Genomic DNA, 57,451 nt, shown 5'->3' with positions numbered 1-57,451 from the left:
CGGGGTGGCTTCACCCTCGATGTCCTTGTCGATGCCGGCCATGATCTTCAGCAGCGTGGACTTGCCCGAGCCGTTCAGGCCGAGCACGCCGATCTTCGCGCCGGGGAAGAAGGACAGCGAGACGCCCTTGAGGATCTGCCGCTTCGGCGGAACGATCTTGCCGACGCGGTTCATCGTGAAAACGTACTGGGCCATGGGTGTCTTGTAGGGTTGCTGTTGCCAATCTTGTATTGTCGCCCACCGCGGCCAGCCGACGAACGGCCCGCTGCAGGCGATCAACGGCAGGCTGCCCGCGTGACGCCGAGGCGACGGGCCCCTAGGATCCGCACACCCTTTCATATTTGCGCGATTCCCCGGTCGCCCGCCGACATGGCCCAGCCCGCCTCCGCTTCAGAACTTGGTTTTCCCCTCGCCGCGCGCCTCCAGCCCGTGCCCGCAGCCGCACGCGGCTTCACGCTCATCGAGGTCATGGTCGTCGTGGCCATCATCGGCATCCTGGCCGCCATCGCCCTGCCGGCCTACAGCGACTACATCCGCCGCAGCGAACTGCCCGAAGCCTTCAGCACCCTGGCCAGCCAGCGGGTCGCCATGGAGCAGTACTACCAGGACAACCGCCACTACGGCACCAGCAGCTGCGGCGAAGGCAAGATCCGCTTTGCGGCCACCCCGACGGCAGGCGGCAAGTTCGGTTACAGCTGCGCGCTCAGCGGCAACAACGGCAACCAAGCCTACACCCTGACCGCCACCGGCACCAGCGGACAGGCCAAGGGCCACACCTACACGCTCAACGAGGCCGGCGAGCAGAGCACCACCGAGTTCAAGGGCGTCGCGGTCAGTGGCAAGGCCTGCTGGCTCAAGCGCGGGACGGAGTGCTGAACATGGCGATGTCCGGGTCCGCGCGTGCCGGCGACGGCTTCTCGCTGATCGAGCTGATGGTGACGCTGGCGGTGCTGGGCACGCTGCTGCTGGCCGTCACGCCGCTGGTGCGGGACTGGATGTTCGACACCGAGATCCGCAATGCAGCCGAGTCGATCAGCACCGGACTGTCCAAGGCGCGCGCAGAGGCCGTGCGCCGCAACGAGCCGGTGCTGTTCTCCCTGGTGACGAACGACAACCCCGGCATGCTGGACAACAACTGCGCCGTGTCGTCCACCTCGGCCTCTTGGGTCGTCAGCCTGGACGATCCGGCTGGCCATTGTGCAGAGGCGCTCGGCACCACCACCGGCACGCGCCTGGTGGCCCGGCATGCCCGCGGCGACGGTGCGCCCGGGGTGACCGTGGAAGTGCGAGACGCGCGCTGCCAGAACGCCACCGGACAGGCCCAGGTGCTGTTCAATGGCTTCGGACGCGCGCAGCCGGCGCCCGCGCCCATCCGCTGCATCGTGGTCCGCCACCCGGGCAGCGCCACCACCCGGACGCTGCACGTGGTGCTGAACAGCGGTGGCACCGTGCGCACCTGCGACCCGGCCGCCACCGACCCGCGTGACACCCGCCGCTGCCTGGTGAACTGAGGAGGCCCAGTGACCCGACACCCCATCTCCAACGCCGCCACCGCCGCCAACGCCACCGCCAGCCGAGGCTTCGTGCTGCTCGAAGCCCTCATCGCGCTGCTGATCTTCGCGCTGGCGGTGCTCGGTCTGGTCGGGCTGCAGGCGTCGATGACCCGCGCCACCAGCGGCGCCAAGTACCGCGCCGATGCCGCCTACCTCGCCAGCGACCTGGTCGGCACGATGTGGACCGACAGCCGCAACCTGGCGCTCTACGACGCTGGCCGCTGCGCCGGGCACCCACCCTGCCAGCGCTGGATGGCCCGCGTCAGCGAGCGCCTGCCCACCGGTATCGGCTCGGCCGAGATCTCCCAGACGGCCCCCGGCCAGGTCACGGTGAAGGTCACCTGGAAAGCGCCCAGCGACGAGTTGCGCCAGTTCCGGACCACGACCGCCATCACCCCCAACACTGACTAACCCTGATCCGAACCCGAGCGCCATGTCCGTGCCTTACGCCACTCCAGCCGCCCAGCGCGGCGTCACGCTGATCGAGCTGATGGTCGGCATGGTGATCGGCCTGCTCGCGGTCCTGGTCATCGCGCAGGTCACCACCGTCTACGAGGGCCGCAAGCGCACCATCACCGCCGGCTCCGACGCCCAGGTCAATGGCGCACTGGCCTTGCAAGTCCTGCAGCGCGATGTGCAGACCAGCGGCTACGGCATCTCCGAAGGAGGCGCCATCGGCTGCCGCATGGTCGGCCAGCGGGCCGGCATGGCCACCCGCTTCGAACGCACGCTGGCACCGGTGGTCATCACCGACGGCGCAAACGGCGCCGCAGACAGCCTCGACGTGCTGATGAGCAACCACGCCGACTTCGCCCTGCCGACCCGCGTCGCCGCCAACCACCTGCGGGCAGGCAGCGTCTTCGTCATCAGCCGCAACACGGGGCTGGGGCATCAGAAAGGCGACCTGATGCTGGCCGTGCCCGTCCCGACACCCGATCCGACCGACGCCAACCGCCACTGCAGCCTGTTCAACCTGAGCGCCGACCCCGTCGCGGGGAGCCACCAGCTCGTCCACGACGCCGGCGCCGATGGCCCCTGGAACCAGGATCCCACCGCCACCGTCTTTCCCGGCCAGCAAACCACCGACCTGTCCTACCCCGCCGGCAGCCTTCTGCTCAACCTGGGCAGCCTCATCAGCCGACGCTTCTGCCTGACAGGACTCGCCGACGGCCAGTGCGACACGCCGGCCGCCCAGACGCCCTACCAGTTGCGCCAGTTGTCCTTCGACAGCCGCACCGGGCAGACCACGGCCGACGACCTCTATCCGCAGATCGTCCAGCTCCAGGCCGTCTACGGCCTCGACACCAGCGCCCCGGCCGACCAGGTGGCCGATGTCTGGAGTGCGGCTTCGCCGACCACGGCCCAAGGCTGGCAGCGCGTGGTGGCCGTGCGGGTGGCCGTGGTTGCCCGCAGCACGCAGAACGAGCAGCGCCCCCCGCCGCGCGGTGCAGCCCGGACGGCCAACGAATGGGTGACGCCCAGCCTGCCCGTCTGGTATCCCGATGGCGTCACCAGCGCGCCGCTGCGTGTCGATCTGGCCCCACCTGGCGCGGGCGATGACTGGCGCAATTACCGCTACAAGGTGTTCGAGACCGTGATTCCCCTGCGCAACCTGCTCTGGCAACCCGCGTGAGCCGCCCATGGACCGCCATTCGATGAAGCCGTCTCTCTTGCGTGCCGGACAGCGTGGTGTTTCGCTGCTGTTCGCGATGGTCACCGTGGTCGCGCTGTCGCTGGCCGCCGTCGCCATGATCCGGTCGGTCGACACCGGCACCACCATCCTGGGCAACCTCAGCTTCAAGCAGGACACGCTGCTGGCCACCGACGACGCCACCCGGCTCGCGATCCAGTGGCTGGACGAACGCCAGCAGACCGATCCCGACGGACTGAATGTCACGCAGCGTGACCTGGGCTACTGGGCGCACCTCGTGCCTGGGCTCGACCCGGCCTCCACCAGCCTGTCGCCCCAGCGCGTGGCGATCGACTGGAACAACGACAGCTGCCGCTCGCAGCGTGGCCCGACCCCGATCGACTGCCTGAAGGCGCGCGAGCTGACACTCGCCAACCAGATCACGGCGCGTTACCTCATCGTGCGGCTGTGTTCCGAGGCGGGCAGCTCCACCACGGGCAACAACCAGTGCCCGCGCCCGCTCAACAGCACACGCCAGCGCACCAAGGAGCAGGGCGAGATCAACAGCCAGAACGCGGTGCGCATCGGCTCCAGCAGCACGGCCGAGTATTACCGCATCGTCGTGCGTGCCCAGGGCGCGCGCAACACGGTCAGCACCACCGAGACGCTGGTGCATTTCTGAGTATCCGAGTCGACGAGATGAATCCCATGCCCCACCGTCGCCCGCCCCTTGGCCCGCTGACCCTCGCCGCTGCGCTGGCCTGCGGCGCGGTCAGCAGCCCCTTCGCCCAGACCGTCGAGATCGCCGACGGGCCGCTGAGCGCGACGCTGTCCCAGGTCAAGCCGAACATCATGTTCATCCTGGACGATTCGGGGTCGATGGGCGACGCTCACATGCCCGACGAAGCCGGCGTACGGGATGCTGATGGCAACCCCGGAGAGAATTATGGCTACCGTTCGACCCACTGCAACGGGCTGGCGTTCAATCCGGCACTGCCTTATCGCCCCCCCGTGCGCGCCGACGGCACCCTCTACCCCGACGCCAGCTTCACCGCCGCCCCGAACGACGGCTTCAACCCCGCCGCCGGCAGCACCTCGCTCGATGGCAGCGTCTACTACCACTACAAGAACGACAAGAAGCTCACGCCGATGTCCTGGGCCTACAAGGCCGACGGAACCATCGACCGCACGACGCCGTTCTACAAGGACTGCACGCAGGTCATCACGGAACCGTCCGACCAGTTCATCCCGGTCACGCTCACCACGGCCTCCGATGCGGCGCTGCGCCAGAAATACGCCAACTGGTACGCCTACTACCGCACCCGACGCCTGCTGATGCGCACCGCCACCGGCGAAGCCTTCCGCAGCATCGGCAGCGAGTTCCGCGTCGGCTTCACCGTCATCAGCGACAGCAGCGTCACCAGCACCAGCTTCCTCGGCATCGAGGACTTCACCGGCACCCAGCGCAGCAGCTTCTACAACCTGCTCTACACCGCCCAGACCAATGGCGGCTTCACCCCGCTGCGGGGCGCACTGTCCAAGACCGGACGCTACTTCGCCAACAAGTTCCCTGGTCAGAAAGACCCGATACAGTATTCCTGCCAGCGCAACTACGCACTGCTGTCGACCGATGGTTACTGGAACAGCGGCATGTCCGGCTATCCAGGCCTGGAAACCAGCAACTACGGCCCGATCAACCTCAATGGGACCCCAGTTGGCCAACAGGACGGTGCCGAAGAACGCCCCATGAAAGACAGCACCGGAACTGCCGGCGGTGGAGACAGCAATTCTCTGGCCGACGTGGCCCAGTATTTCTGGGCCACTGACCTGCGCACCGACATGCCCAACAACGTGCCAGCCACCAAGCGCGATCCGGCGACTCACCAGCATCTGAACACTTTCACGGTTGGCCTTGGTGTTCAGGGCATCCTGTCTTATGACCGAAACTACTTGACACAACTGACCGGGGATTTTGTCGATCTCAAAAATGGCACCAAGAACTGGCCCGTGCCGACACCCACGGATGTCAATCCACAAGGTGATGCAACCCACATCGACGACCTCTGGCACGCCGCCGTCAACGGCCGCGGCCAGTATTTCTCGGCCACTGACCCCAAGACCCTGTCGGACGCCATCAGCACCACGCTCAACGAGATCAGCAAGGACGCCGGCTCCAGCGCCGCCGCCTCGGCCAGCTCGCTGACGCCCGTCACCGGCGACAACTGGGTCTTCCTGCCCAGCTACAGCAACTCGCCCACCTGGCACGGCGACCTGCGCGCCTTCCAGTTCACCACCAACGCCGACACCTCCGGCCTGATCGCCCCGAACACCAGCAGCGGCACCGCCGTCTGGAGTGCCCGGGACAAGCTGCAAGCCCGCATGAACGCAGCTCAGTTTTCCACCCGGACCGTGAAGTTCGGCAGCAACACCAACCAGCTGATCGACTTCACCTACACCAACCTGCTGGCGCAGGGCAAGAACGTCGACTTCGACAACCTGTGCACCGCCAGTCCCGTGACCACCACCCTGTCGCATTGCGATCGGCTCATCGACACGGCCCGCGCCAAGGCCACCGGCGAGAATCTGGTCAATTTCCTGCGAGGTGACATGCGGCTGCAGATGAGCGCAACAGCACCCGAGAACCAGGTGTTCCGCGACCGCAAGTACGTCCTGGGCGACTTTGTCAACGCAGCACCGGTCTACGTCGCCAAGCCCCCGTTCAAGTACGCCGACGCTGGCTACACCGAGTTCGTCAAGGCCAACGAGACCCGCCGCAAGATGGTCTACGCCGCCGCCAACGACGGCATGCTGCATGCGTTTCAGGTCGGATCGAACGAGAACGACGCCACGGGCGGCGAGGAGCTGTGGGCCTTCGTGCCGAAGGGCGTGATGTCGCAACTGCGCCGACTAGCAGACGTCGGCTACGACGCCAGCCACCGGAATCTGCTCGACGCCACCCCCACCATCGGCGACATCTTCGCTGGTGGCCAGTGGCGCACGATCCTGGTCGGTGGCATGGGCGCCGGTGGCCGCAACTACTACGCACTGGACATCACCACGCCGGAGTCACCCAAGCTGCTGTGGGAATTCGACGACGTCAACCTGGGCTATACCTTCGGCAATCCCGTCATCACCAAGGACGCCACCGGCACCTGGATCGTGGCGTTCACGTCCGGCCTCAACAACGTCACGGGCAACGACGGCCGCGGACGCCTCTATCTGCTGGATGCGTTTACCGGAGAAAAGCGCAGTGCCGGCAGAGGCGAGATCGTCACCGCAGCCGGCAATGCGACGACCCCGAACAACCTCGGACGCCTCAACGCCTGGGTGCCCAGCGATACCGACAACACCGCCCTGCGCTTCTACGCAGGCGACATGCAAGGCAACCTCTGGCGCTTTGACCATGACGACCTCGTGGCACCGGCCGGCGTCGAAGCCACGCTGCTGGGACAGGCACTCGGCCCGGATCTGCGGCCTCAGCCCATCACCGCCAAACCGGTGCTGACCGAGCTGTTCGCGGACAACCAGCCCGTGACGGTCGTGTCCTTCGCCACCGGACGCCTGCTCAACAATGGCGACCTGTCCACCAAGGAGCAGCAGAGCGTCTACTCCATCCGCGACACCCTCGACAGCACGGGGCTCGGCCCCTTGCGCGATCCGGCGGCCAGGCTGGTCCGCCAGGAACTCAACGCCAATCGTCGTGTGGACGAAGCCAAGTTCGTGAACTGGAATACCCAGAACGGCTGGTATGTCGACCTCAAGGAAACCAGCGAGCGGGTGGCCCTGGACGGCATTCCGCTGGGCGCGGACCTGATCGCCTTCGCCTCGACCGTGCCGAACGGCGATCCGTGCGGCAATGGCGGCAACTCCTACCTCTACCAGTTCCAGCTCTCCTCGGGCGATGTGCGGGATCTCGGGATCTCGGACTCGCTCATCGTCGGTGTCAGCCGGGTGATGGACAGTGCCGGCCGCGTCAGCGCCTTCTTCACCAAGCGGGACCAGAGCACGGAACTCAAGGCGGCGGGGGTGAGTGAGGGGGGGCCCCCGAAGCGGGTGCGCCGTGCCGCTTGGCGCGAGCTGAACTGAAGCACGGATGGCACTGCCCTGACCATGGCAGCCCGCAGCCTAGCGCTGGCGCTGTGCACGACCGGCTCGATCGCCCTGCACCTCGGCGTGCTGACCGTCAGTCTGGTCGGCCCGGTCGGCTCGCCAGGGTCAGCCGGCATGGGGGCGGGGGCGGGGGCGGGTGTGGACCGCGCCTCCAGCGTCCAGGTGCGCACGGCGCCACCGTCTGCGACCAGCGCGCTGGTCGCACCGACCCCACCCAGCGCCACCACGCCGTTCCCGGCGTCTGACGCATCCCCCGCACCGACGTCAGCGTCAGCATCGGCGCCCGTCAGAACCTCGCCCCCCGCTGCACCCACGTCGACTGCCGTGGCCGATGGTCTTGATCCGGACCGGTTGCCTCCCACGGGCGCAGGCCCGGTGGAGCCAGCAGACCACGCCTACTGGCCCCGCAACCTGCTCACCCGGCCGCCGACGCCGCAGCAGTCCATCGACCTGCTCTACCCGGCACTGGCGCCCAGCGGCCGATTCCGGGCGGTGCTGACACTGTTCATCGACGAGCACGGTGTGGTGCAGCGCGTGCGCATCGACGAGGCCGACGACAGCGGACTGCCACCCGTGCTGGAAGATGCCGCGCGGCAAACCTTCCTGCGCAGCAGCTTCACGCCCGGCGAGATCGACGGGCGCCCGATCCGCTCGCGGCTGCGCATCGAGGTCGAGTACGCCACCGAGTCGCTGCCGGAGCGCTCCCAGGACACGCCGCGCTGAGGCGGCGTGCGGCCTCAGCGCATCAGACGTCCGCCAGCACCCGCAGATGGGCTGCGACGCTGCGCGCCAGCGAACTCAGCACATAGCCGCCTTCCAGGCACGACACGATGCGGCCCTTGCTGTAGCGGTCCGCGATGTCGACCAGCCGCTGCGTGATCCAGGCGTAGTCGGCCTCGACCAGCCCGAGCTGTCCGAGATCGTCCTCGCGGTGGGCGTCGAAGCCGGCCGAGATGAAGACCATCTCCGGCTTGAACTCCTGCAGCCGCGGCATCCAGTACATCTCGATCAGCTCGCGCACGTCCATGCCGCGCGTGTAGGCCGGCACCGGCACATTGACCATGTTGTCGCCCATCGGCACGCCGCCGCTGTAGGGGTAGAGCTGGTCCTGGAAGAAGCTGCACATCAGCACCCGCTCGTCGCCGGCGATGATGTCCTCGGTGCCGTTGCCGTGGTGGACATCGAAGTCGATGATCGCCACGCGCTGCAGGCCGCGCACGTTCAGCGCATGGCGCGCTGCGATGCAGACGTTGTTGTAGAAGCAGAACCCCATCGCCTCCGAGCGCGTGGCGTGGTGACCCGGCGGGCGAATGGCGCAGAAGGCGTTGCGGTAGGTGCCGTCGATCACCGCGTCCGTGGCCGCCACCGCGGCGCCAGCGGCCCGCAGCATCGCCTGGCGGGTGCCGGGACAGACGGTGGTGTCGGGGTCGAGCGCACGGTGTTCGCCGGTGAGCACCGCCTGCTGCATGAACTCGTCGAGTTCGAGCAGGTAACCCTCGTGGTGGGCCTGCATCAGGTCCGAGTGCTTCGCCAGCGGCACCTCGTCGGGCCGCAGCAACGCGATGTCCAGGCCGGTGGACAGCAGGTGGTCCTCGATCGCGTCGAGTCGCTGGGGACACTCGGGATGACCGGGGCCCATGTCGTGGCCGCGGCAATCGGGATGGGAATAAAAGGCAGTGCTCATGTTGTCTGGCACACCGGACGTCCGCCGTCCGCTGTGTTGTCCCTCAAGCTTCGTTTCGGTTCGGGTAAGGTATCACCGATGATGAACCGCCCACATCACATGCTCCTGACGCCGCCTGCTCCTGCGACCCCGTCGACGCCACTGACCGATGCCCTGGAACGCCTGGTCGACCAGGTCGGGTCGGTGGTGATCGGCAAGCATGCACAGATCCTGGACAGCGTGGCCTGCCTGCTCGCCGGAGGCCACCTGCTGATCGAGGATGTCCCCGGTGTCGGCAAGACCACCCTCGCCCAGGCACTGGCGGCTTCGGTCGGCCTGCAATTTTCCAGGGTGCAGTTCACCGCCGACCTGACACCCAGCGATCTGATCGGGATCAGTGTCTATGAGCGGGCACGCGAAGGTTTTGTCTTTCATCAAGGGCCGGTCTTCACGCAGGTGCTGCTGGCCGACGAGATCAACCGCGCCGGTCCGCGCACCCACAGCGCCTTGCTGGAGGCGATGGAGGAGCGCCAGGTGAGTCTGGACGGCCAGACCCACACCCTGCCCGCCCCGTTCTTCGTCATCGCCACCCAGAACCCGGCCGAGCAGCTCGGCACCTTCGCCTTGCCCGAGAGCCAGCTCGACCGCTTCCTGATGTGCCTGACGCTGGGTTATCCGTCCCCGTCGGCCGAACGTGCGCTGCTGGAAGGCCATGACCGGCGCGAAGCGGTGCGGCACCTGCGGCCGGTGATGTCGGCACAGGAACTGCTGGCCGCACAGGCCGCCGTGCAGAAGGTCCACGCGGCGCCAGCGCTGCTCGACTACCTGCAGGCGCTGATCGCCGTGACACGCAATGGCCAGTGGTTCGCCCAGGGCCTGTCGCCGCGGGCAGCGCTGGCCTGGCTGCGGGTGGCGCGGGCGCGGGCCTTCCTGGCACGGCGATCGCATGTCACGCCCGAAGACCTGCAGGCCCTCGCCGTGCCGGTATTGGCCCACCGCCTGCCGCCGTGCAGCGGCGCCGGACGCAGCCGGGTGGCCCAGGTGCGGGCCATGCTCGACGCCGTGCGGCTGGTCTGAGGCGGTCGCCCATGCCCTTTGCGTCCGCGCTGCGCCAGCGCTGGCAGGCCTGGTGGCTGCGGCGCCATCCGCCCAGCGACACCGTGCGGCTCGACCACCGCCAGCTCTACATCCTGCCGACCCCATCGGGCCTGCTCTACGGCGTGCTGCTGGCCTGCCTGCTGGTGGCGTCGATCAACTACCAGCTCAACCTCGGCCACCTGCTCACCTTCACGCTGGCCAGCGCGGCCCTGGTCACCCTGCATGCGACCCACGCCACGCTCAGCGGGCTGACGCTGCAGGTGCAGGCCAGTGCGCCGGACTTTGTCGGGCAGACGGTCGAGATCCTGGTGACCCTGCACGAGGACCGCCCGACCAGCGGCTGGCGCCACCCCGCCCGGCTCGGCCGGCACGGGCTGGTGGCACGCTGGCGCGACGAGGTCGCAGGCACGCCGGTCCCCTGGTCCGCCGGATCGGACAGCAGCACCCTGCGGCTCCAGCGCATGCTGACCGCACGCGGCCGGCAGACCCTCCCGACGCTGGAGCTGTCCAGCCGCTTTCCGCTCGGGCTGTTCCGGGTCTGGACGGTGTGGCAGATCGCGCACCAGCCCCTGGCCTGGCCTGCGCCCGAGGTCGATGCGCCACCACTGCCGCTCGACGACAGCGACGACCCGGCCGATGCGCCGATCCGCCGTCTGCACGGTCTGCCGCCCGAACCGGGAGAAGACGCTGGCGTGCGGCCCTGGCGGCGCGAGGACCGCCCGGCGCAGGTGCTCTGGCGCCGCTCGGCGCGCAGTCTGGCCGCCGGTGGCGGACTGATCGTGCGCGAACGGCCGCCGCCCCGGCAGTCCCTTGAGCTGCACCTCGACGGAGACCGGCTGGCAGGCCTGGACACCGAAGCCCGCCTGCGCCGCCTGAGCGCCTGGGTGCAGATGGCGCAGGCACAGGGCCTGCGCTACCGCGTGAGCCTGGGCCCGTTGCACACCGAGGCACACGCCGGCCCAGGGCACCAGCGCCATTGCCTCGACGCCCTGGCCCTGTGGGGTTCCGCATGAGCTGGGCGACCCTGCCGCGCGAAGCCAGGGACACGCTGTTCCTGCTGGCCGCACTGGCCTGGACGCTGCTGCCGCAGCTGGCGCAGGTACCGCCCTGGTGTGCAGCGCTGGCCTATGCCGCGCTGGGCTGGCGGGCCTGGCTGGCCTGGAGCGGCGGCACGCTGCCCTCGCGCTGGCTGCTGGTGCTGGCCTTGCTGGGTGCAGCCGCCGGCACGCTGGTGAGCCACCAGTCACTGCTCGGCCCGTCCGCCGGGGTGACCCTGCTGGTGGTGATGACGGCGCTCAAGACACTGGAGCTGCGCGCGCGGCGCGACGCCACGGTGGTCTTCTACCTGGGCTTTTTCCTGGTGCTGGTCAATTTTCTGCATTCGCAGTCGCTCGTCACCGCGCTGGCCATGGGGATCTCGGTGTGGCTGCTGGTGGCCGCCCTCGTGCTGGCCCACCTCGACCCGGGAGCCGGCCGCGCGCCCCTGCCCCACGCCCTGGTGCTCGCCGCACGCCTGCTGCTGACCGGACTGCCACTGGTGGTCGCGCTGTTCCTGCTGTTTCCGCGGGTCACGCCCTTGTGGGCCATGCCCGGAGCCGGCACCGGCAAGACCGGGCTGTCGGACCGTCTCTCGCTCGGCGACGTGGCCGAGCTGGCCCAGGACGACAGCCTGGCGCTGCGCCTGCAGTTCGACGGGCCGGTGCCGGCACCGGCGCAGCGGTATTTCCGCGGCCCGGTGCTGAGCGAGCCGGAGGGCAATGGCTGGCAGCGCCGCAGCCGCGTCGACTCCGTTGCAGACCCAGCGTCCGGCACACCTCAGGCCCGTACCGCGCCCAGCCTGCGCTACGAGATGACCGTGGAGCCGCTGGGCATCACGACCCTGCCGCTGCTGGAAAGCGCCCGCACCAGCCCCACCGTGCCGGACGCGGCGACCTCGTGGCAGTGGACTCGTCATGCGGAAGGCTACTGGTTCACCCAGAGACCGCTGTCCGAGCGGATGCGGGTGCTCACCACCGCCGTGCTGGACACCCCGGAACACACCCCGGCGCAGGCCCCCGGCACCGACGCAGCCGCCCCGGTACCGGCCGACGATCCGCGCTGGGCGCCCTACCTCGTGCTGCCCGACGGACACCACCCGCGCACGCAGGCCTGGGCGGACCGGCAGCGGCTCGCGTTCGACCCAGCCGCTGACAGCGCCCAGCTGGCCCAGTGGCTGCTCGACTACATCCGCCAGCAGCCCTATGTCTACACCCTGGCACCCGGGCTGGGCGGGCAAGACCCGGTCGACGATTTCTGGCTCGACCGCCGCGCCGGCTTCTGCGAGCACTACGCCAGTGCCGTCACCGTCGTGCTGCGGCGCTGGGGCATTCCAGCCCGCATCGTCACCGGCTACCTCGGTGGCGAGGTGAACCCGCTGAACAATGTGCTGGAAGTCCGCCAGCGCGACGCCCACGCCTGGGTCGAGTACTGGCATGCCCACCGCGGATGGGTGCGGCTCGATCCGACCGGCGCCGTCGCACCCGAGCGCATCCGGCGTGGCGAGCGCGCCATCGTGTCCAGCGGACCCGTCGGACAGCTGCTGGTGGAGCTGGATCCGGCCCTGCTGGAACAGGCTCGCGCGGTCTGGGGTGCCGCGGAGCACCAGTGGAACCAGTGGGTTCTGGGCTACTCGGCCCACCGCCAGCAAGACCTGCTGTCACGGCTCGGCTGGGAGGGGCTCGACGGCCGTGACCTCGGACGCGTGCTGGCAGGAGGCTTCGCCGCGGCGGTGGGACTGGGTGTGCTGGGGGTGTGGTGGCGGTCGCGTGCACGTCGGCCCGATCCCTGGCTGCGGGGTCAGGAGCGCCTGCGCCGGATCCTGCGCCAACGCGGCTATGACGCACCAGACCACCTCGCCCCGGCCGGCCTGTTCGACCACCTGCGGCAGCAGACGGACACGGACCTGCGCGACCTCGGCGTGGTGCTGGACCAGCTCAGCCAGTGGCGCTACGCCCCTGCAGGCCGACCGGACGCGCTGCGTCCGCTCTGGCGGGCTGCGCACCGGATGGCGGCGCAGTTGCCCCCGCGCCGACCGGGCTAGGCGCCCAGCGGGCCCATCCGCGACGGACGGGAATCGGCAGGCGGCGTCTTGGTCTTGGTCGGCGCCTGCGCCTGCGCCTGCGTCTGCGTCTGCCCCCGCTGGTCCAGCCAGTCCTTGCATGTCGCCAGACGGCGCCGGACCACCCGCACGGCACGCGCCGACAGGCTGTTGAAGCTGCGGAACTGCCGCAGCACCGCCGGGTCCGTGCGCACCTCGGTCGGCAGCCGGAACTGTGCGGGCGGATCGGTGTCCAGCCGCGTGCTCCAGCCGCGGACGTCCTGCTGGCAATGCTGTCCACCTTCGCCGTGGCCGATGTTCTCGACCAGCGAGCGCACCGGGAACACATCCACCAGGCCGTGCTGGAACTGGTGGAAGCAGAAGCGGATCGCCCAGGAGTCGATCTTGCCGGCCATCTGGCGGTCGAGCATGTGCGACAGATCGCTGCCGCCGCGGTTGAAGCGCAGGCGCTGCAGCGGACTGCGGCGGAATTGCGGATAGGCGCGAACCTCCCAGTCGATCTGCTGCCAGCGGTCACGCCAAGTGGCCCAGCCCCAGGAACTGGCACGCAGACCGAAGGTGGCGTCGTGCGCCTGCTGCGGGCCATGCTGGATCGGGAAGGCATAACCCGAGACACTCAGCACCTTCGGCTGCTCGGCATACGCCTGCAAGGACTGGTTCATGAACGCCAGGAAGCCGCTGGACAGGTGCAGGTCATCCTCCAGCACGATCACCCGGTCGTGATGGCGCAGCACTTGCGTGACCCCGGTGATGATGGACTGCGCAAGCCCCAGGTTGTGCTCGCGCTCATGCACCACCACCTCGGCAAACCCGCGGATGCTCCGGACATAGTCCCGAACGGCCCGGACCTTGGCCCGGGCGCCGGGACGCGGGCCGTCGCAGAAGACATGCAACGTGCTGGCACTGGCCAGCGGGTTGCTCAGCAGGGACTCCACGGTCTGCTGCGTCAGGTCGGCACGCGCATAGACGAACAGGCAGATCGGGGCGAGGATGGCGGACATGTTTCTGAATTTTCCTTACTGTTGCAAAGGATGAATCAGCGCTGGAATATCAGGGCTTCTTCACTGGCACCGCCAAATCCATTTTCGATGGACCGGGCGGCAGGACTGGAGAAACTCGTCTCGACAGATTGAACATCGACATTCTGACGGCGACAAAAGAAAATGGCACCCCAATGCATCACAGATCGGGGCATTGAATTGCAACCCGCTGTGCAAACCCTTCAACCAGGGGGACTCGATTCAGTGCCCAGGGAATCACCGCTTTTGTCGAGTCGATCACGAACGCCGTGGCGGCGTGAGATCTGTCAGAGGGAACGGTCGGCGGACCTCGTCTCCAGGTCCGTCGCCATCGGACCGGACGGAGACTGCACCCGACGCCACAGGGCCTGGCACCACGCACCCAGCGCCTGCAACGGCAAGCGCTGCTCGATGCGGGCCATGCGCTCGCGGCGCAGGCGGGCCAGTTCACGGTCGGTTTCCCATTGACGGCGGTGGATCTCGTCGAACACCGCCAGCGCGTCGATCTCGCGCTGGCGCCGTTGTTCGGCGGTGGCCGGCTCTGGCCTGTGCACGGCGCCCGACAGCGCAAGCAGATTGACCGCACATTTCGCGGCCATCCGCGCCTGCAATCGGTAGTCCAGTGCGCCGCTCTCGTCCCGGAGCGCGGGCAGGAGCAGCTCTGCGCACTCGGTGCGCAGCAGGGTCACGGCCAGCCGGGTGTATTCGCCCCAGCGCAGGTGGCGTGCCAGTTCCCCGCGGTACCAGGTCGCGTTCCGGGAAAGGCCCGCCTCGCCGTCCAGCACCGACGACAGCTGGCCGTGCTCCCGGTAGACCGCCGGCCGAGGCGGCACGGTCGGCCGTCCCTCAGGGGTGCGCGCTTCCATGCAGACCATGTCCTCCAGCGTGTTGCTGGTGAGGAAGGCGGTGGTCAGCGCCAGGAAGTCGCTCGCCCAGACATGCTCTGCGTCGAGGAACACCGTGAACATGCCCTGGCAGCGCACCAGACCGGCACGCAGTGCAGCGGCACGCCCGGCCACGTCCTCGGGCAGCACCTGGATGCGCCGGTCCCGCCGTGCCCAGGCCTCGGCCCAGGCGCGGGTGCCTGCCGATCCGGACAGCAGGAGCTGCCAGCGCGCCTCGGACTGCGCCAGCACGCCGCGCACGCACCGGTCCAACGCGGCCTCGCTGCCCAGCACCGGCAGCACAATCGACACCAGAATCTCTTGTTCCATATCATCCCCATGCGCGTTCAGCGCAGCCAATTGGTCTGGCCCGCTTGCAAGCAATTGTTAGCGCGAATCTGATAAAGCGAACCGGAATCCGTCACGCTCTGGCGATGGGGTTAATCGGTACCACGCAAAATCCCCGCGAACAGGTGCTCCGGCGAGATTTCAGCGGGAGAAAAAGCAGACAAAAGAATATGCCGGAGCCGCACCCCCATATTCAGGTGGTCGGTTATCTCCAATTCCTGCACAGGAGACCTGACAGGGTGCGCCCAGCGCAGCACGCCACCATCCGCTGGACCGCGGCAACCCCCGCAAACCGGGTGGAACATCGCCCCGGCCGCGGCAGAATGCAGCCCCATGAACGCCACCGCCCCCATCCCAGCCACAACCGGCACCCCCGAACATGAGGGACACGACGTCCTGCAGGCCTTGGCCCTTGGCGGCTCCTGGCGCCCCAGAACCTGGGTGCTCACGCTGGTCAGCGAACTCGGGTGGCGCAACCGGGACGGCAAGCGCTACACCGGGGAGCAGATGCGCGAAGCCATGGCATCCCTCGCCGCCGCTGGCTGGATCACGGAGCACCCCCACCGCAAGGGCCACTGGCGCGTGAACCCGGCGCACCACAGCGCAACCTACCTGGCCCTGCTACAGCGCAACGACCCGGACACCCTGCGCACGGCGCTGCTCGACGCCGAGAGCAGCCGCGGCGCGCAGCGGTTCGGCTCGGCGCACTGGTATTTCGACAACATGGAACTCGCCTGCGCCGTGACCCGGCTGGCGCTCTTCAGCGGCCAGGGCCCGGAGCAGCTGGAGCGGCTGCAGCTGGCCTGCCGCTGGGGCATGGAATGGGCGGACGTGGTGGACCGCGCCTTGCACGACGTGCTGGACGAAGCCCTCTTCGCCCGCCTGCACCCGCAGCTCCAGGTCGAATCGCTGCACGCCAATCTGACGCTGCTCAACCACCAGTGGCTCAACCCTGGTCACCTGCCCGTGCTGGCCATGACCGAGGCCCTGCGCCAGCGGGCCGAGACCGATCCCGTGCTGCAGACATTGGTACGGCGGACGGCGCTGCCCATCGTGCACGCCGAGCACCTGATGCTGACCGGGCGGCTAGACGACATGGCGCCCGCCCTGCAGGCGATGGTCGAGCCCTCGGGCCTGCCGGATGTCGACGACCACCTCCCGCTCTGGGAGACGATGCGCGACGCCTTCGAGGCGGTGCGGCTGTTCCGGCGCGGCGACTGGGCGGCCTGCCTCGCACACTTCGACAGCGTGCACGAGCGCCTGCGTCTGCTGTCCGGCAAGCGCAAGGGACTGCTGCCCTTGCCCATCGCCTGGGCCTATCCGCTGTCGCTGATGGCCCAAGGCACACCGGCGGCGCTGCAGAAGGCACTCAAGTTCTGCCTCGCCGAAGGGGGCAAGCGCCAGCCAGTGATGGATGCGTCCTGGGGCGTGTTCGCCCTGGCAATCCAGATGAAGCTGGGTGAGGCCCGGCGCGACCTGCAAGCCTTCACGCCGCACAGCAGCAGCAGCCACATCGACCAGCTCGACCTGAGCCGCTGGCTGGTGCGCGCCTGGCTGAAGGACCGCCCCGAAGCCGAGCCGCTGAATGCCCGTCACCTGGACGCCGCGCAAGCCCTGGGCGAGCACCTCAGCGGCATCGGCCTGCACGACCTGCGCGCCCTGCTGGACGGCGCGCTGGCCGTGCTCCAGGCCCGGCCGGCGCCCGCCAGCTTCTTTGTCCGGCCACCGGCGGCAGGCGAAGGCTGGCGCAGCGCCTTGTCCGCGCTGGCAGCCATCGCCGGCGGGGGCACGGGTGATGGCGCGGGCACCACCGTGGTCGCGGCCGAGACACGGCTGGTCTGGGTGCTGGCCATCAACGACTTCGGCGCACTCAACGACATCACGCCGATGGAGCAGAAGCGCGGCCTGCGCGGCTGGGGCAAGGCCAAGGAAGCCTCCCTGCTCAAGCTCAGCAAGAACGAGACGCTGCCGGTGCACGACGCTGTCGTCGCCCGCACCCTGCGGGTCAATGCACGCGACCGCAGCCTGCGCTTCGACCTGGCCGCCGCCGCGGTGGCACTGGTCGGCCATCCCCTGGTGGCCTTCGATGACACGCCGGATGTGGCCGTGGCGCTGACGGAGGCCTCCCCGGTGCTGGACGTGACCGACCTCGGCGACCGGCTGCGCGTAGCCCTGCAGCCGCCGCCGCGCTGGACCGACCCCAAAGCCGAGCGCCAGGAGCCGCAGCTCTGGATCACCAGCGCCGCCGACCAGAAGGAGGCCGACGCCCTGCGCGTGCTCACCATCCTGCGCGACGGGCCGCAGCACGCCCGGCTCATCCGGCTGAACGCCGCGCAGATGCGGGCAGCACAGCTCATCGGTGCCGGACTGGAGGTGCCGAAGGCGGCATCGGCGCAGCTGGAGGAGGTGCTGCGCAGCCTGGGCGCGCAGTTCCAGGTCCACAGCGACACCAGCGCCGCCGCCCGCGACGTGCCAGCCGAATCCCGCCTGCGCGCCGAACTCACGCCCGAGGGCGACGGCGTGGCGCTGCGGCTGGTGGTGATGCCCTTCGGAACGGACGGGCCGCGGCTCAATCCGGGCAGCGGCCGGGCGCGGATGATCGCCAAGGTGGGTGACGAGACGCTTGGCGTGCAGCGCGACCTCGCCGCCGAGCGCTCGCATCTGGAGATCACGGTGGACGCCTGCCCGATGCTGTCACCGCCGCTGACGGATGCGCCGGCCGCGTGGCTCATCGAGCAGCCAGACCAGGCGCTGGCGCTGCTGGAGCGGCTGCACACGCTCAACGCGGTGATCGCGCTCGACTGGCCCAAGGGCAAGGCGATCCGGGTCGACACCGCCGGCCTCGGGGCGCTGAAGGTCAACGTCAAGTCCGGCTCGGAATGGCTGGCCCTGCAAGGTGGCGTCCAGCTGAACGAGCAGCTCGTCGTCAGCCTGGGCCGGCTGCTGGACTGGAGCGCGAGCGAGAAGAGCCGCTTCATCCCGATGGGCGAAGGGCGTTATCTGGCGCTGACGGAGGAGCTGCGCAGCCGGCTCGACGAACTCGCCAGCGTCGCCGAAATCCACCGCACCGACGCCGCCCGCGTGACGCCGGTGGCTGCGGCCTGGCTGGACACGACGCTCAAGGGCGCCGATCTGGACAGCGACAAGGCCTTCCGCGAGCGGATCGACCGGCTGGTGGAGGCGCAGCAGTTCGAGCCGGTGCTGCCGCGCACGCTGCAGGCCACGCTGCGGCCGTACCAGGAGGAAGGCTACCAATGGGCGATGCGGCTGGCCGAGACGGGGCTGGGCGCCGTGCTCGCCGACGACATGGGGCTGGGCAAGACGCTGCAGGCGCTGGCGGTGCTGCTGGCGCGGGCGGCGGGCGGGCCGGCGCTGGTGGTCGCGCCGACCTCGCTGATCGGCAACTGGCAGGCCGAGGCGCGGCGGTTCGCGCCGTCGCTGCGGCTGCTGCCGTATGCGCAAGGCGATGCGCAGGGGGACCGGGATGCGCTGCTGGCCGAGCTGGGGGCGGGTGATGTGGTGCTCGTGTCCTACCAGTTGCAGCAGCTCAACGGCGCGGCCTTCGCGGCGCAGCAGTGGCACACGCTGGTGCTCGACGAGGCGCAGGCGATCAAGAACGCCACCGCCAAGCGCAGCCAGGCGGTGCATGAGCTGGGCGCGGATTTCCGGCTCGCGCTGTCGGGCACGCCGATCGAGAACCGGCTGTCGGAGCTGTGGTCGATCATGCGGGTGTGCAACCCGGGGCTGCTCGGCACGATGGGCACGTTCAACCTGCGCTTCGCGGTGCCGATCGAGCGCGACCGGCATCGGGGGGCGCAGCGCACGCTGCGCAAGCTGATCGCGCCGTTCATCCTGCGCCGCACCAAGGCGCAGGTGCTCGACGACCTGCCGCCGCGCACCGAGCTGACGATGCTGGTGGACACCGACGCGACCGAACACGCGCATTACGAGGCGCTGCGCCGGCAGGCCCTGCGCGACGCCGAGAAGGCGATGGAAGACGACAAGCCAGGGCAGTCGCACCTGAACATCCTTGCGCAGCTCACCAAGCTGCGGCGGGCGGCGTGTGACCCGCGGCTGGTGACGCCGGAGATCAAGCTGGTCGGCGCCAAGGTGAAGGCGTTCGGCGAGCTGGCAGCCGAACTCGCCGCCAACGGCCACAAGGCGCTGGTGTTCAGCCAGTTCGTCGATTTCCTGGGGCTGCTGAAGGAGCCGCTGGACGCCGCCGGGCTGCGCTACCAGTACCTCGATGGTTCCACGCCGTCACTGGAGCGCACGAAGCGGGTCGCTGCGTTCCAGGGTGGCGAGGGCGACTTCTTCCTGATCAGTCTGAAGGCCGGCGGCTTCGGGCTGAACCTGACGGTGGCGGACTATGTGGTGATCGCCGACCCGTGGTGGAACCCGGCGGCCGAAGACCAGGCGTCCGGCCGCGCCCACCGCATCGGGCAGCAGCGGCCGGTGACCGTCTACCGGCTGGTGCGGGCGGGGACGCTGGAGGAGAAGATCGTGGCGCTGCACCAGGACAAACGGGAGCTGGCGGACAGCGTTCTTGAAGGCAGTGAAGTCGCGGGGGTGTTGCGGGCGGAGGAGCTGATGGCGTTGATGCAGGGCGATCAGTAGAAGCGGAGGCTCGGCATGGGAACACTTGACGAACAGGACATTGCGGCTTGGGCGCTGGAGCGATGCCACGCGGTGATCGAGCAGATGGGGCAGGAACTGGCGAAGCTGCACGAGCAGGTCAGTGCGCTGCTGGACAAGAAGCTGAACTCACGCAACTCGCCGAAGCCACCGTCGTCGGACGGACCGGGGTCCGGCGGCAACCGGGCACGGCGCCGGGCCAGTGGTCGGGCACCAGGTGTTCGACGTGCCGGCGCAGGTGCAAGCCGAGGTGCAGGAGTACCGGAAGGCTTTGGGCGCCTCTACAGAGGTGGGAACGGCCACGGCCGGTCGACGTGACAGGCCTTGAGCAGGCTCAGCGCGCCTTCCCGGCGCGCACGCCGTCTCGCCAGCCCCGCCGCCCCGCAAGAGACGGTCGATCGATATTATCGATATTGAATAACTTGCCTAAATTACCTACACTTGGCGCATGGACGCCGTCAAGAACCCCTTTGCCCCTGGCGCCGGATCTCCGCCGCCGGAACTCGCTGGTCGCGATGACCTGCGAGAAACCGTTCGCGTCGCTGTAGAGCGCACGCGGGCGGGCAAGTCCGCGCGCAGCGTGCTGATGGTCGGCTTGCGCGGCGTAGGCAAGACGGTGCTGCTTGACCGCATGCGTGACGACGCGGAGGCCTCGGGCGTGCATACCATCCGCATTGAAGCCCCCGAGGATCGCTCGCTGCCCGCCTTGCTGGCGCCGCAGTTGCGCGTGGCGTTGCTGCGGCTGAGCAAGCTGGCGCATGCCAAGGACTTGGCCGTGCGAAGCCTGCGCGCCCTGGCGGGTTTTGCCAAGGCCCTGAAGGTCACCTACGGCGACATCGAGGTCGGTCTGGACTACGAAGGCGAGCCCGGTCTGGCCGACAACGGCGACCTGGAGCACGACCTGCAGGAACTGCTGGAAAGCGCCGGCGCGGCGGCCAAGGCGGCCGGCACGGCCCTGGTGATCTTCGTCGACGAACTTCAGTACGTGCCCGAACCCCAGTTGGCGGCCCTCATCACCGCGATGCACCGCTGCGCCCAGCGACAGGTTCCCGTGCTCCTCGTGGGTGCCGGTCTGCCTCAATTGCGCGGGCGCATGGGCAATGCCAAGTCCTACGCCGAACGCCTGTTCACGTTTCCCGAGATTGGCCCGCTCAGCGCGGACGCAGCGGTGCGTGCCATCACCAGGCCCATCGAAGCGGAGGGCGCTGAAATCACCGTCGGCGCCGTCGAGCGGATCTTGGCCGACACCCGCTGCTATCCCTACTTCCTCCAGGAATGGGGCCAACGGAGTTGGGAAGTCGCTGTCGAGTCGCCCATCAAGGCCGATGACGTCGAGCAGGCGACGACGACGGCCGTGGCGGCGCTCGACGAGAGCTTCTTCCGAGTTCGCTTCGATCGGCTGACGCCCCAGGAGAAGCGCTACCTGCGCGCCATGGCCGAACTGGGTCCCGGTCCCCATCGATCCGGGGCCATCGCCGAGTGTCTCAAGCGTGAAGTCAGTTCGCTGGGCCCCGTTCGCAGCGCGCTGATTGGCAAAGGCATGATCTGGAGCCCCAGCCACGGTGACACCGCGTTCACGGTACCGTTGTTCGATGAGTTCATGCGGCGGATCATGCCCGGCGAAGATTGGCGAACCTGAGTGCAGGTGGCCGCTCGGTGGCCACATGCCCGACGGGAGAACGCAACGGCCTGCGTGCCGGCTCGTTCCTGTCGCTGACGTAGCACAGCGAGATCGCCCGGAGATCAGCCGCTCACCCCCTACTACACTTGCCCCATGAGCCCCGCCGCCCCCGCGCTGCCCCGCAAGAAGCTGCCCGTCGGCATCCAGACCCTGGCCAAGTTGCGCGACCAGGACTGCTACTACGTGGACAAGTCGGGTTTGGCGATCGACCTGATCGAGTCGGGTTCGTACTTCTTCCTGAGCCGTCCCCGGCGCTTCGGCAAGAGCCTGCTGGTGGACACGTTCAAGGAACTCTTCGAGGGCAACCGCGCGCTGTTCGAGGGTCTGGCCGCCGAAACGCGCTGGGACTGGTCGCATCGCCATCCGGTCGTCCGCATCAGTTTTGCTGGCGGCGGGCTGGGGAGCGCGGAGCGCCTGGAGCAGCGCATCTTCGAGATCCTGGACGAGAACGAAAAGCGCCTGGGGGTGCAGTGCCAGCACCAGAGCGTTTCTGGCCGGTTCAGTGAGCTGATCCAGCGCACGCGCGAGCGCCATGGCGCCACCGTGGTCGTGCTGGTGGACGAATATGACAAGCCCATCCTCGACCACCTCCATGACCGCCCCCTGGCTGCCCAGATGCGCGAGGGCGTCAAGGCGCTGTACGAGAGCCTGAAGTACGTCGACGAGCACCTGAAGTTCGTGTTCCTGACGGGCGTGTCCAAGTTCAGCAAGGTCAGCATCTTCTCGGGCCTGAACCAGCTGGTCGATATCACGCTGGACCCGCGCTGGAGCGCGCTGTGCGGCTACACCGACGCGGACATCGACACCGTCTTCGCCCCGGAGCTGCCGGGGCTGGACCGCGATGAGGTTCGCCGCTGGTACAACGGCTACAACTGGCGCGGCACCAGTGTCTACAACCCCTTCGACGTGCTGCGGCTGTTCGACCGGCGCGAGTTCCACCCCTACTGGTTCGAGACGGGCACGCCCACCTTCCTGGTCAACCTGCTGGCCGAGCGTCGGATCTTCACCCCGGACCTGGGCCGCATCGTGGCCAGCGAGGCGCTGCTGTCCACCTTCGACGTGGACACCATGCAACCTGAGGCGCTGCTGTTCCAGGCCGGCTACCTGACCATCGACCAGGTGCATGCGATCCCGGGGCGCATGGAGTTCACGCTCAAGTACCCGAACCTGGAGGTGGAGGCCAGCCTCAACGACAGCCTGCTCAAGCGCTACATGGGGGATGCGGCCGCCTCCGAGGCGCAGATCAGCCGGCTGTGGCGGGTGCTGCAGGCCGGCGATGTGGCGGCCTTGCGGGAGCTGTTCCACGCCTTCTTCGCCAGCATCCCGAGCGACTGGTACCGCAACAACCCGATCGCGCAGTTCGAGGGCTACTGGGCCAGCGTGTTCTACAGCCACTTCGCCGCGCTGGGGCTGGACATCCGGGTGGAGGACACGACGAACAAGGGCCGGATCGACATGACGGTGCTGGCGGGCGGGGCGGTGTGGGTGTTCGAGTTCAAGGTGGTGGAGCTGGTCCCGCAGGGGAGAGCCTTGGCGCAGATCCGGGAGCGGGGCTATGCCGAGAAGTACCGCGGCCGGGGCGAGCCGGTCCACCTGATCGGCGTGGAGTTCAGCCGGGTGGATCGCAACATCGTGGGGTTCGAGGTCGAGACCCTCGCGGGGTGACCGTGACGCCCAACCGCCCACGCGGCCGTCCACGCGGCACGCAGAACCGGCTGCTGCACGAACACGCGGGGACGCGGCCGACCGGCACGGTCGAGCTGGCGACCAAACTGGCGGTGGTGCTGCCGGCGCTGCGCGCGCTGCCGGACTTCGTGCCGGCCCAGGGGGCACGGCGGGACACCTTGGCGCCGACCGCCGCCGCCACCACCACCGCCCCGTCCCTGGAGGACTGGCGCTCCGCGCAGTGCGGCGCCGCTGGCATCGAGGAAGATTTTTATGCGCAGGCCGAGTGGATCGACCTGTATGTGGAAGCGTTCGGCCATGCACCGCCAGCGCGGGCAGAGACCCTGCTGTCGCAGACACCCCTCGCCCTCTCGGCCACGGCACACACCCGCCTGAGCGAGTCCGCTCACCCCGAGGTGTCGTGGTCAAGTTTTTTCGGACAGTCCGATAGGTAAAAAGCGGGTTCAGGCGGACTGGCGCTCGAAGTCAGCCGGGGAGAGATAGCCCAGGGTGGAGTGCAGGCGCACAGGGTTAGCGCTGTGCGCGGTGGCCGCTGGCGCCGAGCAGGCCCAGCCGAGTTGGCGCTACTACATCAGCTCCGAGGTGCTCGACGCCAATTTGTGCAGACCTTCCCTAAAGCGGCTCACAGGGATTCAGCATTCCCACTTTGTAGCGACCGGGTCATGGCTTGGCCGATTCGAGTGGCTTCGGTAGCATCGTTCAACGTAAGTGGTGAAGGGCGCTCACCTCGGCAAGCCGCGACGAAGGCGTCCATTTCCAGCCGGAAGGCATCGCCAAAGCGCGCGAAGAAGTCGGGCAGCGCGCGGTGGCCCACACCGTAGGCGTTGCGGTACTGCACACGGCTGAGGTGCGCGCCCACGCCCACCTGCAGCGTGCCAGTGGTACCGATCACCTCTGTGGTGGTTTCGTGGCCGTGCGGCATGGTGCGGCTGGCGTAAAACACCGCGCGTTGCCCGCCCTCGAACTCGACAATGGCCATGCCGTTGTCCACGTCGCCACATGCGGCCAGGCCGGGGTGCAGTGCGATGGTGCCGCTGGCGAACACGCGCGTGGCCTTGGGGTTGCCCAGCATCCAGCGCGCCAGATCAATGTCATGCACGCTGCAGTCCATGAAGATGCCGCCCGACGACTCGGCAAAGCGAACAAAGAAGCCCGATTCGTCGTTCTGGTCGCAGGTCTGCGAGCGCACCAGGAAAGGTTTGCCCAGGTCACCGCGGTCGATGGCGGCCTTGGCCTCTGCGTAGCTGGGGTCAAAGCGGCGCACGAAGCCAACCATGGCGACCAAGCCGTGGTGCTCCTTCGCGACGGCCTCGACCGCTTCACAGGTGGCCACATCCAGCGACAGCGGCTTTTCGACGAACACGTGTTTGCCGGCGCGCAGGCAGGCGGTTGTCTGGTCGGCATGCAGCGTGGTGGGCGTCACCAGCACAATGGCGTGAATGTCCGGGTCGGCCAGCATGGCGTCCAGCGTGTCGTGGCAGCGGGTCACGCCCAGTTCGCTGCGGGCCCAGTCGAGTTCGGCGGCCACGGGGCTGCAGGCGGCGAGGAGGCGGGCGCCGGGGGTGTTGCGGGCGAGTTGTTCGGCGTGGCGTTTGCCCAGCCGGCCGAGGCCGGCGATGCCGACGTTGAGGAGGTGGGAAGCCATGTGTATTGCGCAGAAAAGAGGGGAAGGAAAAGGCGTTGGCCTCACAGGCTGGAGACGTTGACCAGCCCGGAAGAGGCCTTGCGCCAGGCCCATGGTGGAGGTGAGGACGCGGAAGCCGAAGGTGGCGTTGTCTTTGACGACCAGGGCGATGTCGGCCTTGCGGGCCTGCCGGTTTCGGCGGGGGCTCAGAGCGCCACGGTCTGGCCGGTCTTGGCCGACTGGGTGGCGGCTTCGGCCACGGCCAGGGCGTTCACGCCGTCGTCCAGCGTGACCGGCAGCGCGGTCTGGTTCTGGATCGCGTTGACGAAGGCGTTCCACTCGGCTTCGTAGGCGCGCATGTAGCGCTCCAGGAAGAAGAACTCCGGCTTGGCGCTGGTGGCGCCGTCGGTGGTGATCTTGGTGAGCGTGTTTTCCAGTACGTTGCCCGCTTGCAGCAGGCCGGTGGCGCCCAGCAGCTCGATGCGCTGGTCGTAGCCGTAGACGGCGCGGCGGCTGTTCTTGATGACGGCCAGGCGGCCGTCGGCGAAGTGCAGCGTGATGACGGCGGTGTCCACATCACCGGCGGCGCCAATGGCCGGATCCACGATGCTGGTGCCCACGGCGGTGACGGCCTGGGGCGTGGCGCCGTAGAGCCAGCAGGCCATGTCGAAGTCGTGGATCGCCATGTCGCGGAACAGACCGCCGGACACCTTGACGTAGGCCACGGGCGGTGGCGACGGGTCGAACGAGGTGATGGACAGCAGCTCGCCCTTGCCGATGGCGCCAGCATCGAACTGCGCCTTGAGGGCGGCGAAGTTGGGGTCGAAGCGGCGGTTGAAGCCGATCATGACCGGGCGGCCGTTCTTGGCGGCGGCGACTTGGCAGGCGCGGGCGCGGGCCAGGCTCAGGTCCACCGGCTTCTCGCACAGCACCGCCTTGCCGGCCGCGGTGGCGGCTTCGATCAGGTCGGAGTGGGTGTCGGTCGAGGTTGCGATCAGCACCGCGTCGATGGACGGGTCGGCAATGATGTCCTGCGAGCTGCGGGCCTGGGCGCCGTAGACCTGGGCCAGCGTCTGGGCGGCGGGCTCGTTCACGTCCGACACGGCCACCAGGCGGCTGTGTGCGTTGGCCGTGATGCTCTTGGCGTGGACGTTACCGATGCGACCTGCGCCGAGCAATCCGATGTTCAACATGTGTGTGTCTCCAGTGAGGGACATAAAAAAACGGGTTGCAATAAATTCAAACGGTGAAAGCACTTCGGAACGCGGCCAGGGCAGCCTCGGCGTCGCCGGACGCAAAAGCCTCCATGCCCACCGGGCCGCGATAGCCCATGGCCTGCAAGGCGCGCGCGATATTGCCGTAGTGCATTTCGCCAGTGCCGGGCTCGCACCGTCCAGGGTTGTCGGCCACCTGCACCTCGCCGATCCAGGGCAGGCAGGCCTGGGTCCAGCGGATCACGTCGCCTTCGCCGATCTGTGTGTGGTACAGGTCGAGGTTGATGCGCAGCTGCGGACGGTTCACCGCCGACACCAGCGACAACACGGCGGCAGTCGAGCCGAAGGGGCAACCGGGGTGGTCGAGCGGGTTGAGGTTTTCCAGCGTGAAGGTCACGCCTTCTTTTTCCGCCATGTCGCAGAGGCGGTGCAAGGTGTCGCGCGCCCGCTGTTCCATGCCCGGCGAGAACGCGGCCAGTTGCTGGATCGGCAGGCCGAAGTCGCCCAGGCCAGTGCCGTGCAGGTTCAGGCGGGCCACGCCCAGGCGCTTGCCCACCTGGGCCGTCTCATGCGCCGACTTCAGCAGCATGTCGGCGCCTTCCGGGTCGGCCAGTCGGCCCTGCAGGTAGCCGTTCATGATGGTGAAGCTGGCGCCCGAACGCTCCAGGTCGTTCAGATCGTGGTCGGGCCAGTTCCACAGCCCGACGCCGAAGCCGAGTTCGGTCAGGCGCCGGACACGCCAGCCCATGGGTTGGTCGCGCCACAGCATTTCGGCACAGGCCGCGAGTTGGAAGGGTTGGGTCATGGGTTCAGCAGCTTCGGATGATTTGGAAAAAATATTCTGGATTTGGCGAAATGTGATCCCGCTGCACCCGTCTGGCGCTGCCTGCGCTGGCCCATCAAGTCGCTGTCACCCTCAAAAAATCAGCGCCAAAGAAGGCAGAGCCACGGAACACGGTCGCTACTGTGCCGTTTGTAGAAATTATTTTGCACTGGTGTAAACCACAAGAAAATAATTTCCAAATCGAACCTAAGATTTGGCACCGATCCAGTCCGTCAGTGGGCAGACAACGCTGGCGACGCTCGGTCCTGGGTAGGCGATCTGCCTTTTGTCGGTTTGCATCATTTCTTCCATCCAAGAGGAGCATTCATGAAAGTTTGCAACAGCACCCTGAAGGCCGTTGTGGCGGCCGTCGCACTCGTTGGCGCTGCGGCGCAGGCCCAGACCATCGCGGTGGTGACCCACGGTCAGGCCAACGATGCATTCTGGTCGGTGGTCAAAAATGGCGTGGAGGCCGCAGCCAAGGACTCTGGCGTCAAGGTCAACTACCGCGCACCCGAAACCTTCGACATGGTGGCCATGAGCCGCCTGATCGATGCCGCCGTGAACCAGAAGCCGGCCGGCCTGGTGGTCTCGGTGCCCGATGCCACGGCGCTGGGTGCCGCCATCGAGCGCGCCGTCAAGGCCGGTGTGCCGGTCATCACCATCAACTCGGGCCAGGAAGCGTCCAAGAAGCTGGGCGCCCTGCTGCACGTGGGCCAGTCCGAATACGACGCGGGCAAATCTGCCGGCGAAAAGCTCAAGGGCATGGGCGGCAAGAACGGCATCTGCGTGAACCAGGAAGTGGGCAACGTGTCGCTGGACCTGCGCTGCAAGGGCTTTGCCGACGGCTTCGGCGGCAAGTCCAAGGTGGTGCCGACGGGCAACGAACCGGCGGAAGTGCGCGCCAAGGTCAAGGCCGCGCTGGATTCGGACACCTCAGTGGACACCATCATGGCGCTGGGTGCTGCCACGGCAGGTGAACCCGCTCTGGCCGCCGCCAAGGCGACCGGTCGTCTGGCCAGCATTCGTGTCGCGACGTTCGATATGTCGCCGGGTTTCCTGAAGGCTCTGGTGGCCAAGGAAGCCGCCTTCGCGATCGACCAGCAGCAGTTCTTGCAGGGCTACCTGTCGGTGAACTTCCTGGCGCTGCACGCCAAGTTCGGTCTGATGCCCGGCGGCAACGTGCCCTCGGGCCCGAACCTGATCACGGCCGACAAGGCGGCCCAGGTGATCGACCTCTCCGCCAAGGGCATCCGGTAATCAGACCTGGTGAGGAAGGCGGGCCCATCACCGGATGGCCCGCCCGTTCACGTCAAGGTCGTTGTTTGGCACTTCGCCTGCACCGCGCAGGGCACCTCGGACTGGATCGACGATGACATCAAATACCGCGGCGCTAGCTGACGACCGCCTCAAACCCGTTTCTGCCTTCACCCGCCTCATGCGCCGCCCCGAGCTGGGCGCTCTGGCCGGACTGATCGTCGTGTGCCTGTTCTTCGCGTTCACGGCCGATCCCGTCATGTTCAGCCTGGCGGGCTTCATCAACTTCATGACACCCGCCGCGCAGCTGGGCATCCTGGCGCTGGGCGCCGCGCTGCTCATGATCGGCGGCGAGTTCGACCTGTCCATCGGCTCCATGGTGGCCTTCGCCGGTCTGGTGTTCGGCGCGGCACTCACGGTGCTGCAACTGCCGCTGGGGCTGGCGGTGCTGCTGACCATCGGCGTCGGCGTGGCGCTGGGCTGGGTCAATGCGCAGATCGTGCTGCGCACCGGACTGCCCAGTTTCATCGTGACGCTGGCCTTCCTGTTCATCCTGCGCGGCCTGAGCCTGGTCGGTCTGAAGTGGGCCACCGGCGGTTCGACCCAGATGCGCGGCATCGACGAAGTGGTCGCGGGCCACACCTTTGTCAGCCTGTTCAGCGGCAACACGCTGGAAGGCCTGTTCGCCTGGATGGCCAAAGCCGGCTGGATCGCTTCGTTCGACAACGGCCTGCCCACGGTGTCGGGGCTGCCGGTGGAAATCGTCTGGTTTGTCGTGCTCACCCTGATCGCCACCTGGGTGCTGCTGCGCACGCCGGTGGGCAACTGGATCTTTGCCGCCGGGGGCGACCCCAAGGCCGCCATCAACTCGGGCGTGCCGGTGAAGAAGGTCAAGATCAGCCTGTTCATGCTGGCTGCTGGCTGCGCGGCGCTGGTGGCCATCATCACGGTGCTCAGCAGCGGCTCCACCGACGCGCGCCGCGGTTTCCAGAAGGAGTTCGAGGCCATCATCGCGGCCGTCATCGGCGGCTGCCTGCTCACGGGCGGTTACGGCTCGGCCATCGGCGCGTTTCTCGGCTCCATCATCTTCGGCATCGTGATGATCGGCCTGACCTACACCAACATCGACCAGGACTGGTACCTGGTGTTCCTGGGCGGCATGCTGCTCGTGGCCGTTCTGTTCAACAACGTCATTCGCAAGCGCGTGACGGGGGAGCGTTGAGATGACCCAACACACCGACAACCTGCTCGAAATGCGTGGCATCGAAAAGCACTTCGGCAACGTCATCGCCCTCTCGGGTGTGTCGTTCGACGTGCGGGCCGGTGAATGCCACTGCCTGCTGGGCGACAACGGCGCCGGCAAATCCACCTTCATCAAGACCATGTCCGGCGTGCACCTGCCCAGCGTCGGCGAGATGCGGGTCCAGGGCAAGCCGGTGAAGTTCACCAGCCCGCGCGAAGCCATGGCGGCGGGCATCGCCACCGTGTTCCAGGACCTGGCCATGATCCCGCTGATGTCGGTGACCCGCAACTTCTGGATGGGCCGCGAACCCACCCTGGGCTGGGGTCCGTTCAAGCGCTTCGACATCGACAAGGCCAACGCCGTGACCATGGAGCAGATGCACAAGATGGGCATCCGCCTGCGCGAGCCGGACCAGGCCGTGGGCACCCTCTCAGGTGGCGAACGCCAGACGGTGGCCATCGCCCGCGCGGTGTATTTCGGCGCCAAGGTGCTGATCCTGGACGAGCCCACCTCGGCCCTGGGTGTGCGCCAGACCGCCAACGTGCTCGCCACCATCGACCGCGTGCGCAAGCAGGGCATCGGCGTGGTGTTCATCACCCACAACGTGCGCCACGCCCTGGCCGTGGGCGACCGCTTCACGGTGCTCAACCGTGGCAAGACCCTGGGCACCGCCGAGCGCGGTGCGATCAAGGCCGAAGAGCTGCAGGACCTGATGGCCGGCGGGCAGGAAATGGCGAGCCTGGAAGGTTCGCTCGGAGGGACGGTATGAATGTCCATCAAGCGCTGAAAGCGGCGGGAGACCGCCCGCACGACCTGGCCTGCCTGGGCCGGCTGGCGGTCGATCTCTACGCCCAGCAGTTCGGCAGCCGCCTCGAAGACGCGCGCAGCTTTTCCATGTACCTGGGCGGCAGCTCGGCCAACCTGGCCTTCGGCGTGGCGCGCCTGGGCTGCAAGAGCGCCATGATCTCCCGTGTCGGCGACGAGCAGATGGGCCGCTTCCTGCTGGAGCGTCTGCAGGCCGAGGGCTGCGACACCAGCCAGGTGCAGATCGACAAGGACCGCCTCACGGCCCAGGTGCTGCTGGGCCTGAAGGACCGCGACACCTTCCCGCTGCTGTTCATGCGCGAGAACTGTGCTGACATGGCACTGGACGCCGCCGCCATCGACGAAGGCTTCATCGCCCAGTGCCGCGCGCTGGCCATCACCGGCACCCACCTCTCGACCGACGGCACCCGCGCCGCCGCGCACAAGGCGCTGCAAGCCGCGCGCCGCCATGGCACCGTGACCGTGCTGGACATCGACTACCGCCCGGTGCTGTGGGGCCTGACCGGCCGCGGCGCCGGTGAAAACCGTTTTGTGGACGACGCAGGCGTGACGCGCCAGCTGCAGCAGAGCCTGCCGCTGTTCGATCTGCTGGTGGGCACGGAAGAAGAGTTCTTCATCGCCGGTGGCGTGGCCGGTGACCTCATCGCCAGCCTGTGTGCGGTGCGCGCGCTCTGCCCGAAGGCCACGCTGGTGGTCAAGCGCGGCGCGCTGGGCTGCTGCGTAATCGAGGGCGCCGTGCCGGACGACATCGACACCGCGCCGACCTACCGTGGCGAGCGTGTGGAAGTGCTCAACGTGCTGGGCGCGGGCGACGCCTTCCTCTCCGGTCTGATGGCCAGCCTGCTACAGGGCAAGGACTGGGCCGAGGCCACCAAGGTGGCCAATGCCTGCGGCGCCATCGTGGTCTCGCGCCACGCCTGTTCCGCCGCCATGCCCACGCCGGCCGAACTGGCCCACTGGTTCGGCGGCAACCGCAATCCGAAAGTAGACGCCAACGAACAGCTGGCCCACCTGCACCGTGTGACGGCCGCGCGCCCGGGCTGGGAAGACCTGTGCGTGATGGCCTTTGACCACCGCAGCCAGTTCTACGACATCGCCCGCGCCGCCGGCGCCAGCGATGCGAAAGTGCCTGCGCTCAAGCAACTGCTGGTCAAGGCCGCGGAGCAGGTCGAGCGCAGCCGCCGCTTGCAGGGCCACATGGGCGTGCTGATCGACGGCGGCGATTACGGCCGCGACGCACTGGCCAGCGCCACCGGCCGCGGCTGGTGGGTGGGCCGCCCGGTGGAGCTGCCCGGCTCACGCCCGCTGCGCTTCGACGGCACACGCTCCATCGGTAGCGCGCTGATCCACTGGCCAACCGAGCAGGTCGTCAAGTGTCTCGTGCATTACCACCCGGACGATCATTTCGAGCTGCGCCTGGAACAGGAACAGACCGTGCTGGAGCTGTGGGAAGCCACGCGCACATCCGGCAACGAGTTGCTGCTGGAAATCATCCCGCCCAAACACATGACGCCCGAGGGCACCGCCGACGCCGCCGTGCTGCGCGCGGTCAAGCGCTTCTACAACCTGGGCGTCAAGCCCGAGTGGTGGAAACTGGCGCCCATGCAGCAGCAGGGTTGGCGCGACCTCGCAGCACTGGTCAGCGAGCGGGATCGTCACTGCCGCGGCGCCGTGATCCTGGGCCTGAACCAGCCGCTGGACTTCCTTGCGGCCAGCTTCGCCAACGCCACCAACCCCATCGTCAAAGGCTTCATGGTCGGGCGTACCCTCTGGGCCGATGCGTCCCTGAAATGGTTCAAGGGCGAGATCGACGACGCGGCGTTCGTCGACGAAGTGGCCCGCAACTTCGCGGTGCTGGTGGATGCCTGGAGAAACCGCCACTCCGCCCAACGCGCCGCTGCCTAAACGTTTTGACAGACCCATGAAAACCCAACGACTCACGATGGCGCAGGCCCTGGTCCAGCACCTGGCCGCCCTGCGCGTGGAAGTGGCGCACCTCGACGGCCACACCACCGTCGAGCCCTATTGCGGCGGTGTGTTCACCATATTCGGTCACGGCAACGTGGCCGGCATGGGCGAGGCGCTGGCCCAGGAGCGCCACCGCCTGCCCACGCTGCGCGCCCACAACGAACAGACCATGGCGCACGCCGCCATCGCCTACAGCAAGGCGCAGTTCCGCCAGCGCATCATGGCCGTGTCCACCAGCATCGGCCCGGGCGCGACCAACATGGTCACGGCCGCCGCGGTGGCGCACGTCAACCGCCTGCCAGTGCTGCTGCTGCCCGGTGACGTCTTCGCCAACCGCCGCCCCGACCCGGTGCTGCAGCAGATCGAAAGCTTCGGCCAGGGCGACGTCAGCGCCAGCGACTGCTTCCGCCCGGTCACGCGCTACTTCGACCGCCTCACCCGCCCCGAGCACATCCTGACCGCGCTGCCGCGTGCGATCCAGACGATGACGGACCCGGCGAACTGCGGCCCGGCCTGCCTCTCGCTGCCGCAGGATGTGCAGGCCATGGCCTTTGACTGCCCCGAAGATTTTCTGAACCCTGGCGTGCTGCGCTTTCGCCGCCCACCTGCCGACGAACGCGAATTGGCCAACGCCGTCGCGCTGCTGCGTACCGCCAAGCGCCCGCTCATCGTGGCCGGTGGCGGTGTGCTCTACAGCCAGGCCTGGGCCGCGCTGCGCGCCTTCGTCGAGGCACACGGCGTGCCCGTGGTCGAGTCGCACGGCGGCAAGAGCAGCCTGCCCTGGGAGCACCCGCTCAACCTCGGCGCCATTGGCGTCGACGGCGTGTCCTGGGCCAACGAGATGGCGCGCGAGGCCGACGTGGTGTTCGCTGTCGGCACGCGCCTGCAGGACTTCACCACGGGTTCGCACGCCCTGTTCCCGCAGGCGAAATTGCTGAGCCTGAACGTGCAGCCCTACGATGCCGGCAAGTGGAGCGGCGCGGCCCTGGTGGCCGACGCCCGCGTGGGCCTGGGTCAGCTCGACAGTGGTCTGATCGGCTGGGCCGCCGACACCGCGTGGACGGCGCGTGCCAAGCAGCAGGCCACCGCCGCCAACGCCCGCATCACCGAGCTGACGACCAACGTGCCCAGGGACATGCTGCCCTACGACGCCGAAGTCATCGGCGCGGTGCGCGACTCGGCGCTGGAGCTGGGCCTGGACAGTGGCACCAAGGATGTGGCGCTGTGTGCCGCCGGCACACTGCCGGCCGAGTTGCACAAGCTCTGGCGCGCCAGCCTGCCGGGCAACTACCACATGGAGTACGGCTACTCCTGCATGGGCTACGAGGTGGCTGGCGGCCTGGGCGTGAAGATGGCCCGCCCCGAGCAGGAGTCCATCGTGCTGGTGGGCGACGGCTCCTACATGATGGCCAACTCCGAGCTGGCGACCTCGGTCCTGCTGGGCCAGAAGATCATCGTGGTGATCCTGGACAACCGCGGCTTCGGCTGCATCCAGCGCCTGCAGACGGCGGTGGGCAGCCCCGCGTTCAACAACCTGCTGGACGACTGTGTGCCCGACGGTGGCGAGCGCAGCACCATCGACTTCGCCATGCACGCCCGCGCCATGGGTGCCGACGCGGTGCATGTGAAAGACATCGCCGAACTCAAGGTCGCCATGGTCAAGGCCCGGCAGGCGAAACGCACGCAGGTCATCGTGATCGACACCACCCACACCCGCACCACCGACGGCGGCTGCTGGTGGGAAGTCGCGATCCCCGAGGTGTCGCTGCGCGCAGAGGTGCGCGAGGCGCACGCGAACTACATCCAGGGCCAGGCGCAACAGCGCGTCTGAGCCAACGCTTTTTGACATCACCTTTCTCTGAGAGACACCCCATGAGCTGGAACGTCCGCATTGGCATCAACCCCCTGTCGTGGATGAACGACGACCTGCCGTCCCTGGGCGGCGAAACCCCGCTGGAAACCGCGCTGAAGGAAGGCAAGGAAATCGGCTACGAAGGCTTCGAGCTGGGCAACAAGTTCCCCAAGGACGGCCCGGGCCTGAAGGCCAAGCTCGACGAGTTCGGCCTGGCCTGCGTGTCGGGCTGGTATTCCGGTTTCCTGGCCGAGCTGGAGCCGGGCCAGACCAATGAAACCGCCGTGGCCGCCGAAATCGAGCGCTGCAAGGCCCACATGAGCAAGCTGCAGTTCAACGGCGCGCGCGTCGTGGTCTACGGTGAATGCGCCGGCACCGTGCAGGGCCAGATGGACACACCTGTCTCCAAGCGCCCGCAGTTCGCCAACGAGGCACTGTGGCACGCCTACGCCGAGCGCCTGAACGCCTTCGGCGAGCACCTGCTCAAGACCTACGGCCTCCAGCTGGCCTACCACCACCACATGGGCGCCTATGTCGAATCGCCAGCCGATGTGGACAAGCTCATGGCCCTGACCGACCCGGCCAAGGTCTTCCTGCTGTTCGACACCGGCCATGCCTACTTCGGTGGCGCGGTCACGCCGGTCGATCTGCTGAAGAAACACGTCCAGCGCGTGGTGCATGTGCACTGCAAGGACGTGCGCACCCCCGTGATCGCCCAGGCCCGCAACGACGGCTGGAGCTTCCTGCACGGCGTGATCAACGGCACCTTCACCGTACCTGGCGACGGCAGCATTGACTACGCCTCCGTGCTCAAGACACTGAAGGACAACGGCTACGAAGGCTGGCTGGTGGTCGAAGCCGAGCAGGATCCGGCCGTGGCACCGAGCTACCAGTACGCCCAGAAAGGTTACAAGACCCTGCGTGGTCTGGTCGATGCGCTGAGCTGAACGCAAGGAGTCCGAAATGGTCAGTCCATTGCTTGCCAAAGCCGCGCCCACCGGGCGCGAGATCGTCAACGTCACACCCGAACGCGCGGGCTGGACGCATGTGGGCTTTCGTGCCCTGCGCCTGGCGGCTGGTGAGTCGGACGCCGTGGAAACTGGCGATCGCGAACTGTGCCTGGTGGTGCTCACCGGCACGGTGGACATCACCATCGACGGTGAAACCCACGCCAGTCTGGGCACGCGCAACAGCGTGTTCGACGAGGTGTCGCCGGCCGCGGTGTATGTGCCGTCGGGCAAGGTGGTGCACATCCGCGCGGTGCGCGCCGCCGAGGTGGCGCTGTGCAGCGCACCAGCCGATGGACGCAACCGCAAGGTCAGTGTGCTGGAGTCTTCGAAGATGAAGCGCAGCGTGCGCGGCAAGGGCACGAACACGCGCTATGTCTGCGACATCCTGCCGCACGACGACCCGACCGCCGCGCATTTGCTGGTGGTGGAGGTGATGACGCCGGCCAGCCATTCGAGCAGCTACCCGCCGCACAAACACGACCAGGAAGCGCCGCCCGGCGAAACCCTGCTGGAAGAAACCTACTACCACCGCATCAACCCGCCGCAGGGCTTTGCCTTTCAGCGCGTCTACACCGACGACCGCAGCCTCGACGAGGCCTGCGCGGTAGAAGACCATGACGTGGTGATGGTGCCGCGCGGCTACCATCCGGTGGTGGCGCTGCATGGCTACGACCTGTATTACTTGAATGTGATGGCGGGGCCGAACCGGTTTTGGGTCTTCAAGAACGACCCGGTACACGAGTGGATGTTGAAGTGAGCGGCTAGTGTCGTGTCACAGCTGACTTGACGGTGATTACTGTTGGCGAAGCTGCACTGCCAGGGCCCTGGAAGCGACAAGAATGGAGGGATGGAAAAGTACAGCGTGACACTGAGTGCCGAAGAGGCCGAACAACTGCAGGCGCTGGTCGCCAAGGGCACACACGCGGCGGCCAAGGTGGTCAACGCGCTGATCCTGCTGAACTGCGACGAGTCGCAGGCCCGGGGCCGGCGACGCAGCAGCCAGGAGATCGCCGAGGTGCTGCAGGTCAGCCCGCGCAAGATCGACCGGATCAAGCGGTGTTTTGTGGAGGACGGGCTGGACGCCGCGCTCAATGGTCGGCCAGTGCAACGCGAGTACGCGCACAAGATCGACGGCGAGGTGGAGGCGCACCTGGTCGCGCTGAGCTGCTCGGCACCGCCGAGCGGGCACGCGCGCTGGTCGCTGCGGTTGCTGGCCGATCAGGCGGTGGAGCTGGAACTGGTGGAAGCCGTCTCGCACGAGACGGTGCGGCGGGTGCTGAAAAAAACGAACTCAAGCCGTGGCGCAAGGTGGGCTGGGTGATCGCGCCGGAAGCCAGCGCGGAGTTCGTGGCCAGCATGGAGCGGGTGCTGGATGTGTACAAGCGGCCCCTGGACGCTCGGCGTCCGGTGGTGTGCATGGACGAGACGCCGCGGCAACTCATCGGCCAGACCCGCGAGCCGATACCGGCCGCGCCTGGTCAGCCCGAACGCGAGGACTACGAGTACCGGCGTCTGGGCACCTGCAACGTCTTCATGGCCTGCGAGCCGCTGGCAGGCACGCGCATGACGCAGGTCACCGAGCGCAGGACCAAGCGCGACTGGGCGTTGTTCGTCGAGTCCATCGCCGCTCGCTATTGCGAGGCCGAGCGCATCACGCTGGTCATGGACAACCTCAACACCCACACCCCGGCGGCGCTGTACGAGACGTTCCCGCCGGCCAAGGCCAAGGCGCTGTGGGACCGCTTCGAGTTCGTCCACACACCCAAGCACGGGAGCTGGCTCAACATGGCCGAGATCGAGATCAACGTGATGGTGCGGCAGTGCCTGAGGCGGCGCATCGCCGACATCGAGACCGTGCGCCGCGAGGTCGCTGCCTGGCAGGCCCATCGCGATCAGCTCAAGGCCACGATCGACTGGCAGTTCACCACTGACACCGCTCGGGTCAAGCTCAAGCGGCTCTATCCGTCAATCGAGGTGTGACACGACACTAGTGTTGCGTCAACGATCCACTGTCGCACCCCAAGTGCCGTCATCCTCGCGAATGCGAGGATCTACGCCCGCCAAAGACGGTCATGTCCCTGCGTGGGTGCCCGCTTTCGCGGGCATGACGGTGATGTGTTCGCGCAGGCTGTCCGTCAAGTCAGCTGTGACACGACACTAGTGTTGCGTCAAGGGTCGGTTGCCGGTGCGCGGATCGTGATGTCTGCTGACCCCGAAGGCCCCCCTCCCGACCTCCCTACGTGACGGCTCGACGCTGGGCGTTGAAATTCGGCACTGCCATTGCCCGGCGCATTCGCTCGAACGCGCCAGCGTGCGGCGACAAGTGGCATCTCGACGAGTCAGCGGCGGCCTAGCACCGAGGCCCGGTCGTCGCATCCCGACCAAGTCCTCGACTTCGGCGCTTGCGATCGGCACCAATAATTCGTATGATAAACGTCATGCGAAAGACACCAGCCAACACCCGTGCCGCTGCCAAAGAGGAGTCCCACGAACGCATCGTGCGGGCCGCAGCACGCGCCATCCGGCGCAGCGGCTACGACGGCACCGGTGTCGCCGACATCATGAAGGAGGCGGGCCTGACGCATGGCGCCTTCTACGCGCACTTCAAATCCCGCGAGGCCATGCTCGCCGAAGCGGCAGACCGCGCAGGTGCTGAATCCAACGCCTTCGCGGCTAGTGTCCTTGCAGCGGCGCCGCCGGAGCAATCGTTGCGCGCGTTGATGCATGCCTACCTGTCAGAGGAGCATCTCGTGAGCATCGAGACGGGCTGCCCGGTGTCTGCGCTGGGCTCCGAGATGCCACGGCAAGCACCGGAGGTCCGCCGCGCGGCCACGAACCGCATCAAGGAAATGATTGATCTGGTGGCCCGCCAATCGCCAGACTGGGGACAGCCCGCCGCACATGAGCGCGCGCTGGTGACCGTCGCCGCCATGGTGGGCACCTTGATGATGGCCCGCGCCGTCGACGACCCGGCGTTGTCGCAGTCTTTGCGCCACGCCGTGCTGAACCACTTCGCCCCGGCCGACAAGTAACGTCGCTCGGCCCTTTTTTTTTGACTTTTCATATGACGAACATCATGTCAACCAAGGAAATGAAATGAAAGCCTTCATCGTGGACAAGTACGGCAAGGGCAAGCCCCTGCGCGCTGGCGACGTGCCTGAACCGGAACTGCATGCTGACGAGGTGTTGATCGAGGTCCACGCGGCGGCCGTCAACCTTCTCGACTCCAAAGTACGCGACGGCGAGTTCAAGTTGTTCCTACCGTACCGCACGCCATTCGTGCTCGGTCACGACGTGGCCGGCGTCGTCGTGCGTGTCGGCCCGCGCGTCCGCCAGTTCAAGGCGGGCGATGAGGTCTATGCGCGGCCCGCTGACATGCGCATCGGCACCTTCGCCGAGTACGTGGCCGTGAGTGAAGACGCGGTGGCGCTGAAGCCGAAGAACATCACGATGGAAGAGGCGGCCTCGATTCCGCTGGTGGGCCTGACGGCCTGGCAGGCGCTGGTCGAGATGGCCCATCTCCGGAAGGGCCAGAAGGTCTTCATCCAGGCCGGCTCGGGTGGCGTGGGCACGTTCGCGATCCAGTTGGCCAAGCACCTCGGGGCGACGGTCGCGACCACCACCAGCGCCGGCAACGCCGCACTGGTGAAAAGCCTGGGCGCGGATGTCGTCGTCGACTACAAGAAGGAGGCTTTCGAAGAACGCCTTCAAGGCTACGACGTGGTCCTGAACAGCCAGGACGGCCAGACCCTGAAGAAGTCGCTCGGTGTGCTCAAGCCTGGCGGCCACCTGATCTCGATTTCCGGGCCAGCGGACATGCAATTCGCCGAGGACATCAAGGCTTCCTGGCCGCTGAAGCAGGTCATGCGTGCGCTGGGCTTCAGCGTTCGCCGCCAGGCCAAACGACTGCAACTGCACTACGCCTTCCTGTTCATGAAGGCCAGCGGCAGCCAGCTCAAGCAGATTGCTGCGTTGATCGAAGACGGCGCCATCCGCCCGGTGGTCGACAAGGTCTTCCCGTTCGAAGCCACCAACGACGCCCTGGCCTACGTCGAAAGCGGCCGCGCCAAAGGCAAGGTGGTCATCAAAGTTCGATGAACCGTGCCGCGTGATCCCGCGCCCGCCGTTCGAGCGGTTCGCGGCGCGGATGAAGTCGGTCTGCCCGCCGGTGCCCGAGTACGGATTCGGCCCGAGGTTTTCCGAGCCGCACTGGCCGAACAGGTTCACCTGCAGCGATCGCGTTGATCGCCACGAGGTTGTCGTTCTGGCTGAATCGGTTCCCTGACTTCCACGGGATTGAGACGCTGCAGCGGGAGCAGCGAGATGGCGGGGGCGCGCCGCCAGGCTCAGGCCGCAGCAGTGCCCGCCAGCCGGAACTGGCTGACCAGCGCCGCCAGCGCCCGCGCGTCGGATTCCAGATCGGTCGCCAGACTCGTCCCCTGGGTGACCAGCGCGGCGTTCGAGCTGGCGTCGCGGGACAGGGATTCGACCACCGAACCCAGCTGGTCGATGCTGGCGCTCTGTGCCGCGGTGGAGGCCGAGATGCCCTTGACCAGCTGGTTCGTCTGGTTGACCTGCTCCATCATCTGATGGATCGCGGCACTGACATCCTCGGCCAGGTGATGCCCGGTGGTGACCTGATCGCCACTGGTGCGCGCCAGTGTGCGGATCTCGCGGGCCGCATGGGAGGAGCGCTGGGCCAACTACCTCACTTCGGACGCCACCACCGCAAACCCCCGCCCCTGTTCGCCTGCCCGCGCCGCCTCGACTGCGGCGTTCAGCGCCAGCAGGTTGGTCTGGAAGGCGATCGACTCGATGACACCGACGATGTCGGCCACCCGATTCGACGAGGTGGAGATCGCGTCCATCGTCGTGATCATCCGGTCCATCGACGCCACGCCCTGCGCCGCGGCCACCACCACCCGGTCCACCAGCCCAGTGGCCGAATGGGCCGCTTCGGCATTCTTGGCGACGATGGCGGTGACCGACCTGAGGCTGGCTTCCGCCGCCTGCATCTCGCCCTGGTGGGCGTCCGTGCGGGACTTCAGGTGCGCGTTGCCGGCCGCAATCTGGCCGCTGGCCTCATCGACCCGCTGGCAACTGCCGCGCACCTCGCCCACCATCGCGCTCAGGCTGGTCATCATGCGGTTGAGTGCCCGCAGCAACTGCGCGAGTTCATCCGATCCCGCCACCGGGGTCCGGACGGTCAGATCCCCCTCGGCCACGGCTTCGGCCATGCGCACCGCATGGCTCAGCGGCACGGTGGTGACCCTCGAAATCAGCCAGCCGAACAGGCTCACGCTCACCAGCCCGATGACCAGCGCCACCACCAGCACCTGGTGCGCACGGTCATGGGTGTGCATGAACGCCGCCATGGCCTGACCCGCCAGGTCATTGCCGGACACCACCGTCACGTCCACCGCCGCCCGGTGCGCCTGGTAGAGCGCATGCACCGGCGCCAGCTGCGCCTGCGCCTGGAGCCGGTCTGCGCCGGCCAGCGTGCCCAGCAGCGCCTTGCTGGCGGCGATGAACGCTTCCCCGTGGGTGTGCTGGGCGCCGAGCAGATCCCGCTCCAGCCCTTTCGGCGGGTGCGCACGCCAGTGGGCCACGCGGGCCTGGTATTCGCTTTCGAGCCGATTGACCTCCTGGAGCGCCTTCGGGGCGTCAAGGCTGCCTTCGAGTGCCTGCGACACCACCAGCCGCATCTCGATCAGGTACATCGGCGGTGGCAGGATGTCGGCCACCACGTCCTTGGCGACAAAGGCGGTCTCGCTGTTGTCTGCCAGCCGATTGGCCACCATCAGCGCCACGCCGACGCAAGCACAGACGGCCAGCCCGCTGAGGCCCGCCATCAGCCACTGACGGGGGCTTTGTTGCACAACCCACCCCGCCGGCCGATGGTCGAGCGGTGAGGTAGGCTGACAGGATGAGCAAGCCAGCAAAGCAGAAGTACGTGACGAAGAACTGGGCGCCGTACACGAAGGCGCTGAGGGCGCGGGGCTCGCTGACGATGTGGCTGGACCGGGACATGGCGTGGCAGGCTGCGCCGGTCAGCGGCAAGCCGGGGCGACCGGCGACGTACAGCGACGCGGCGGTGCAGTGCTGCCTGACGATGAAGGTGCTGTTCGGACTGGCGCTGCGCCAGACGCAGGGGTTCGTGCAGAGCGTGCTGGGGCTGTCGGGGCTGGACTGGCAGGCACCGGACTACAGCACGATGAGCCGGCGCGAGAAGCGGCTGACGGTGGAGATCACGGCGCGGCCGAGCCGGGGCGGGCTGCACCTGCTGGTGGATTCCACGGGGATCAAGATGCTGGGCGAGGGCGAGTGGAAGACCAAGAAGCACGGGGCGGAGTACCGCAGGCAGTGGCGCAAGGTTCACCTGGGGATCGACGCCGAGACGCTGGAGATCCGGGCGATCGAGGTGACGGACAACAGCGTGGGTGACGCGCCGATGCTGCCGGAGCTGCTCGGGCAGATTCCGGCAGAGGAGGTGGTGCTGTCGGTGAGCGGGGACGGGGCGTATGACACGCAGGGCTGCCACGACGCGATCGCCGAACGAGGGGCCGAGGCGGTGATACCGACGCGCAAGAACGCCCAGCCGTGGAAGGCCAAGCGGCCGGGGGCGGCGGCGCGCAACGAGATACTGCGGGCGACGAACCGGCTGGGCCGGGGGATCTGGAAGAAGTGGAGCGGCTACCACCGGCGCTCGCTGGTGGAGACGAAGATACGCTGCTTCAAGCTGCTGGGCGAGCGGGTGATGGCGCGCACCTTCGAGCGTCAGGTGGTGGAGCTGCAGGTGCGGGCTGCGGTGCTCAACCGCTTCACCCACCTGGGCACCCCGGTGACGCAGGCTGTGGCGTAACTCCGTCTGGGGTCAGGGGAAACTCGGCTTCGGCGGAGTTGTGCAACAAAGCCGTCGTCTGAATCGGTTCCCTGACTTCAAAGGGATTGAGACGCGGCGCGGATTTCGGTGATGTGGTCTTGTGGTCTGAATCGGTTCCCTGACTTCAAAGGGATTGAGACGCGCAGAGTGCCCGGCGTGCCCGGCGCCGCTCGGTCTGAATCGGTTCCCTGACTTCAAAGGGATTGAGACGCGCAGAGTGCCCGGCGTGCCCGGCGCCGCTCGGTCTGAATCGGTTCCCTGACTTCAAAGGGATTGAAGTCAAGCGCACGACCACACGTCAGCGCGCACCCGCACCCCCCAGGGCAATTGCACCACCGTATCAGTTCGTAACGGCGACGTGGTGAGCCACTGAAAACGTCTGCTGAGCGAGCGGTGTGGTGCTACAACGGCCACCCGAAAACGCAGCAGGTCAGAGTCAGCAGGATGGAAGCGAGTACGCCAGAAGACCCACTGGGCAATTTGACGGCGTTCGCCGATCTGGCCGACCCGAGAGACAGCGCGCGCTGCTGCTACCCGCTGCAGGAGTTGCTGCTGGTGGCACTGGCCGGGGTGGCCAGCGGGGCCGAGGACTGGGTGGACGTGGCGTACTGGGGCCGCATGAAGCTGGAGTGGCTGCGGCGCTGGCTGCCGTTCGAGCGTGGCATTGCCTCGCACGACACCTTCAACCGGGTGTTTGCGCTGCTCGACGCCCAGCAGTTCGAGGCGTGCTTCGTGCGGTGGATGCAGCCCCTGTGCCCGACGCTGGAGGGGGCGGCGCTGGCGATCGACGGCAAGAGCGTGCGGGGCTCGCGCAGCGGTGAACAGGCAATGGTGCATCTGGTGTCGTTGTGCGAGACGGCCAGCGGGCTGACGCTGGCGCAGTGCCGCACGCCAGACAAGAGCAACGAGATCACGGCCGTGCCACTGCTGCTGGACATGCTGGATGTACGCGGGGCGACGATCAGCATCGACGCCATCGGCTGCCAGCGCGAGATCGCCGACAAGATCGTCGAGCGTGGAGCCGACTTCATCCTGTCGGCCAAGAACAACCAGCCCAATCTGGCGCAGGCCGTGCAGACGCCGTTCGACCACTCGGTGCGCGATGTGGCCCTCGGGCACTTGCAGGAGCACACCACCATCGACCAGGGCCACGCCCGGCGCGACACCCGCCGATGCGTGGTGACCCATGACCTGAGCGCTCTGGGCGAGGTGGTGCGCGAACTCTGGCCCGGTGTGCGATCGGCCATCATGATCGAGTCCACCCGCGAGTTCATCAGCGGCAAGCGCAAGGGCCAGACCAGCACCGAGCGGCGCTACTACATCAGCTCGGCCACGCTCGACGCCCAGGAGTTCAACCGCCGCATCCGGGCGCACTGGCAGATCGAGAACCAGTGCCACTGGCTGCTGGATGTCGTCTTCCACGAGGATGATGCCCGGCTGCACGTCGGCCACGGTGCGCACAACTTCGCCATCCTGCGCCGCATCGTGCTCAACCTGATCAAGAAGGAGAAATCGACCAAGGCCAGCGTCAAGCTCAAGCACAAGCGGGCCTCCTGGAGCCCTGACTACCTGGAGATGCTCTTTGGCCTGACGTCCGCGTGACCGTGAGTGCCTGAATCAGCCAGCGAATGGGCTTGTTACTGATAGACACGATGATGCAATTGCCCTGCCGCACCCCCTCCCAACCTCCCCCGCTGGGGGAGGAGCCATTCAGGTGCAGGCAATGCCGGGAGTCTCCTCGGCATGAAGCCCTCCCCCAGCGGGGGAGGGTTGGGTGGGGGTCAGCGAAGCCGCCGACCCGCCTTCAGACCAGCCCCATCCCCCGCGCCGCATGCATCAGCTCCTCCCGGAACGCCGGATGCGCCACCCCGATCAGCTCCCGCGCCCGCTCGCGCAGGCTCTTGCCCCGCAACTGCGCCACGCCGTATTCGCTGACGACGTAGTTCACGTCGTTCTTGCTGGTCGAGACGAGGGTGCCCGCCGTCAGCGTCGGCACGATGCGCGAGATGGTGTCGCCCTTGGCGGTGGACGGCAGCACGATGATCCCCCGCCCGCCGTTCGAGCGGTTGGCGGCGCGGATGAAGTCGGTCTGGCCGCCGGTGCCTGAGTAGGGATTCGGGCCGAGGCTTTCCGAGCCGCACTGGCCGAACAGGTCCACCTGCAAGGTCGCGTTGATCGCCACGAGGTTGTCGTTCTGGCCTGCGATCGCGGGGTCGTTGGTGAAATCGACCGGGTGCATCTCCAGCATCGGGTTGCGGTCCATCGCCTGGTAGAGCCGCTTCGTGCCCATGCCGAAGGTGGCGACGATCTTGCCGGGCAGGAAGTTCTTGCGCCGCCCGGTGACCGCACCCGACTCCAGCAGCGAGATCAGCCCGTCGCCGATCATCTCGGTGTGGATGCCCAGATCCTTCTTGCCACCGAGCTGCATCACCACCGCGTCCGGAATGCTGCCGTAGCCGAGCTGCAGCGTGTCGCCATCCCGCACCAGCTCGGCGACGTGCAGGCCGATGGTGCGCTGGGTGTCGTTGATATGCGGCAGGCCGACCTCGCGCAGCGGCGCCTGCGACTCGATCAGCGCGCTGACCTGCGAGATGTGGACATGGCAGTTCCCGAAGGCGAAGGGCACGTTCGGGTTCACCTCCAGCACGAGGTCGCGTGTGCGCTCGATCGCCGCCATCGTGAAGTCGGGGCTGAGGCTGATGGAGAAATAGCCATGCGCGTCCATCGGCGAGGCCATCGTCATCACCACCTCGCAGCGCTGCTCGCCGCGCCGCACCAGCCGCGGGATCTCCGAAAAATGGCAGGGCACCAGATCCGCCCAGCCCGCCTTGAAACCGGCCCGCACCGCCGCACTCAGGAACAGCGAGCGGTGGCGGATGTGCGGCGCGCTGTCGGGGGCCATGTAGGCCTGGGGCGACAGCGGCAGCAGCTGGCTGAGCGTCACGTCATGCAACTCGGCGCGGCGGCTGGCCAGTGCCTGCAGCAGCGTCGGCGGCTCGCCCACGGCGGAGGCGACGAGGACCGTGTCCCCGTCGCGCACGCGGGTGGCGGCTTCGGCGGCGGTGACGAGTTTGCTGCGGTAGAGGGACTGGACGGCGGACATGGGGACTCCGGTGGGTGGAATGTCACATTCTAGGAAGCCATGCCCGCCAGCGGCGACAATCCCGCCATGCTCGCCTACCGACACGCCTTCCATGCCGGCAACCATGCCGATGTCCTCAAGCACCTCGTCTTCACGCAGGTGCTGCGCTACATGGCGGAAAAGGACAAACCCTTCACCCTGGTCGACACCCACGCCGGCGCCGGCGGCTACGGCCTCGACAGCAACCACGCCCGCAAGCACGCCGAGTACGACGACGGCGTCGGCCGGCTCTTCGGCCGCAAGGATCTGCCTGCCGCGCTGAACGACTACCTCGCGCTGGTGCGCCGCTTCAACCCGCAGCCCGACCGCCTGACGCGCTACCCCGGCTCGCCCGCACTCGCCCAGATGCTGCTGCGCGCCGACGACCGGATGCGGCTGTACGAGCTGCATTCCACGGACTTCCCGCTGCTGCAGACGGCGGTGGAAGGCCGGCGCGAGACGGCGGTGATGAACTCGGACGGCTTCGCGGGCCTGAAGGCAGAGATGCCGCCGCCCTCGCGCCGGGGCGTGGTGCTGATCGACCCGAGCTACGAGATCAAGACCGACTACGCCAAGGTGGTCGCCACGGTCCGCGACGCGCTGACGCGCTTCCCCGAGGCGGTGATCCTGGTCTGGTACCCGCAGCTGCAGCGGCTCGAACCCAAGGAGATGACCGACCGCCTGAAGGCTGCCGCCGACGCGCAGTCCAAGCGCGGCTGGGTGCATGTGCGCATGTCGGTGGCCGAGCCGGACCAGAGCGGTTTCGGCATGCTGGGCAGCGGGATGCTGGTCATCAACCCGCCCTTCGTGCTGCACACGGTGCTGCAGGAGGTCATGCCGGTGCTGACCGAGACGCTGGGGCAGTACGCTGGCGCCAGCTTCGTGCTGGAAAAGCGCAGCCGCTGAGCCGCCGCCCTCAGGCTGCCCTCAGGCCGCGCTGCGGCCTGCTGCGCCGGCCGGCAACCACAGTTCGGCCTGCAGACCGCCTGGCACGCCGTGCCCGAGCCGCAACCGCCCGCCGTGGGCACGGGCCACCAGATCAGACAGGATCAGGCCCAGCCCGGTGAAGCCGGCGTAGTCCTCGCGGTCGAGCGCCGTCTGGAGCTGAGCCAGCCGGTCGATGGCGAGGCCGGGACCGTCGTCACGGAGCACGATCCGGTCCTGCTCGACGCCGACATGGACACGGCGTGCGCCGTGGCGCACCGCGTTGTCCAGCAGGTTGGCCAGCGCGGCGGCCAGCAGATCGGGGTCGACCTGCAGCCGGGGCGTCGTGCCGGCCAGCGGCATGTCCACCTCCAGCCCGGCCACCGGCATGCGCGCCAGCAGCGCGGGCACGTCGACCGACTGGCGCTGCAGCTCCGCCCCGCTGCGGAACAGCGTCAGCAAGGCGCTCACCACCCGCGCGAAGCGGCTGGCCGCGTCGCGCACCCGCTGCAGGCGCGGCTGCTGTTCCGGCGCGCATTCCCGCAAGGCCACCGCCAGTTGCGCGTCCATGCCGGCCAGCGGCGTGCGCAGGGCATGGGCGGCGTGGGCCGTGAAGGCACGTTCATTGCGCACCCGCACCGCCAACCGGGCGCCGAGGTCGGCGATGGCGTCCCGGATCGGCTGCAGCTCCACCCGGGTCACCGGCTGGAGCGGATGGCCGGGGTCGAGCGGATCATGGCGCTGCACATCCGCGACCAGCCGCGAGACCTGCGCCAGCTCGGCCCGCATGCGGCGCGACAGCGCCACCACACACACCGCCCACACCCCCAGCGAGGCCAGCATCGTGTTGAGCGCGGCCTCGGTGATGGCCTCGGTGCGCTCCTCCAGGGTCTGGGCCACATACAGCGTCTGCCCCTGGTCGCCGACCGCCACGCCCAGCACGCGCCAGCCCGAGTCGGCTTCCGTGAACCCGAGCGTGCGCTGGTCCACGAGCGGGGCAGCGGGCGCATGGGGCGAATGCAGCAGCACCCCGCCGGCCGCGTCGAGCAGCTGCCAGGCGAAACGTCCGCGGACATAGTCGCCGGTCGGGTTCACCGTCACGCCCCCCGGCGGCAGGACAGCGCCATCCCCGCGCGGAATGCGGGCCTCGGCCATCGTCTGCACGACGCCGGAGAGCGCCTGCGCCGAGGCGCGCAGGGTGTCGTCGAGCAGTTCGTTGATCTCGTGGCGGATGGTCAGCACCACCATCAGCGGCGCAAAGACCCCCAGCAGCACGGAACACCAGAGCAGCGCAGCCGCCATGCGGCGGCGGATCGACAGCGGTGTGGCCGCAGCCGCGTCCATGGGCGTCAGGTGCCCGGCGTCGCCATGCGGTAGCCCAGTCCGCGCACGGTCTCGATGACACCGCGCCCGAGCTTGCGCCGCAGGTTGGAGATGTGGACCTCCAGCACATTGCTGTTGACGTCGGCGTCCTGGCCGATGACCAGCGCGTCGAGGTTGCTGCGCGAGACGATGCGCCCGACCCGCAGCACCAGCGCCTCCAGCAAGGCCCACTCGCGCGCCGTCAGCTCGACCCGTGTCGGTCCCTGCCAGACGGTCTTGGCGGTGAGGTCGACCTGGAACGTGCCGAAGTCGATGCGCTCACCACCCGTGCCAGCCGAGCGGCGGCTGACCGCCCGCAGCCGGGCCGCCAGCTCTTCCGGCGCGAACGGCTTGACGAGGTAGTCGTCGGCACCCGCGTCCAGCCCCTGCACGCGGTCGCTGAGCAGGTCGCGGGCCGTGAGCATCAGCGCCGACGTGGTCACGCCGCGCTGGCGCAGGCGGCGCAGCCAGTCCAGGCCACTGCCATCGGGCAACTGCCAGTCGATCAGCAGCGCGTCATAGGGTTCGTTCAGCAGCAGGCTGGCGTCACCCACCCGCAGGCACCAGTCCACGACATGGCCTTCGGTGCGCAGGTAGTCGCGCAGGCCTTCGCCCAGCACCGGGTCGTCTTCCAGCAGCAGCAGTCGCATGGTCGGAGCCGGCGTCAGTTCAGTAGCGGCGCTTGGTGCCGGTGACCATTGCCGTGAGCAGCGCGGTGCGTTCGATCCGACCCATGACGATGGCGGCTGCCGCGTGCAGTCCGGCCAGCGCAATGAGCCCCGAGCCGAGCCAGTCATGCAGATCCTGCAGCCATTCCTCACCCCAGAAGGCATCCGTGGTCTGCAGGAAACCGGTCACGCCCAGCCCCAGCACCAGCGCCATCAGCGCCAGCATCATCAGCGCCCCGAGGGGGTTGTGGCCGGGGTGGAACTCCGCGGACCCCGACCGCATCGCTGCCAGATGGGCTCGCAGACGGGTCGGGGTCGGAAAGAAGTCGGCGAAGCGCGCATGGCGCGTGCCGATGAACCCCCACACGATCCGCAACGTCACCAGGGCACTGGCGGCGTAGCCGATCCACTGGTGCCAGTCTTCGCCGTCGTCGATGACGAAGTAGTTCGTCAGGACGCAGGCCACCAGGCTCCAGTGGAAGATCCGCACGAAGGGATCCCAGACCTTGACGCCATCGGGTGTGGGGGAAGAGGTGCGCATGGTCGCAGTCTGTCAGGTTCTGGCCGGGAGCCGCAGGATCACTTCGATTCGAGCGGGGCTGCGGTGACCGGGTCGAAGTAGATCTCGACCTTCTTGCCGGCCTTGTCGAAGCCGTAGATCTCGTAGCACTTGCCCTTGCTGACCTTGAAGGTCTTGATGGTGTAGCCCTGGCCTTCGATCTTGGTCTTGAAGTCGGCTTCCTTCATCCACTGGCTTTCAGCGGCCGTGCAGGCGGGGCCGGCCATGGCGCCTGTGGCGGTCAGCAGGGCGGCGATGAGGGCGAGGATCTTGTTCATGAGAGGTTTCCTGAGGGAGTGGTGATCGAGCGAGCGATCGGGTTTTGAGGTCCATCGATCCCCTGGCCGGGAGTCGATGAACGCATTGAACCCATCCGACATGAAGCCAAAGTGAAGCCGAATTGATCAATCGTGACACCTCATCGGGCTTGGTAACATCCGGCACCGGCAAAAGTGCACAACCAGGCAGGAGACCCATGAGATGGCGGTGAAGAAACTTTCCGAGTGGTTCCTGACCATCTTCGGCGACATCAAGGTCTTCCGCTTCCCGTTCTTTCTCGTCTACGACCCGGGCTCCTACCAGGTCAAGGGCGACGATGTGCGGGCGCTGCTGCGGGTGCTGCAGCCGGGCGACATCCTGCTGCGCGCCTACACAAACTACCTCGACGGCAAGTTCATCCCCGGCAAGTTCTCGCATGCGGGGCTCTACTGCGGCGCGGTGGGCGAAGACGACCGCGCCCTGGCCGGCACCCGCCAGCGCAGCCGCGGCGCCCGCGACGAGGCGCAGTCCGCGCTGTTCCACACCGGCGAGCAGATGGTCATCCACGCGATGGCGGAAGGCGTGTTCATCGAGGACATCCTGACCTTCAGCCGCTGCGACCAGCTCGTGGTGCTGCGGCTGCCCGAGCACATCACGCTGCCGGCCGGCGCCCCGCCCTCGCCCGTCGACGCGGCCCTGCTGTCGCCCGAGGAGCACAGCCTGCGCGAGCGGCTGGCGTCTGGCGAGGCGATCCCGCGCGCGGAGTTCGCCGCGCTGGCCATCGCCGAGGCGCTGCGCAACGTCGGACGCGGCTACGACTTCGGCTTCGACTTCACCGACTTCAAGCGGCTGAGCTGCTCCGAGCTGGTCTACTGGTGCTACAAGGCCGTCGCCGAACTGATCGACGTGCGCCCGAGGACGGTGAAGGTGCTGTTCCTGAAGCGCCTGGCCATCCCGCCAGACGATTTCCTCAACCACCAGCTGCAGCGCATCTGGGCCAGCGCGTCGGTGCACATGCGCTACCCGGCGCTGGGCTTCCCGCCGATCCGCCGCCGCTGATCAGCCGCGGACCGCCGTCGGGTGGTCCAGATCCGGGCGGTGCCACGGATCGACATGGGTCATCAGGTTGAGCACCCGGTGGCGTTGCATCACGCGGTGGCGCGCCTCGACGGCGATGTCGTGGCCCTGCTCGACGGTGAGCGTGGCGTCCACCTCGATGTGGGCATCGACGACGATCATGTCGCCCATCTTGCGCGTGCGCACATCGTGCACGCCGCTGACACCGGGTGTCTCGGCCAGCGTCAGGCGGATGGCGGCGACTTCCTCGTCGTCGATGGCGCGGTCCATCAGGTCGTGCATCGCCTCCCAGCCGAAGCTCCAGCCCATGCGGCCGACCATGAAGCCGACGATCAGCGCGGCGATCGGATCGAGGATCGGGTAGCCGAGCAGGTTGCCGGCGATGCCGATGCCCACCACCAGCGACGAGGCGGCGTCCGAGCGCGCATGCCAGGCATTGGCCACCAGCATGCTCGACTTGACCCGCTTGGCCACCGCCAGCATGTAGCGGAACAGCAGTTCCTTGCCCACCAGCGCCGCGCCCGCCACCCACAGCGCGAGCACACCGACGGGCGCCACGGTGTCGGGTGACTGCAATTTCTGGAACGCCGACCAGACCATGCCGACCCCGACCACCAGCAGCAGCACGCCCAGCACCAGCGAGGCCGCGTTCTCGACCCGCTGGTGGCCATAGGGATGGCTCTCGTCGGCGTCGCGCTGGCTCTGGCGGTTGGCGGCGAGCACGACGAAGTCGGCCACCAGATCGGACAGCGAATGCAGGCCGTCGGCGATCAGCGCCTGCGACTTGGCCGCGATGCCGACCGTGATCTGCAGTGCCGTCAGCAACAGGTTGACGACCACGCTGACCCAGGTGCTGCGCGCAGCGGCGGCGGCGCGCTCTTCGGCCGAATATTCGGTGTCTTCGGGGTCGTCGGTGTGGTCGGCAAATTGCATGGTGCGGGGCGCCGGGGCGCTCAGGTAGCGGTCAGTCCGGCATCGTAACGGTCGAATCTGAACCCACCCATGCCCCTGCGCTATGACCATTGATGTCCTGATCAGTGAAGTCGGCCCGCGCGACAGCCTGCAGAGTGTCTGGGCGACGATGCCTACCGCCGACTGAGGTAGACCGCCGTCCACAGCGGAAAAGCATTGGGGAGCAGTCGCCAACGTCAACCAGTGCGGGCCAACCACAGGGCAATTGCATCACCATCTCAAAACGTAACACCCGGCGCAGGAACCCGTGAAAACGGGCGCTGAACGTACCGCAAAGCTACAGCAGCAAGCTAAAAATGGCTGGGTCTACGTGAAAGACACCATGTCAGACGACCGATGAGTGACCTGACGGACCGTTCCGACCAGACTTCAGGAGACTCAGACAGCATTCGTTACTGTTTGATACGGTGATGCAATTGCCCTGGGGCCAACCAGCACAGCGCGTTGAACACCTCGCGCAGCGGGTAGCGCCGCTGCGTGACCTCTTCGTCGATCAACGTCAGTTAAAGCGCCACGAAGTTTCACTCTTCGGTGCTGATTTAGCTCGAGTGCGGTTTTTTATCGGGATATTCTGGAACCTGGCTCGTGTGCCTAGGCGGTCGCAGGTCAGCAAACAACATGCTCCATACATAATTTCCAAAAAATTTCAAGTTACTTTGGAAGCATGTCTTTTTTCATTAACAAACATGGTGTGGCACAGGACAAGTGATTAAATACCCATCGACGATTCTTCCCCCATGTGTATCGGGATGACAGTCGACATGACAGCGCTTCTGCTTCCGTAGGGAATCCTACGCTTGCCGCGCGTCGAAAGGGAGATTGAGAACATGACGGGATATCTTGCTCGGATGTGGTCTTTCGAGTTTTGGCCAGCGCGTTCGCGAATCCCATCGGAACACTCCACTGTCGCCGCCTCGAAACCCTGGTCATACCGTGCGCGTTTTTCCTTCTGGCCGTTGATCGCACTGCTGCTGTCTGGCTTCGTCGCATCTTGCGGCCAAGGTAGCGGAGAGACAGGCAACAGCGCACCGGTGGCAAACGCCGGCACTGTGACAGACGTGCTCCCGGGCGCAGTGGTCACGCTGGACGGCACCGCCAGCACCGATCCCAACGGCGACACTCTCGTTTACCTCTGGATATTGACCTCACGGCCAACAGACAGTGCAGCGACGTTGACAGGCGCTGACACTGCGCGTCCGAGTTTCACCGCCGATTTGGAAGGCACCTACGAGGCAACGTTGACCGTCAACGACGGTAAAGTCGACAGCGCACCGGTAGTCGTCACCGTGAAAGCCGCTTTGCCCAATGCCGTTCCGATGGCCAATGCCGGGCTGGTTCAGCATGTGCCGACCGGGGTTCAGGTCATTCTGGACGGGAGCGCCAGCTCCGACGCCGACGGCGACACCCTGAGCTACAACTGGACATTGGCTTCGACGCCGACCGGCAGTGCTGCGGCACTCATTCGCGCAGATACAGCTCGCCCCACCTTTACCGCGGACGTTGCGGGCACCTACGTTGCCAAGCTCACGGTCAGCGATGGAAAGACCAGCAGCGTGCCCGTCGAAACAACCGTCACAGCCACCACACCCAGTGCAGCGGACTTCACCTACACCCCAAACGGTGGCAATGCGCCCACGACCATACGTTTCACGCCTACGCCGGCAGCGAACTTGGTCGTGGAGCGATACGAATGGGACTTTGACGGCAATGGCACGATCGACGTCACCGACACCGTCGGCAGAAACCAGAGCCGCACATTCAGCACGCCGGGTACCTATGCAGCCTCGCTGAAAACCACGGATTCATCGGGACACACCGAGACGCAGGTGAGGAACATCGTGATCGGCAATGCGCCGCCTGTGGTCACCGTGTCCGCGATTCCGACCAACGGGTCGGCGCCACTGTCAGTGGATTTCAAAGCGACTGCGACTGACGGTAACGGTGTGGCGAGTTTCGAGTGGGATTTCAACGGTGACGGCACCTACGATCGCACCATCAACGGCACCTCTGGCAACACGACCTTCGTCTACACGACCATCGGCACCTTCCAGCCCAGGCTGCGTGTCACCGACACATTGGGGGCTGCCACCGAGATCTCGCCTCCAAACATGGAGGTCAGGTCGGCCTCGCCCAATAGCGCACAGGCCGCGCTTAGCCTGTCGCGCAGCAATGGAACTGCGCCATTGGCCGTCACATTGTCGGCAGAAGCTGCCAATTTGATGGGGAGAACGATCCAGACCTACCAGTGGGATCCAGAAGGGGACGGCACCTTCAATGCCGCCACGACGGCCAGCAACTACGCCTTCAGCTACGCCAGCGGCGGGATCTACTACCCCCGGGTTCGCATGACACTGTCAGATGGCAGCCAAGTGGAGGACGTCAAGGTGTTGACGGTCACATCCTCGGTGTCGCTGACGCTGGACACCGACACGCTTGACATCCAGTTGGCTCAGACCATTGCCGTTAACACAGTTCTGTCGGCGGCCACCAAAGTGTCGCTGGTGATCGAATCCCGCAGCGGCACCATCATCCGAACTCTGTTGCCGCTGACTAGCCGAAGCGCCGGCACCTACAGTGAGAGTTGGGATGGCAAGAACGACGCTGGAAAGTACGTGCCGGAGGACATCTACAAAGTGGTCCTTCTGCATGAACTCAATGGTGCGATGCAGCGGCTGGACCTGTCTACGACCACGGGTGGACAGGAGTACAACCCGCCGCGCACCGACATCCCGGCGACTTTCGAGCCCTACAACGGTCGGCCGTTGACGATCGACTTCACGCTGACCAAGGCTTCAGAGGTCACCGCGTTCATGGGGAGTTTCGATGTGAACACCCGTTACGTCACTTTCTACACCAGGCGACCGCTTGGGCGGGGTACCCACCGGATCACCTGGAGCGGCGACAACGCCGACGGTCAGATCATCAAACCCGGCCCCGGGGACTCCTTCCTGTTCGGCATCTTCGGCTACACACTGCCGAACAACGGTGTGTTCGTACGCAATGGCGTCCAGCTCAGCGCCATGAACTCAAGTCCGCCGATATTCGACCCCACGGCACTGACCTCGTCGGCTGGGCCGAGCCTGTGCAGTGTGCAGTTCTCGATCAGCCTGCCCGCCACCATGGAACTGGTGGTACGTGATGCCATCACGGGGGCGCTGATCAACCGGCTCGAATATCCGAACCTACCCGCCGGAGCAAACACCGTTCGATGGAACGGCAAAGCCAGTGACGGCCGATACGTCGCACCGGGCACCTACCGACTGGGCCTGACGGCAGTACAGGCCAACGGTTTCCGCTCGCTGTCTTCCTTTGTGCTGCAGCGTGTTTTCTACTGACCTGCCGGAGGCCTTGCACATGAACGGAATCATCCAAGCCTGTGCCTTGGCGGCACTCTCGCCCACGCTGGCATTGGCTGCCTCGAACATTCAGGAAGTGCTGACCCCCGCACAGTACTTCGAGTGCCAGATCGCTGCGCGTCAAGCCACCATCGTGGGGCTGCACGAGCGCGCGTCGCAACTGGGTCAGACGGACCTGACGGACGCGCAGAAGAGTTCCAGTGCCGAGGTCGCTCGAGCGCGGGTGACGCTGGCCATGTACAGCTGCGGCCGGCAGAACGCGAGCACCCTCGGCGCCTACGCCCACCGCAATTCCGACGCATTGCAGACTTGGCTGAACGCCAATCCGCAGATGAAGGCGCGATTGGATGCACTGAGCCAGCAGATCGCGAGCCTGTCGTCGCAGATGCCTGCAGTCTCACCTTCGGCCAAGCGCTGAGGCGCGCGCAACGAGTCCAGGGAGGTCAATCCATGTTCAAGTTCGAAAGGAAGCGGGACAACGCATCTCATGCGGTGAACCTGTTTCGTGCATTGCTCGCGGCGTTCCTATTGGCGCTTGCGGTGCCGGCACTGGCCTACCACTTTCCGTGGGACCAGGGGCATGACACCACCAAATCCAACGATCCGGCCAAGCCAGGACCGGACGAGCGGCCTACAGCAAATCCCGCTGAGAATCCAAACGCATGCGGCTCACCCATATATGTAGGCACGGGCCACTGCTTCTGGTCCGACGTTGACGTCGTTCTGCGAGGGCGGCCCTTTGTCGGTGTCAAGCGCACCTACAACTCCAACGACCCAGTAGTGGGCCTGTTCGGCAACGGTTGGACCGTGGACTTCGACATCGCGCTTTATCCGGCCACCAGCAGCGGCCAGCAGCAGCGCGTCTTCAAGGCAGCGAACGGCAAGCGCTTCATCTACGTCAAGCAGGCCAACGGCACCTTCCTGGCGCCGGCATCGCGCTTCGAGACCATCACGGAAGGCGCCAATTCGGTCACGATGACGCTGCTGGACGGCCGGCGCAATGTCTTCGCGCTGGACGGCCGGCTGCTGGAGCGTTGGGACACCAACGGCAACCGCGTCAGTTTCAGCTACGACTCCTCTTTGCGGCCTGTGCGCATCGACGACGGAAACGGCCGTTCACTGACGATGGCCTACAACGCTGCCAGCCTTGTGGCCAGCGTCACCGACCACACGGGGCGCGTCTGGCGGTACAGCTACGACACCAACGCCAACCTCACCTCGATTACTGACCCTGCGAACGGCGTGATGGGCTACACATGGCAGGCCTACCGCCCACCAGCCGACGCCAACACCTACTACCAGTTGCTGTCGGTCACCGACCCGAGCAACGTGGTGCGGGTCACCTTCACCTACACGGGCAACCAGGTGGCCTCGTACACCGAAGGCGCCGACCGCATCACCTACACGAGGCCGACCACCAATACTCCGCTCGCCGGGACCGTCACGCGGCGCGATTCGCTCAACGTCGCCACCAGCTTCACCTATGGCGCCTTGGGCCTGATCACCCGTGAGGTGAACGGCATCGGCGGGGCCACGTCCTACACCTTCGACGACAACGGCCGCATCACCGCCACGGTCGACGCGCTGAACCGCACCTGGTCCAGCACCTACGACAGCCTCGGCCGCCTGACGGCCAGCCGCAACCCGCTGGCACAGAACAGCACCATTCAGTACACGGGCAATGACCCCCGTCCGGTACGAATGACCTCGCCCAGCGGCCGTGTGGTGACGCTGGCCTATGACAGCCGCGGCAACCTGACGTCCACCACCGATCCGGCTGGCGCCAACACGGCCATCGCCTACAACGCCCGTGGTGACGTCACCGCCATCCGCAACGCGCTGGGACAGCAGACTTCGATCGCCTACACCGCCAGCGGCCTTCCCACCCAGGTCACTGACCCGCTGGGCCGCAGCAGCACGATGACCTACGACGCGCTGGGCCGTGTCGCCACCGCCACCAACGCGGCGGGCGAGACCACTCGCTATGCCTACGACGCACTGGATCGGGTAACCCGAGTCACCGATCCCATGAGCCAGGTGACGGCCTTCACCTACGATGCGGCGGGCCGGCTGACCAGCGTGACCGATGCCAAAGGTTCGGTCACCCAGTACGAGTACGACGCTTTCGGCCGCCGCAGCGCCGAGATCGCCCCCGACAGCCGGCGCACCAGCTATGCCTACCGCACTGACAACTTGTTGAGCAGCATCACCTGGCCCGACAACACCAGCATCAGCTACCAGTACGACAACAACAAGCGCGTCACGCGCGAGACCGCGGGCAGCGAGGTCATCAACTTCAGCTACAACGCTGTCAACCAGTTGCTCAGCGCCAGTGGCCCCGGTGGCACGGTGAGCTACACCTATGACAACGCCGGTCGGGTCGTCACCGAGACCAGCGGAGGCAAGACCAACACCATCACCCGCAATGCCGAGGGTGAACGCATCGGCCTGGCCTACCTGGGTCAGACCCAGACCTACACCCGCGACGCCCGCGGCCTGGTGACGCAGATCGCCTCGCCCGCCGGGAATTTCGGCTTCGACTTCGACGAGTTGGGGCGCAGAACTAAGCTGTCCTACCCCAACGGCTCCACCGCCAGCTACAGCTTCGACGCCGCGGGGCAGTTGACCAACCTGACGCATGCTGGCGTCTTCAATGCGCCCTATGCGCACAGCTTCGACACGGCCGGGCGCATCACCAATATCACTGGCGACGGGCCGGACTGGAATTACAGCTATGACGCGCTGGGCCGCCTGACCCGGGCCACACAGGGCAACGACACCTACACCTACACGCTGGATGCGGTGGGCAACATCTTGGACGGCAGCCGGACGCATGACGTCAACCACCGACTGACGGCCGATGCCAGCAAGACCTACAGCTACGACCAGCGCGGCAACCTCACGTTGGAGCAGGATCGGACCACCGGCGCTAGGACGGTCTACACCTGGAACTTGAAGAACCAGCTCATGCAGGTGCAATTCTTCAGTAATGCAACGGCGGGCAGCCTGACGCGAACGCTGGCCTATACCTACGATCCGATGGGGCGTCGG

Annotated in this window: 47 protein-coding genes and 1 pseudogene (2 of these 48 running past the window's edge); 32 read left to right on the top strand and 16 right to left on the bottom strand. The window is 67.1% G+C overall.

From position 1 onward, the window contains the following. Positions 1–195: the beginning of an energy-dependent translational throttle protein EttA gene (ettA, locus tag U5O44_RS20010; RefSeq protein ID WP_322590147.1), read on the bottom strand. It extends 1,470 nt beyond the left edge of the window; 195 of the gene's 1,665 nt are visible here — the first part of the coding sequence; it begins with the start codon at positions 193–195; the stop codon falls past the left edge of the window. A 174-nt stretch (positions 196–369) separates the two neighbouring features. On the opposite strand from ettA, the gene U5O44_RS20005 reads away from it, so the two are divergent. From U5O44_RS20005 to U5O44_RS19975, 7 genes are read left to right on the top strand one after another with little or no spacing between them, the layout of a single operon-like run. Continuing rightward, a complete protein-coding gene (locus U5O44_RS20005) occupies positions 370–876 on the top strand; it encodes a type IV pilin protein (RefSeq protein WP_322590146.1) in 507 nt (168 codons plus the stop codon). Between the two features lie 2 nt (positions 877–878). Next, positions 879–1,511, top strand: a complete 633-nt coding sequence (locus U5O44_RS20000; RefSeq protein WP_322590145.1) for a GspH/FimT family pseudopilin — start codon at positions 879–881, stop codon at positions 1,509–1,511. 9 nt (positions 1,512–1,520) lie between these two features. Next, positions 1,521–1,964, top strand: a complete 444-nt coding sequence (locus U5O44_RS19995; RefSeq protein WP_322590144.1) for a type IV pilus modification PilV family protein — start codon at positions 1,521–1,523, stop codon at positions 1,962–1,964. Between the two features lie 22 nt (positions 1,965–1,986). Continuing rightward, complete coding sequence (locus U5O44_RS19990) at positions 1,987–3,186, top strand: PilW family protein (RefSeq protein WP_322590143.1); 1,200 nt, start codon at positions 1,987–1,989, stop codon at positions 3,184–3,186. Between the two features lie 22 nt (positions 3,187–3,208). After that, positions 3,209–3,865 (top strand): pilus assembly PilX family protein, encoded by a 657-nt coding sequence (locus U5O44_RS19985; RefSeq protein WP_322590142.1) that lies wholly within the window; start codon positions 3,209–3,211, stop codon positions 3,863–3,865. A gap of 26 nt (positions 3,866–3,891) precedes the next feature. After that, on the top strand, positions 3,892–7,269 hold the full coding sequence (locus tag U5O44_RS19980; protein ID WP_322590141.1) for a pilus assembly protein: 3,378 nt from the start codon (positions 3,892–3,894) through the stop codon (positions 7,267–7,269). A gap of 24 nt (positions 7,270–7,293) precedes the next feature. Beyond that, positions 7,294–8,016, top strand: coding sequence for an energy transducer TonB (locus tag U5O44_RS19975; RefSeq protein WP_322590140.1), 723 nt, complete (start codon positions 7,294–7,296; stop codon positions 8,014–8,016). Positions 8,017–8,038: 22 nt separating this feature from the next. Here U5O44_RS19975 and U5O44_RS19970 read toward each other — a convergent pair whose 3' ends face one another. Next, a complete protein-coding gene (locus tag U5O44_RS19970) occupies positions 8,039–8,977 on the bottom strand; it encodes a histone deacetylase family protein (RefSeq protein WP_322590139.1) in 939 nt (312 codons plus the stop codon). An 81-nt stretch (positions 8,978–9,058) separates the two neighbouring features. On the opposite strand from U5O44_RS19970, the gene U5O44_RS19965 reads away from it, so the two are divergent. Genes U5O44_RS19965 through U5O44_RS19955 form a run of 3 tightly spaced genes read left to right on the top strand, consistent with a single transcriptional unit; the run spans position 9,059 to position 13,133 of the window. Further along, positions 9,059–10,033: an AAA family ATPase gene (locus tag U5O44_RS19965; protein WP_416222201.1), complete on the top strand. Its 975-nt coding sequence runs from the start codon at positions 9,059–9,061 to the stop codon at positions 10,031–10,033. 11 nt (positions 10,034–10,044) lie between these two features. Next, positions 10,045–11,067: a DUF58 domain-containing protein gene (locus U5O44_RS19960; protein WP_322590138.1), complete on the top strand. Its 1,023-nt coding sequence runs from the start codon at positions 10,045–10,047 to the stop codon at positions 11,065–11,067. Then, positions 11,064–13,133, top strand: coding sequence for a transglutaminase TgpA family protein (locus tag U5O44_RS19955; protein WP_322590137.1), 2,070 nt, complete (start codon positions 11,064–11,066; stop codon positions 13,131–13,133). The genes U5O44_RS19960 and U5O44_RS19955 overlap by 4 nt, the downstream gene beginning before the upstream one ends. Here the strand turns inward: U5O44_RS19955 and U5O44_RS19950 are convergent. Next, complete coding sequence (locus U5O44_RS19950) at positions 13,130–14,152, bottom strand: glycosyltransferase family protein (RefSeq protein ID WP_322590136.1); 1,023 nt, start codon at positions 14,150–14,152, stop codon at positions 13,130–13,132. The two genes, U5O44_RS19955 and U5O44_RS19950, sit on opposite strands and share 4 nt — an antisense overlap. Before the next feature lie 305 nt (positions 14,153–14,457). Next, positions 14,458–15,384, bottom strand: a complete 927-nt coding sequence (locus U5O44_RS19945) for a glycosyltransferase family A protein (RefSeq protein ID WP_322590135.1) — start codon at positions 15,382–15,384, stop codon at positions 14,458–14,460. Positions 15,385–15,735: 351 nt separating this feature from the next. Here U5O44_RS19945 and U5O44_RS19940 point away from each other — a divergent pair, with 351 nt between their 5' ends. The 5 genes from U5O44_RS19940 (at position 15,736) to U5O44_RS19920 (ending at position 23,838) form a co-directional block, all read left to right on the top strand. Next, on the top strand, positions 15,736–20,019 hold the full coding sequence (locus U5O44_RS19940) for a DEAD/DEAH box helicase (RefSeq protein WP_322590134.1): 4,284 nt from the start codon (positions 15,736–15,738) through the stop codon (positions 20,017–20,019). 15 nt (positions 20,020–20,034) lie between these two features. Beyond that, positions 20,035–20,355: a DUF6444 domain-containing protein gene (locus U5O44_RS19935; protein ID WP_322590133.1), complete on the top strand. Its 321-nt coding sequence runs from the start codon at positions 20,035–20,037 to the stop codon at positions 20,353–20,355. A gap of 130 nt (positions 20,356–20,485) precedes the next feature. Continuing rightward, a complete protein-coding gene (locus tag U5O44_RS19930; protein WP_322590132.1) occupies positions 20,486–21,676 on the top strand; it encodes an ATP-binding protein in 1,191 nt (396 codons plus the stop codon). 135 nt (positions 21,677–21,811) lie between these two features. Beyond that, positions 21,812–23,383, top strand: coding sequence for an ATP-binding protein (locus U5O44_RS19925; RefSeq protein ID WP_322590131.1), 1,572 nt, complete (start codon positions 21,812–21,814; stop codon positions 23,381–23,383). A gap of 2 nt (positions 23,384–23,385) precedes the next feature. Further along, positions 23,386–23,838 carry a hypothetical protein gene (locus tag U5O44_RS19920; protein WP_322590130.1) on the top strand — a complete coding sequence of 151 codons (453 nt, stop codon included), beginning with the start codon at positions 23,386–23,388 and terminating at the stop codon, positions 23,836–23,838. A gap of 188 nt (positions 23,839–24,026) precedes the next feature. On the opposite strand, the gene U5O44_RS19915 is transcribed toward U5O44_RS19920, so the two are convergent. The 3 genes from U5O44_RS19915 to U5O44_RS19905 form a co-directional block, all read right to left on the bottom strand. After that, the gene (locus tag U5O44_RS19915) at positions 24,027–25,049 is read right to left on the bottom strand and encodes a Gfo/Idh/MocA family protein (protein WP_322590129.1); all 1,023 of its coding nucleotides are present in this window, start codon (positions 25,047–25,049) and stop codon (positions 24,027–24,029) included. Positions 25,050–25,234: 185 nt separating this feature from the next. Beyond that, the gene (gene iolG / locus U5O44_RS19910; RefSeq protein WP_322590128.1) at positions 25,235–26,221 is read right to left on the bottom strand and encodes an inositol 2-dehydrogenase; all 987 of its coding nucleotides are present in this window, start codon (positions 26,219–26,221) and stop codon (positions 25,235–25,237) included. Positions 26,222–26,267: 46 nt separating this feature from the next. Then, complete coding sequence (locus U5O44_RS19905; protein WP_322590127.1) at positions 26,268–27,047, bottom strand: TIM barrel protein; 780 nt, start codon at positions 27,045–27,047, stop codon at positions 26,268–26,270. A 345-nt stretch (positions 27,048–27,392) separates the two neighbouring features. Here U5O44_RS19905 and U5O44_RS19900 point away from each other — a divergent pair, with 345 nt between their 5' ends. The 10 genes from U5O44_RS19900 (at position 27,393) to U5O44_RS19855 (ending at position 39,318) form a co-directional block, all read left to right on the top strand. Continuing rightward, complete coding sequence (locus tag U5O44_RS19900) at positions 27,393–28,325, top strand: sugar ABC transporter substrate-binding protein (protein ID WP_322590126.1); 933 nt, start codon at positions 27,393–27,395, stop codon at positions 28,323–28,325. Positions 28,326–28,437: 112 nt separating this feature from the next. Further along, entirely contained in the window at positions 28,438–29,544 is a 1,107-nt protein-coding gene (locus U5O44_RS19895) for an ABC transporter permease (protein WP_322590125.1), read from the top strand. Between the two features lies 1 nt (position 29,545). Next, positions 29,546–30,334, top strand: coding sequence for an ATP-binding cassette domain-containing protein (locus U5O44_RS19890; protein WP_322590124.1), 789 nt, complete (start codon positions 29,546–29,548; stop codon positions 30,332–30,334). After that, the gene (locus tag U5O44_RS19885) at positions 30,331–32,295 is read left to right on the top strand and encodes a bifunctional 5-dehydro-2-deoxygluconokinase/5-dehydro-2-deoxyphosphogluconate aldolase (RefSeq protein WP_322590123.1); all 1,965 of its coding nucleotides are present in this window, start codon (positions 30,331–30,333) and stop codon (positions 32,293–32,295) included. The genes U5O44_RS19890 and U5O44_RS19885 overlap by 4 nt, the downstream gene beginning before the upstream one ends. 16 nt (positions 32,296–32,311) lie before the next feature. Next, positions 32,312–34,189 carry a 3D-(3,5/4)-trihydroxycyclohexane-1,2-dione acylhydrolase (decyclizing) gene (iolD, locus tag U5O44_RS19880; RefSeq protein ID WP_322590122.1) on the top strand — a complete coding sequence of 626 codons (1,878 nt, stop codon included), beginning with the start codon at positions 32,312–32,314 and terminating at the stop codon, positions 34,187–34,189. A gap of 41 nt (positions 34,190–34,230) precedes the next feature. After that, entirely contained in the window at positions 34,231–35,157 is a 927-nt protein-coding gene (gene iolE, locus U5O44_RS19875; protein ID WP_322590121.1) for a myo-inosose-2 dehydratase, read from the top strand. Positions 35,158–35,173: 16 nt separating this feature from the next. Beyond that, on the top strand, positions 35,174–35,977 hold the full coding sequence (gene iolB, locus U5O44_RS19870) for a 5-deoxy-glucuronate isomerase (protein ID WP_322590120.1): 804 nt from the start codon (positions 35,174–35,176) through the stop codon (positions 35,975–35,977). A gap of 90 nt (positions 35,978–36,067) precedes the next feature. Beyond that, positions 36,068–37,200 (top strand): IS630 family transposase gene (locus U5O44_RS19865; protein ID WP_322590119.1). Its coding sequence is split into 2 segments (ribosomal slippage): positions 36,068–36,500 and positions 36,500–37,200, totalling 1,134 coding nucleotides; the frame shifts between segments, so codons are not numbered across the junction. A gap of 446 nt (positions 37,201–37,646) precedes the next feature. Further along, positions 37,647–38,252: a TetR/AcrR family transcriptional regulator gene (locus U5O44_RS19860; RefSeq protein ID WP_322590537.1), complete on the top strand. Its 606-nt coding sequence runs from the start codon at positions 37,647–37,649 to the stop codon at positions 38,250–38,252. A gap of 64 nt (positions 38,253–38,316) precedes the next feature. Then, positions 38,317–39,318, top strand: a complete 1,002-nt coding sequence (locus U5O44_RS19855) for an NADP-dependent oxidoreductase (protein ID WP_322590118.1) — start codon at positions 38,317–38,319, stop codon at positions 39,316–39,318. 54 nt (positions 39,319–39,372) lie between these two features. Here the strand turns inward: U5O44_RS19855 and U5O44_RS19850 are convergent. The 3 genes and pseudogenes from U5O44_RS19850 to U5O44_RS19840 all read right to left on the bottom strand — a co-directional run. Then, positions 39,373–39,447, bottom strand: a pseudogene (locus tag U5O44_RS19850) (hypothetical protein); the annotation flags it as partial. A 119-nt stretch (positions 39,448–39,566) separates the two neighbouring features. Then, positions 39,567–39,923, bottom strand: coding sequence for a hypothetical protein (locus tag U5O44_RS19845; protein WP_322590117.1), 357 nt, complete (start codon positions 39,921–39,923; stop codon positions 39,567–39,569). Next, positions 39,924–41,099 carry a methyl-accepting chemotaxis protein gene (locus tag U5O44_RS19840; protein WP_322590116.1) on the bottom strand — a complete coding sequence of 392 codons (1,176 nt, stop codon included), beginning with the start codon at positions 41,097–41,099 and terminating at the stop codon, positions 39,924–39,926. Positions 41,100–41,146: 47 nt separating this feature from the next. On the opposite strand from U5O44_RS19840, the gene U5O44_RS19835 reads away from it, so the two are divergent. Further along, a complete protein-coding gene (locus tag U5O44_RS19835) occupies positions 41,147–42,082 on the top strand; it encodes an IS5 family transposase (RefSeq protein WP_322590115.1) in 936 nt (311 codons plus the stop codon). Between the two features lie 465 nt (positions 42,083–42,547). Further along, positions 42,548–43,705 carry an ISAs1 family transposase gene (locus tag U5O44_RS19830; RefSeq protein ID WP_322586612.1) on the top strand — a complete coding sequence of 386 codons (1,158 nt, stop codon included), beginning with the start codon at positions 42,548–42,550 and terminating at the stop codon, positions 43,703–43,705. 202 nt (positions 43,706–43,907) lie between these two features. Here the strand turns inward: U5O44_RS19830 and U5O44_RS19825 are convergent, their stop codons facing one another. Further along, positions 43,908–45,206: an acetyl-CoA hydrolase/transferase family protein gene (locus U5O44_RS19825; protein WP_322590114.1), complete on the bottom strand. Its 1,299-nt coding sequence runs from the start codon at positions 45,204–45,206 to the stop codon at positions 43,908–43,910. A gap of 66 nt (positions 45,207–45,272) precedes the next feature. Between U5O44_RS19825 and U5O44_RS19820 the strand changes: the two genes are divergently transcribed. Then, positions 45,273–46,130 (top strand): 23S rRNA (adenine(2030)-N(6))-methyltransferase RlmJ, encoded by an 858-nt coding sequence (locus U5O44_RS19820; protein ID WP_322590113.1) that lies wholly within the window; start codon positions 45,273–45,275, stop codon positions 46,128–46,130. 21 nt (positions 46,131–46,151) lie between these two features. Here U5O44_RS19820 and U5O44_RS19815 read toward each other — a convergent pair whose 3' ends face one another. Genes U5O44_RS19815 through U5O44_RS19800 form a run of 4 tightly spaced genes read right to left on the bottom strand, consistent with a single transcriptional unit; the run spans position 46,152 to position 49,015 of the window. Then, positions 46,152–47,492 (bottom strand): sensor histidine kinase, encoded by a 1,341-nt coding sequence (locus U5O44_RS19815; protein WP_322590112.1) that lies wholly within the window; start codon positions 47,490–47,492, stop codon positions 46,152–46,154. A 5-nt stretch (positions 47,493–47,497) separates the two neighbouring features. Then, positions 47,498–48,160 (bottom strand): response regulator transcription factor, encoded by a 663-nt coding sequence (locus tag U5O44_RS19810; RefSeq protein WP_322590111.1) that lies wholly within the window; start codon positions 48,158–48,160, stop codon positions 47,498–47,500. 19 nt (positions 48,161–48,179) lie between these two features. Continuing rightward, positions 48,180–48,719: a cytochrome b/b6 domain-containing protein gene (locus U5O44_RS19805; RefSeq protein ID WP_322590110.1), complete on the bottom strand. Its 540-nt coding sequence runs from the start codon at positions 48,717–48,719 to the stop codon at positions 48,180–48,182. A 38-nt stretch (positions 48,720–48,757) separates the two neighbouring features. Beyond that, positions 48,758–49,015 (bottom strand): PepSY domain-containing protein, encoded by a 258-nt coding sequence (locus U5O44_RS19800; protein ID WP_322590109.1) that lies wholly within the window; start codon positions 49,013–49,015, stop codon positions 48,758–48,760. Positions 49,016–49,223: 208 nt separating this feature from the next. Here U5O44_RS19800 and U5O44_RS19795 point away from each other — a divergent pair, with 208 nt between their 5' ends. Next, on the top strand, positions 49,224–50,054 hold the full coding sequence (locus tag U5O44_RS19795) for a YiiX/YebB-like N1pC/P60 family cysteine hydrolase (RefSeq protein ID WP_322590108.1): 831 nt from the start codon (positions 49,224–49,226) through the stop codon (positions 50,052–50,054). Here U5O44_RS19795 and U5O44_RS19790 read toward each other — a convergent pair whose 3' ends face one another. Continuing rightward, positions 50,055–51,005: a cation diffusion facilitator family transporter gene (locus U5O44_RS19790; protein WP_322590107.1), complete on the bottom strand. Its 951-nt coding sequence runs from the start codon at positions 51,003–51,005 to the stop codon at positions 50,055–50,057. Positions 51,006–52,000: 995 nt separating this feature from the next. Here U5O44_RS19790 and U5O44_RS19780 point away from each other — a divergent pair. The 3 genes in view from U5O44_RS19780 to U5O44_RS19770 are tightly spaced (at most 32 nt apart) and all read left to right on the top strand, a layout consistent with a single transcriptional unit that may run on beyond the window. Further along, positions 52,001–54,379, top strand: coding sequence for a PKD domain-containing protein (locus U5O44_RS19780; protein WP_322590106.1), 2,379 nt, complete (start codon positions 52,001–52,003; stop codon positions 54,377–54,379). A gap of 19 nt (positions 54,380–54,398) precedes the next feature. Continuing rightward, a complete protein-coding gene (locus tag U5O44_RS19775; RefSeq protein WP_322590105.1) occupies positions 54,399–54,818 on the top strand; it encodes a hypothetical protein in 420 nt (139 codons plus the stop codon). 32 nt (positions 54,819–54,850) lie between these two features. Continuing rightward, positions 54,851–57,451, top strand: the 5' portion of a protein-coding gene (locus U5O44_RS19770) for an RHS repeat-associated core domain-containing protein (RefSeq protein ID WP_322590104.1). 912 nt of this gene lie beyond the right edge of the window; only the first 2,601 of its 3,513 coding nucleotides appear in the window; its start codon is at positions 54,851–54,853; its stop codon lies beyond the right edge, outside the window.

The sequence above is a fragment of the Sphaerotilus sp. genome, assembly GCF_034519685.1.
Classification (GTDB): Bacteria; Pseudomonadota; Gammaproteobacteria; order Burkholderiales; family Burkholderiaceae_C; genus Sphaerotilus.
This window is presented reverse-complemented; position numbering and strand designations above follow the sequence as displayed.

What these genes read in the sequence shown, in the direction of transcription:
- U5O44_RS19940 (WP_322590134.1), top strand. Translation starts at nt 15,736, where the DNA reads ATGAACGCCACCGCCCCCATCCCAGCCACAACCGGCACCCCCGAACAT.
- U5O44_RS19885 (WP_322590123.1), top strand. Translation starts at nt 30,331, where the DNA reads ATGAATGTCCATCAAGCGCTGAAAGCGGCGGGAGACCGCCCGCACGAC.
- iolD (WP_322590122.1), top strand. Translation starts at nt 32,312, where the DNA reads ATGAAAACCCAACGACTCACGATGGCGCAGGCCCTGGTCCAGCACCTG.
- U5O44_RS19860 (WP_322590537.1), top strand. Translation starts at nt 37,647, where the DNA reads ATGATAAACGTCATGCGAAAGACACCAGCCAACACCCGTGCCGCTGCC.
- U5O44_RS19825 (WP_322590114.1), bottom strand. Translation starts at nt 45,206, where the DNA reads ATGTCCGCCGTCCAGTCCCTCTACCGCAGCAAACTCGTCACCGCCGCC.
- U5O44_RS19915 (WP_322590129.1), bottom strand. Translation starts at nt 25,049, where the DNA reads ATGGCTTCCCACCTCCTCAACGTCGGCATCGCCGGCCTCGGCCGGCTG.
- U5O44_RS19775 (WP_322590105.1), top strand. Translation starts at nt 54,399, where the DNA reads ATGAACGGAATCATCCAAGCCTGTGCCTTGGCGGCACTCTCGCCCACG.
- U5O44_RS19835 (WP_322590115.1), top strand. Translation starts at nt 41,147, where the DNA reads ATGAGCAAGCCAGCAAAGCAGAAGTACGTGACGAAGAACTGGGCGCCG.
- U5O44_RS20005 (WP_322590146.1), top strand. Translation starts at nt 370, where the DNA reads ATGGCCCAGCCCGCCTCCGCTTCAGAACTTGGTTTTCCCCTCGCCGCG.
- U5O44_RS19935 (WP_322590133.1), top strand. Translation starts at nt 20,035, where the DNA reads ATGGGAACACTTGACGAACAGGACATTGCGGCTTGGGCGCTGGAGCGA.
- U5O44_RS19790 (WP_322590107.1), bottom strand. Translation starts at nt 51,005, where the DNA reads ATGCAATTTGCCGACCACACCGACGACCCCGAAGACACCGAATATTCG.
- U5O44_RS19955 (WP_322590137.1), top strand. Translation starts at nt 11,064, where the DNA reads ATGAGCTGGGCGACCCTGCCGCGCGAAGCCAGGGACACGCTGTTCCTG.
- U5O44_RS19965 (WP_416222201.1), top strand. Translation starts at nt 9,059, where the DNA reads ATGAACCGCCCACATCACATGCTCCTGACGCCGCCTGCTCCTGCGACC.
- U5O44_RS19925 (WP_322590131.1), top strand. Translation starts at nt 21,812, where the DNA reads ATGAGCCCCGCCGCCCCCGCGCTGCCCCGCAAGAAGCTGCCCGTCGGC.
- U5O44_RS19950 (WP_322590136.1), bottom strand. Translation starts at nt 14,152, where the DNA reads ATGTCCGCCATCCTCGCCCCGATCTGCCTGTTCGTCTATGCGCGTGCC.
- U5O44_RS19800 (WP_322590109.1), bottom strand. Translation starts at nt 49,015, where the DNA reads ATGAACAAGATCCTCGCCCTCATCGCCGCCCTGCTGACCGCCACAGGC.
- iolE (WP_322590121.1), top strand. Translation starts at nt 34,231, where the DNA reads ATGAGCTGGAACGTCCGCATTGGCATCAACCCCCTGTCGTGGATGAAC.
- U5O44_RS19855 (WP_322590118.1), top strand. Translation starts at nt 38,317, where the DNA reads ATGAAAGCCTTCATCGTGGACAAGTACGGCAAGGGCAAGCCCCTGCGC.
- U5O44_RS19815 (WP_322590112.1), bottom strand. Translation starts at nt 47,492, where the DNA reads ATGGACGCGGCTGCGGCCACACCGCTGTCGATCCGCCGCCGCATGGCG.
- U5O44_RS19905 (WP_322590127.1), bottom strand. Translation starts at nt 27,047, where the DNA reads ATGACCCAACCCTTCCAACTCGCGGCCTGTGCCGAAATGCTGTGGCGC.
- U5O44_RS20000 (WP_322590145.1), top strand. Translation starts at nt 879, where the DNA reads ATGGCGATGTCCGGGTCCGCGCGTGCCGGCGACGGCTTCTCGCTGATC.
- iolG (WP_322590128.1), bottom strand. Translation starts at nt 26,221, where the DNA reads ATGTTGAACATCGGATTGCTCGGCGCAGGTCGCATCGGTAACGTCCAC.
- U5O44_RS19990 (WP_322590143.1), top strand. Translation starts at nt 1,987, where the DNA reads ATGTCCGTGCCTTACGCCACTCCAGCCGCCCAGCGCGGCGTCACGCTG.
- U5O44_RS19930 (WP_322590132.1), top strand. Translation starts at nt 20,486, where the DNA reads ATGGACGCCGTCAAGAACCCCTTTGCCCCTGGCGCCGGATCTCCGCCG.
- U5O44_RS19895 (WP_322590125.1), top strand. Translation starts at nt 28,438, where the DNA reads ATGACATCAAATACCGCGGCGCTAGCTGACGACCGCCTCAAACCCGTT.
- U5O44_RS19980 (WP_322590141.1), top strand. Translation starts at nt 3,892, where the DNA reads ATGCCCCACCGTCGCCCGCCCCTTGGCCCGCTGACCCTCGCCGCTGCG.
- U5O44_RS19830 (WP_322586612.1), top strand. Translation starts at nt 42,548, where the DNA reads ATGGAAGCGAGTACGCCAGAAGACCCACTGGGCAATTTGACGGCGTTC.
- U5O44_RS19805 (WP_322590110.1), bottom strand. Translation starts at nt 48,719, where the DNA reads ATGCGCACCTCTTCCCCCACACCCGATGGCGTCAAGGTCTGGGATCCC.
- iolB (WP_322590120.1), top strand. Translation starts at nt 35,174, where the DNA reads ATGGTCAGTCCATTGCTTGCCAAAGCCGCGCCCACCGGGCGCGAGATC.
- U5O44_RS19900 (WP_322590126.1), top strand. Translation starts at nt 27,393, where the DNA reads ATGAAAGTTTGCAACAGCACCCTGAAGGCCGTTGTGGCGGCCGTCGCA.
- U5O44_RS19970 (WP_322590139.1), bottom strand. Translation starts at nt 8,977, where the DNA reads ATGAGCACTGCCTTTTATTCCCATCCCGATTGCCGCGGCCACGACATG.
- U5O44_RS19975 (WP_322590140.1), top strand. Translation starts at nt 7,294, where the DNA reads ATGGCAGCCCGCAGCCTAGCGCTGGCGCTGTGCACGACCGGCTCGATC.
- U5O44_RS19890 (WP_322590124.1), top strand. Translation starts at nt 29,546, where the DNA reads ATGACCCAACACACCGACAACCTGCTCGAAATGCGTGGCATCGAAAAG.
- U5O44_RS19945 (WP_322590135.1), bottom strand. Translation starts at nt 15,384, where the DNA reads ATGGAACAAGAGATTCTGGTGTCGATTGTGCTGCCGGTGCTGGGCAGC.
- U5O44_RS19960 (WP_322590138.1), top strand. Translation starts at nt 10,045, where the DNA reads ATGCCCTTTGCGTCCGCGCTGCGCCAGCGCTGGCAGGCCTGGTGGCTG.
- U5O44_RS19810 (WP_322590111.1), bottom strand. Translation starts at nt 48,160, where the DNA reads ATGCGACTGCTGCTGCTGGAAGACGACCCGGTGCTGGGCGAAGGCCTG.
- U5O44_RS19820 (WP_322590113.1), top strand. Translation starts at nt 45,273, where the DNA reads ATGCTCGCCTACCGACACGCCTTCCATGCCGGCAACCATGCCGATGTC.
- U5O44_RS19985 (WP_322590142.1), top strand. Translation starts at nt 3,209, where the DNA reads ATGAAGCCGTCTCTCTTGCGTGCCGGACAGCGTGGTGTTTCGCTGCTG.